The organism is Nocardioides sp. CF8, assembly GCF_000389985.1.
GTDB lineage: Bacteria > Actinomycetota > Actinomycetes > Propionibacteriales > Nocardioidaceae > Nocardioides > Nocardioides allogilvus.
Window position 1 is genome coordinate 2,377,702 of sequence record NZ_CM001852.1, and the last position, 41,085, is coordinate 2,418,786.

A 41,085-nucleotide genomic window follows, 5' to 3' on the forward strand; every position below is an offset into this window, starting at 1 on the left:
GGAGACCTCGAGCAGCGGCTCGTCGACCGCGACGTCGTCGCCGACCTCCTTCAGCCAGCGGGTGACGGTGCCCTCGGTCACGGACTCCCCGAGCGCGGGCAGCGTGACGGAGGTCGAGGCGCCACCACCGGCGGGCTTCGACTCGGCGGCCGGAGCGGCCTGCTCGGCGGGTGCTTCCTGCCCGGCGGGCGCCTGCTCGGCGGCCGGGGCAGCCTGCTCGGCGGGTGCTTCCTGCGCGGGGGCCTGCTCGGCCGGGGCCTCGGCGGCGGGGGCCTCGGCGGACTCCGCGGCGGCGCCACCTTCTCCGGCCTCACCCACGACTGCCAGCACGGCGCCGACCTCGACGGTCTCGTCCTCGGCGGCCTTGATCTCCAGGAGCGTGCCCGCGACCGGCGAGGGGATCTCGGTGTCGACCTTGTCGGTGGAGACCTCGAGCAGCGGCTCGTCGACCGCCACGGTGTCGCCGACCTGCTTGAGCCAGCGGGTGACGGTTCCTTCCGTGACGGATTCACCAAGGGCGGGGAGGGTGACTTCGGAGGCCATGGGCATTCCTTCTGTGTGGGTGGTGGTCACGAGTGGGCGTGCAGGGCCTTGCCAGCGAGCGCGAGGTGCGCCTCGCCGAGGGCCTCGTTCTGCGTCGGGTGGGCGTGGATGAGAGGTGCCACGTCGTCGGCGTGGGCTTCCCAGCTGTAGATCAGCTGCGCCTCTCCGATGAGCTCGCCGACACGGTCGCCGACCATGTGGACACCGAGCACGGGGCCGTCCTTGAGGCCGACCAGCTTGACGAAGCCCGCGGTCTGCAGGATCTGGCTCTTGCCGTTGCCGCCGAGGTCGTAGGTGATCGTGGTGATGTCGTCGCCGTACTGCTCCCTGGCCGTGGCCTCGTCGAGGCCGACCGAGGCGATCTCGGGGTGGGAGTAGGTGACGCGCGGGATGCCGGCCTCGTCGATCGGCTTCGGGTCGAGCCCGGCGATCTCCTCGGCCACGAAGATCCCCTGCTGGAAGCCGCGGTGGGCCAGTTGGAGACCCGGCACGATGTCACCGACGGCGAAGACGCCCTCGACATTCGTGCGGCCGCGTTCGTCGGCGAGCACGAAGCCGCGCTCCATCGCGATGCCCTGCTCCTCGTAGCCCAGGCCGTCGGTCGAGGGGCCGCGACCGACTGCGACGAGCAGCAGCTCGGCCTCGATCACGTCGCCACCCTCGACGGTCACGGCGACGCCGGAGTCGGTGGTCTTGACGCTCTGGAACGGCGTGCTGGTGCGGAAGTCGATCTTGCGCTTGCGGAAGGCTCGCTCGAGGGCCTTCGAGGATGCCGCGTCCTCGGCGGCCACGAGCCGGGGGAGTGCCTCGAGGATGGTGACCTTCGCGCCAAAGCTCGCCCACACGCTGGCGAACTCGCAGCCGATGACGCCACCGCCGAGCACGATCACCGACGCCGGCACCCGGTCGAGCTTGAGGGCGTGCTCGGAGCTGATGACGCGCTCGCCGTCGAGCTCGAGCCCGGGCAGCGACTTGGAGTAGGAACCGGACGCCAGGACGAGGCTCTTCCCGGTGTACGTCGCCGCGCCGACCGTCACCGTGCGCGGGCCGGTGACGCGCCCCTCGCCCTCGATGACCGTGATGCCACGCGACTTGATCAGGCCGGTCAGTCCCTTGAACAGGCGCGCGACCACGCCGTCCTTGTAGGAGTTGACCCCGGCCATGTCGATGCCGTCGAGGGTGGCGCTGACGCCGAACTTGGACGCGTCGCGCGCCGAGTCGGCCACCTCGGCCGCATGCAGGAGGGCCTTGGTGGGGATGCAACCCACGTGGAGGCAGGTGCCCCCGAGGTTGCCCTTCTCCACGAGTCCCACGGTGAGGCCGAGCTGGGCTGCGCGGAGTGCACACGCGTAGCCGCCGGACCCAGCACCGAGAATGAGTACGTCGAAGTCGCCGTCGGTCACGCGGACATCCTTGCACTCTTTGTGAGCCTGTCCACACCGGGTCTGACCCGTCTGCTCCCGGGCGGCAGGCACAATGACGGCATGGGACTGCTGGACCGATTCAGACGATCCGGGCGCGTGCGCCGACCTGCGCGCGACGGCCTGCGCACCGGGTCGACATCGGTGCGCGCCTCCGACGGGCACGACATCGCCCACCTCACCGACTTCGTGACCACGCGTCGCGGCGTCGAGGGATTCGTCGAGCCGCGCACCGCGGTCAGTGACGTGACGCTGCTCCTCGTGGCCCACGACGGCGAGTGGACCCGTCGCCGTGTCCCGAGCGTCCAGTGGGCCCACACGTTCGCCAACAAGCACCAGGTGCCGTCGTACGACGCCGCCGTCGTCGGCATCCCGCAGCGGATGCGCGACTTCAACCGTCGCAAGAAGGCCGGCGGGATCTGACCCCCGTCGCGAGGTTCATTTACATGAATGAACGCCGCGGGGTGCTCACTCCGGGGCGGCGAGCGAGCGGGCGTACTCCACGATCGTGGTGACGCCGAAGCCCGTGCCCCCGGAGGGGACGTGGCCGTAGGGCCCGCCGGTGTTGATCTCCTTGCCGGCGATGTCGAGGTGGGCCCACGGCAGGCCGGCGGTGAACTCGCGCAGGAACGCCGCGGCCATCAGCCCACCGCCCCAGCGCACCCAGTCGTGCTGGAGCAGGTCGGCGATCTTGGAGGCCTTGATCCGCTCGGTCATCTCCTCGGGGATCGGCATCTGCCAGTGCTGCTCGCCCGCGCGGGCGCCGGCGGCCAGCACCGCGTCGACGATCTCCTGGGAACCGAGCACGGCGCCGACCTTGTCGCCGAGCGCGAGCTGGAGGTGGCCGGTGAGGGTGGCGACGTCGACGATGATGTCGGGCGCCTCCTCGGTGGCGAGCACCAAGGCGTCACCCAGGAGCATCCGGCCTTCGGCGTCGGTATTGGCGATCTCGACGGTGGTGCCGCCGTACATCGTGACGACGTCGCCGGGGCGGAACGACGAGCCGGAGACCATGTTCTCCGCCATCGGCGCGAAGGCGGTGACCTTGACCGGCAGCCCGAGCTTCGCGATGGCCAGCGTCGCGGCGATGACGCACGCCGCGCCGCCCATGTCGCCCTTCATCCCGACCATGCTCGAGGCCGGCTTGATGGTGAGGCCGCCCGAGTCGAAGGTGATGCCCTTGCCGACCAGGACGAGATGGGTCGTGGCGTCCTTGGGCGACCAGGTCAGCTTGGCCAGCCGGGGTGTGGCGTCCGAGCCGTTGCCGACGGCGAGGGTGCCGCCGAGGCCGCGCTCGGTCAGCGTCGCGTGGTCCCAGATCTCGAGGTCGACCTTGGGGGCGCCGCGGCCCTTCGTCGCCGCGCGGTGGGCGTCGGTGACCGCGTCGGCGAATCCGGCGGGGGTGAGATGGCCGGGCGGCTCGTTGACCCAGTCGCGGGTGAGCCGGACGGCGTCGGCGAGCACCTGTGCCTCCTCGAAGGCGGTGATCGCCTCGCCCTGGCGCGCGACGGGGCTGAGGACGACGACCTGGCCGGCCCCCGACGACTCGTCTGCCTTGGCCGCGGAGGTCTTGTGCAGCGTGTAGGTGTAGCCGCCGAGCAGGTGGCCCTGGGTCACGGCGTCCACCAGGCCCGGGGTGTCGGCGGGCAGCGCGATCGCGACCGACGCGGCGTTGGGCACGCTGCGCGCGGCGACGCCGGCCGCGCGGCGTACGGACGTCTCGTCCGGCTCGGCACCCAACCCGACGAGCACGAGCAGCTGGGCGTTGATGAGGCCGTTGGCCGGGATGCGCACGGCCTCGCCGGCCTTGCCGGTCACGCCGAGCGTCGAGAGAAGGGGTTGCCACTTGCGGCCCCAGGCCTCGGCGACGTCGGCGCCGGCGTCGCAGACGACCGGTCCCTTGTCGGAGGCGAGGACGCCGACCACGACGGCCTCCGCCCGGGTCTTGGCGGGGCTCGCGCTGCGCAGCGTGTACGTCGTCGTCACCCGGGCACTTTAGGTCAGGGCGGAGCCGCGAGTCGCTGGGGTAGGTTTCGGGCCATGGCTGACGCGAACCTCAAGCAGTCCCCACTGCACGACCGCCACGTCGCTCTCGGTGCGAAGCTCGCCGAGTTCGGTGGCTGGTCCATGCCCCTCGAATATCCCGCCGGTGTCGTCAAGGAGCACACGGCCGTCCGAGAGTCGGTGGGCATCTTCGATGTCAGCCACCTCGGCAAGGCGATGGTCAGCGGCCCCGGCGCCGCCGACTTCGTCAACGCCACGCTCTCCAACGACCTCGCCAAGATCCAGCCCGGCAAGGCGCAGTACACCCTGTGCTGCGACGCCGAGACCGGCGGCATCGTCGACGACCTGATCGCCTACTACCAGGACGACGAGCACGTGCTGCTCGTCCCCAACGCTGCCAACACTGCCGAGGTCGTGCGCCGCCTGCAGGCCGAGGCTCCCGACGGTGTCTCGGTGAAGGACCACCACGAGGACTACGCCGTCCTCGCAGTGCAGGGCACCAGGTCCGACGAGGTCCTGGAGCGCGTCGGGCTGCCGACCGGCCACGACTACATGTCCTTCCTCGAGGCCCAAGTCCCCGACGTCCTCGGCTCCGAGGTCGGCGTCGTGGTGTGCCGCACGGGCTACACCGGCGAGCGCGGCTACGAGCTGATCGTCCGCAATGCCGAGGCCGGCGCCCTGTGGGATGCCCTGCTCGCGGCCGGCGAGGAGTTCGGGATGCTGGCCTGCGGGCTCGGTTCCCGCGACACACTTCGCACCGAGATGGGCTACCCGCTGCACGGCCAGGACATCACCATCGACGTCAACCCGGTCGAGGCCGGCCTGAGCTGGGCCGTCGGCTGGAAGAAGGACGCCTTCTGGGGTCGCGACGCGCTCCTGGCCGTCAAGGAGGCCGGGCCCAAGCGCCTCCTGCGCGGCCTCGTCGCCACCGGTCGCGGCATCCCGCGCCCGGGCATGGGCGTCACGCTCACCCAGGACGTCCCGCTGTGCGACATCACCTCGGGCACGTTCTCCCCGACCCTGAAGAAGGGCATCGGGATGGCGCTGGTGCCCACGATGGTGCACCCCGAGGCCGAGGTCGGCGTGGACGTCCGCGGCCGCCGCGAGATCTTCCAGCTGACGAAGCCGCCGTTCGTCGACACCTCGGTCAAGGAGTCGTGATGCTGCCCGACCAGCCGCCCACCTTCCGCCAGCCGTCGGCCGCCGAGCGCCCCTGGTGGTGGCGCCTCGAGGACGCGGCCGGCAACGAGGTCGCGGCCGACGAGTTCGCCGGCAAGCGCTTCCTCTCGCAGGCCGACGCCGAGTCGTGGGTCGGGGAGATCTGGGCCGAGCTGGCGGAGGCCGGTGTGGACGCGGTGACGCTGTTCGAGCACGAGCGCCAGGTCTACGGACCGATGTCGCTGCACGCCTGATGGCAGAGGGCCTCTGGGACGACGTCGCAGCGGCCTACGACCGGTCCTTCGCGACGCTGTGCTCCGGCACCGCACCAGCCCTGCTGACGCGGATCCCGTCCGGGTCGAGGGTGCTCGACGTCGGCTGCGGATCCGGCCACCTCACGGCGGCCCTGCTGACGGCTGGCCACGTGGTGACCGCGGTCGACCCCGATCCCGAGATGGTCGCGCTGGCGAGCTCCCGGTCGGGAGCTGATGTTCGTCAGGGTGGGCTGCCCGACCTGCCGTTCGACGACGCCCCGTTCGACGTCGTGCTGGCCAACTTCGTGCTCAATCACGTCGACGACCCGCGTGCGGCGACCCGTGGGCTGGTGCGCGTGGCGCGATCTGGTGGGCAGGTTGCTGCGACGGTGTGGCCGGCCTCGCTGATGCACCAGGCGCAGCTGTGGAACGACCTGCTCGATGCGGCGGGCGCCGTACGCCCTCCCGCGCCGCGGTTGGCGCCGCACCTCGACTTCGAACGCTCGTCCGAGGGCCTCGGGTCGCTGCTGTCCGAGGCCGGGCTCGACGTCATCGAGGCGAGCGCGCCGCGATGGGACTGGAGCGTGCGCCCTGAGGACTTCTGGGCCGGCGCCACCACGATCGGTAACTTCGGGGTGACCTGGCGGGCCCAGTCGACCGCGGTGCAGGAGTCGATGCGGGAGTTGTACGAGGACTTCGCTGCGCCTTGGCTGGTGGGTGAGCACCTCGTCTTCCCGGTCGAGGCAGTGCTGGTGACGGCGTCGGCCTGACCCATCCGGGACGACGGGGGCGCCGAACACACCCCGGAGGTGCGGATGGACACCCACGACGACTTCGTGGCCGCGCGCCGTTCCTCGCTGGTCGAGGAGTTCGGCGGGGGAGCGAGGGCCGAGGCCGCCGTCGACCGCGCGCTTGGGCGCTGCCGGCGCGGGTGGCGCAGGCTCGAGCAGACCACCGATGTCGAGGCACACGTCCGTGACCTCGTCGCCGAGGAGCTCGAGCGTCCGCGTCGCCGACGGTTGACGCTGTACGCCGTCGGGGTGCTCGCCCTCCTCGTCGCCGGCGCAGTGGTCGTCTCGCTCCTGCCCGCGCCGCCCGCCGTGCGCGAGGAGGCCAACCGGGTCCCGGTGCCGTGGTTCGCCGACGGCGAGCTGCACCTGGCCGACGTCGTGGTGTCGCTGCCCCGTGCCGGGTCGTTCGTGCCGCTGGACGAGGGCGTCGTGATCGAGCACGAGGACGGCTCGCTGCTGATGGTCGCGGCCGACGGGGACGTGTCGGACTTCGACGAGGCCATGCCCGAGGAGCCGGCGCCGGACCTGCCGCCGCCGTCCGAGGGAGGCACCCCGGGTGACCGGCGCCTCGACGTCGTCCTCGCGCCGGGCGGCGAACCCGTGCACCTCATGGAGATCTCGCTGTCCCGGCACGAGGCCGAGATCTACCTGCGCCAGTCCGAGACGGTGCGCAGGATGTTCCTCGTCTGCCGCGATCGCGACTGCACCTCGATCCGCCGTGTCGTGGTCGCGGGCGCCGACGTGCGCCTGCGCTGAGACCTGCCGAGTCCGCAGTATTGTCGGCGCATGCAGGCCTACCTCGACCTCCTCCAACGGCTCCTCGACGACGGGGTGGAGAAGTCCGACCGGACCGGCACGGGCACCTACAGCGTCTTCGGTCACCAGATGCGGTTCAACCTCGCCGAGGGCTTCCCGCTGGTGACCACCAAGAAGATCCACACCCGGTCCGTCTTCGGCGAGCTGCTGTGGTTCCTGCGCGGCGACACCAACGTCAAGTGGCTCAACGACCGCGGCATCTCGATCTGGGACGAGTGGGCCGACGACAACGGTGATCTCGGCCCGGTCTACGGCTACCAATGGCGCTCCTGGCCGACGCCCGACGGGCGCCACATCGACCAGATCGCCCAGGTCGTCCAGCAGATCAAGGACAACCCCGACAGCCGCCGGCACATCGTCTCGGCCTGGAACGTCGCCGACATCGGCGACATGGCGCTGCCGCCCTGCCACACCCTGATCCAGTTCTACGTCGCCGACGGCAAGCTCTCGTGCCAGCTCTACCAGCGCTCCGGAGACGTCTTCCTCGGCGTGCCGTTCAACATCGCGTCCTACGCCCTGCTCACCCACATGGTCGCCCAGGTGTGCGGCCTCGAGGTCGGCGACTTCGTGCACACGATCGGTGACGCCCACCTCTACTCCAACCACGTCGACCAGGCGCGCCTCCAGCTCACCCGCGACGTCCGCCCGCTGCCGCGACTGGTGCTGAACGAGTCGATCACCGAGATCGACGGCTTCGACCTCGAGGACATCGGCCTCGAGGGCTACGACCCGCACCCCGGCATCAAGGCCCCCGTTGCCGTCTGAGGGCTCGGACCGCGTCACCCTGGTCGCGGCGTACGCCGATGGGCGCATCATCGGCGACGCGGGCTCGATCCCGTGGCACATCAGCGAGGACTTCGCCCACTTCAAGGCCGTGACCATGGGCGGCGTGCTCGTCATGGGCCGCGCGACCTGGGACTCGATCGGTCGCCCGTTGCCCGGACGCACCACGATCGTGCTCACCCGGTCGACGACCTGGCAGCCCGGCTTCGACGGGGTGCTCGTCGCGCACTCCCTCGACGAGGCGCTGGGCCTGGCCGCCTCGCTCGGTGAGGTCTTCGTGGTCGGGGGAGCGCAGGTCTACGAGCTCGCGCTGCCGCGGGCCACGCACCAGGTGCTCACCGAGGTCGACCTCGCGCCGCCCGGTGACGCCCGCTATCCCGTCTTCCCGCTCGACGAGTGGACCGAGGTGCGCCGGGAGTCGCGGCCCGACCTCGGGCTGGACTGGGTGTGGTGGGAGCGCGTCAGCCGCGTCGTCGAAGACAGCGGTATCTGACGGTCACTGGGTGACTGTGGACCACCGCTGTCCTGCGTCGCTCAGGAGTAGCGGTGGCTCTTGGCGGCGTGGCCGTGCTCGCGGGTGCAGGACCGCCCGCTCATGTTGCGGTGACCGCACAGGGCGGTCTCCGCAGCCTCGGTGGCAGCGGGCTCGGCAGCCTTCTTCGCCGGTGCCTTCCTGGCGGTCGTCTTCTTCGCCGTCGCCCCAGTCGCCGCGGGCTGCTTCGCAGCCGGGGCGGAGGTCTTGGCTCGTGCGGCATTCTCGGCGTAGCGCGCTTCGCGCATCGCTCGCAGTGCGTCCATCTTGCTCATCGTGTCTTCACGACGCACACGCTAGGCGACGGCACCGACAGTGCCAGCCGGGAGCCTCGGCTCAGAGCTTGACCAGCTTGCGGTAGGGGCTGGTGATGCGCATGGCCTGCCCACGGAAGTCGACGGTGACCGCTGCTGGCTCCATGCCGATCACCCGTCCGACGCCGTGTGCGTCATGGCAGACCAGGTCGTCCATCGCAAACGTCTCGATGGTCGGCTCGGGTTCGGCCTGGAAGGGACTGCTGGCGAGGTGGCGGCGCACTGGAGTAGACATCAGTACCAGTATGCGCCTCTGGCAAGGCCGTGGCCTACTCATGGGTCCCGGGCGGGATAGCCTGACCCCTATGACAACCGCAGCACCGTTCGGCCGCCTGTTGACCGCGATGGCCACGGCGTTCCACGACGACGGGTCGGTGGACCTTGAAGCAACGGCCAAGATCGCCCGACATCTCGTCGACAACGGCAACGACGGAGTCGTCGTCAGCGGCACCACCGGAGAGGCCCCGACCACCACCGTGGCCGAGGACGGCCAGATCCTGCAGGCCGTCATGGACGCGGTCGGCGACCGTGCCTCGGTCATCGCCGGCGTCGGCACCAACGCGACCGCCCACTCCGTCGAGCTGGCCGAGCAGGCCGCCAAGATCGGCGTCCACGCAGTGCTGCTGGTCACGCCCTACTACAACAAGCCGAGCCCGGCCGGGGTCCTGCACCACTTCCGCAGCGTGGCCGAGGCCACCGACCTGCCGGTGATGCTCTACGACGTCCCCAGCCGCTCGGGCATCCCGATCGCGCTCGAGACCTACGAGCGGGCTCGTGAGCTCGCCAACGTCACCACCGTCAAGGAAGCCACCGGCGATCCTGCCCACACGGTCGCGCTCACCCAGCTCGGCTACACCGTCTACTGCGGCGACGACGCCGCGACGCTGGGTTACCTCGCGTACGGCGCCGCCGGACTCGTCAGCGTCGTCGGCCACGCCGCAGGGCGCGAGCTCAAGACCATGATCGAGGCCTACCTCGCGGGCAACCAGCGCGAGGCCCTCGAGATCCACACCCGGCTCGTGTCGGCCTTCGACGCCGTCATGGGCGTCACCAACTACGGAGCTACAACCGCCAAGGCAGCCCTGGAGCTGCTCGGCGTGCTCGACAACCGGAACGTGCGAGGTCCGCTCGTTCCTCTCGACGACGACGAGGTCACCGCGCTCCGCGCCGGGCTCGCCGCGTCGGGCCTGATCTGAGGAGTCCCTTGAGCCATCCGCATCCCGAACTGAGCACGCCCGCGCCACTGGTCGAAGGGGGCCTGCGCGTCATCCCGCTCGGCGGCCTCGGCGAGATCGGTCGCAACATGACTGTCTTCGAGTACGACGACCGATTGCTGATCGTGGACTGCGGCGTCCTGTTCCCCGAGGACCACCACCCCGGCGTCGACCTGATCCTCCCCGACTTCGACCCGATCCGTGGCCGGCTCGACAAGGTCGAGGCGCTGGTGCTGACCCACGGTCACGAGGACCACATCGGCGCGACGCCGTACCTCCTGCGCGAACGCGGCGACATCCCGCTCGTCGGCTCCGAGCTGACCTTGGCCCTGCTCGGCTCCAAGCTGCGCGAGCACCGTCTCAAGGAGACCGTGCACCACGTCGTGGCCGAGGGGGAGACGATCACCTTCGGGCCCTTCGTTCTGGAGTTCATCGCGGTCAACCACTCCATCCCCGACGCGCTCGCGGTCGTCATCCGCACCGGCGCCGGCGTCGTGCTGCACACCGGCGACTTCAAGATGGACCAGCTCCCGCTCGACGGCCGGATCACCGACCTCAACGAGTTCGCGCGATTGGGCGACGAGGGCGTCGACCTCTTCATGACCGACTCCACCAACGCCGAGGTGCCGGGCTTCACGACCTCCGAGAAGGACATCGCGCCGGTCCTGGAGGGGGTCTTCCACAAGTCCGCCCAGCGGATCATCGTGGCCTGCTTCGCCTCGCACATCCACCGGGTGCAGCAGGTCATCGACGCCGCCGTCGCCAACGACCGCAAGGTCGCCTACGTCGGTCGCTCGATGGTGCGCAACATGGCGATCGCCAAGGAGCTCGGCTACCTCAAGGTGCCGGCCGGCGTGCTCGTCGACGCCAAGGAGCTGGCCGACCTGCCGGTCGAGCGCCAGGTGCTCATCTCTACCGGGTCGCAGGGCGAGCCGCTGAGCGCGCTGAGCCGGATCGCGCAGCGCACCCACTCCTTCGTGCACCTCGAGGAGGGCGACACCGTCGTCCTGGCCAGCTCGCTGATCCCGGGCAACGAGAACGCCGTCTACCGCGTGATCAACGGTCTCGCCCGCTGGGGCGCCAACGTCGTGCACAAGGGCAACGCCCTGGTGCACGTCAGCGGTCACGCCAGCGCCGGCGAGCTGCTCTACTGCTACAACATCGTCAAGCCGCGCAACGTGATGCCCATCCATGGCGAGATCCGGCACATGCGTGCCAACGCCGCGCTCGCGATCGCGACCGGCGTGCCGGCCGACCGCGTCGTCATGGCCGAGGACGGCGTCGTGGTCGACCTCGTCGACGGCGTCGCGAAGATCGCGGGCAAGGTCGCGTGCGGCTACGTCTTCGTCGACGGCTCCAGCGTCGGTGACATCTCCGAGTCCTCCATGAAGGACCGCCGGGTGCTGGGCGAGGAGGGCTTCATCTCGGTGATCGTCGTCGTCGACTCGGTGACCGGCAAGGTCTCCGGAGGGCCGGAGATCCACGCCCGCGGCTTCGCGGAGGACGACTCCGCCTTCGACGCCATCAAGCCGCAGATCATCGACGCGCTCGCCAAGATCGCCGCCGACGGGGGAGCCGACTCCTACCAGATGCAGCAGACCGTACGCCGCGTCGTCGGTCGCTGGGTGAACAAGAGCCTGCGTCGCCGGCCCATGATCATCCCGGTCGTCATCGAGGCCTAGTCACGGGCGGTCGCGACACCGCGACCTCCCCTGACACAGCTTCCGAGACACACAGAGGGCCCCGGCACCAGGTGCCGGGGCCCTTCGCGTCGTGCGGTCGATCAGGGTGTCAGCGGCGACGCCCCTCGGTGCCTGCCGCGGTGGCGGCGGGCGCCGGGCACGTGGCCACCTCGACGTTGTCGACGGCCCAGCCCTCGAGGCCGCCACAGCCGTCACGACCGATGTCGAAGCGGAACGTGACGGTGTCTCCTGCCTTCACACCGGCCTGGGTCAGGTCGACCTGGGAGGTGCCCCACGAGCCGCCGATCTCGCCGCCGTCGGTGCCGGTGAACCCGTCCTCGCCTGCCAGCGGGTTGGTGTTCGTCGAGGCGTCGAAGATCTTCGAGGGCTTGTTGAAGGTGTAGGCAGCGGCGGGGATGACCATGAAGTCGCCACCGTTGATGCTGACCTTGACGTTGCCGCCGTCATAGCCCGACTCCGTCGAGACGTAGTGCTCGAAGGACAGGCGTGCCGCGCCGGCGGCCGGGATGCTCACCGACGGACTCGTGATCGAGTCCCGGCTCGAGAAGTCCCCGGCGCCGTTGGAGCACTGACCACGGTCGGGGGCGGGGCCGAAGGCCACACCACCTGCGTGGTCACCGGGTGCGGTGGACGAGGCCTCCCACGGCTGGCCGAAGCCACCCGCGAACACGACCTGCTGCGAGGCAGTCCAGCCGGCGAGCCCGTCCTCGAAGTCCTCGGACCAGACCTGCGTCTCGGTGCCACCCTCGCCGCACAGGGCGGGGATGTTCGGGTCGAGCAGGGGCTTGAAGTTGCACTGCACCGGGTCGGTGCGCAGCTCCACGGCCGCGGCCATGTTGCCGACCTGAGCGCAGTCGGCACGTCGGATCGAGTCGGCCGGGGCGGTCTTGGCGTTGGCCGCCGTCGTGAGGGTCGCGATGGGCTGACCGACGAGGTCGAGGCACGACGCAGCCAAGGCGTCGGCGTGGTCGGCGAAGTCGGTGGTGGGCGTCTGGTAGTCCACCATCGCGCGGAAGTAGATCGCCGCGGACTTGTCGAGGCCCAGGCCCTTGACCGTGACACCGTTGTAGGTGCCGCCGTCGACGAGCAGCGCATAGCCGTGGTTGGGCACCCCGGAGTTGCTGTGCACGCCGCCGCCGTCGTCGGTCGCGCAGTAGTACTCCGCGTCCGAGACCTTGCCCGGGTCACCGTGGCAGGTGGGCGACCACATGTCGCGGATCGCGCCGCCGAAGGCCGAGGAGTCCTCACCCATCAACCAGCGGTACGTGTCGGCACGGTCGCCGGAGGCGTCCTTCATCGTGATGTTGACCGGGCCGTTGGGAAGCTCGGACTTGATCAGGTTGCCGTCGCTGAGCCGGATGCGCACCGCCGGGATGGTGATGGCCGGGTCGACACCGGACATGCCGGAGGGGGTGGCCTCGACGTTGTCCGCGACGAGCACGGCGGTGGCGCCGGCTGCCTGGGCGTTCTTGACCTTGATGGTGAAGGCGCAGGAGCCGCGGTCCACGAGCGCGACCTTGCCGGCAACGGCTGCGCCGTTGGTCAGCGCGGTGCAGGCGTCGGAGGTGCTCGGGCTGGGGGTGCCGTCGGGCAGCGGCTGGCCGTTGTCGACGGCCAGGACCACGTCGCCGGACACGCCCGCGCCGTCGAGCTGGGGGCCGAAGGAGGCCGCGCCGGCCTCGCACTCCTTGGCGATGGTGGCCGGGGAGTTGATCAGCACGATCGGACGGGCGGGGGAGTGCGTGGAGCACACGCCGACCTGTCGCTTCGCGGTGATGTCGCCCTCGTCGGCGTCCATGCGGCCGTTGATCAGGTCGACGGTCTCGCCCCAGATGTCGGAGTAGGACTCGTTGAGCGCGCCCGACTGCCACTGGTAGATGAGGCCGTGGGTGTACTCGGTGTAGGCGTGGCCCCACTCGTGGGCGACGACGTCGTCGGAGGAAACCCCCGAGCAGTAGTTGGTGGTGACGCCGTTCCAGTTGGCGTTGGGGCACGAGATGCGCGGGTCGTTGTTGACCGTGATCATCTTGTGGCCGGCGTCGTCGTAGGAGTCGCGACCGAAGGCGTTCTTGAAGAACCAGTAGGACTCACCGGTGGCGAGGACCTCGTTCTGCTGGTCCACGTCGAGGCGGCCGGGGAACTTGTCGCCCTCTTTCCACTTCAGCCCCTTGCGGGCGTAGGTGGCTTCGTAGAGCTCGCGGTAGAGACCGTCGTGGATGAGGGAGTAGCGGTTGACCAGCTTGCCGGTGGCGGCGTCGAGGGTCAGGACGTCGCGCACGTTGGCGTCGTTGGAGACCTCGACGATCCAGGCGAGGATCGCCTTGCCGGCTTCGCCCTTGGTCGAGCCCAGGCGGTAGACCGCCAGCTCGGTGGAGGCGGCGCGGATGCCCGTGGTGTCGGCGTCACCCTCGTGGCCGGGCGGGTTGGCGCGCACGGTGCCCACCGCGCGCTCAGCGGCTCCGGCAGCGGTGATCCGCGGCGTGGTCGACATCGACAGGTCCGGCGCGGCGTAGCCGTTGACGGACGTCAGGTCGCCCTGCTTGTCGACGTGAGCGCGCAGCATCGAGCCGAACACGGGCACGCCCTTGTAGGCCTGGGTGTAGCTGACCGTCCAGCCGGACGCCGAGGACGTGACGCCCTCCTGCGTGAGCTCACCGGGTCGCGCGCCGAAGTTGGCGGCGTACTTGGCGAGGTAGGCGTCGGCCTTGGCGGCAGCGGCGGACTTGCTCGATGCGCCTCGAGAAGGCATGAGGTCGCCGGACTTCTGGGTCAGGCGGATGAAGCCGACTCGCTTCGTCGCGCTCTCGCCGGACACGGCGACGAGGCCGTCGGCCTCGTTCTTCATGGCTTGTACGCCGTTGTCGGCGGCGGCCGCGGACGTCGCGGCCGGGGTTGCTTGCGCCTGCAGCGACGGAACGGCAACGAGGCCGGCTCCGAGCATCGCCAGCGCGACTCCTTGCTTGAGGAGCTTCACGGGGGTTCCTCCCAGTTCGATTGCCACCCGGAGCCGAGGTGTGTCCGAGTGATCCACGTCACCATACGAATTGTGACGTGACACCGATAGCCCTCATCGAGAGTTGTTTGTAACAATCTCTGGTGCCGGCCGACTGCCGGGCCCCCGCTCCTTCACTCAGCTGTCCGTCAGGCGATGACCCTCAGACGGACGCTGTCCTTGCTGCGCAGCGTCGCGGCGGACCCGAGGTAGGTGGCCGCCACCTTGTGCTTCCCGACGCGGAGCAGGCGCCTGACCTTCAGCACGGCGCGGCCGTCCTTGAGTCGGACGACCTTGAGCCGCGTGCCATCGAGCTTGAGCTTGACCTTCCCGTCGACGTCGACCACCGAGCTGACCTTGACGATCACCTTGAAGGCCTTCCCGCGCACCACCGTCCGCGGCTTGACCTTGACCTTCGTCGACGTGGCCGCCTTGGCAGGTGTCGTCGGTGTGGTGGTCGGGGTCGTGGGCGTGGTGGTCGGGGTCGTGGTGGGCGGGGTCGTGGGCGTGGTGGTCGGGGTCGTGGTCGGCGTGGGCGTCGCCACGACCTCACAGGCCTCGACGACGACGTTGTCGACGTACCAGCCGTCGATGCCGTTGCAGCCGTCACGTCCCATGTCGAAGCGGAGCTTGACCGACGCGCCGGCCGCGGCGACCTTGGCGAGGTTGATCACCGAGGTCCCCCACGACCCGGCCATCTGGCCGCCGTTGGTGCCGGTCCAGGCGGCTTCGCCACCCATCGGGCCGGCATCCGGGTGGAGCGTGCCGCCCGGTGCGTTGTGGAGATAGGCGTCGGCGGGCACGAGCTGGAAGGCTCCGCCGTCGACGCTGACCTTGACGTTGCCGCCGTCCCAGGTCGCCTCGGTCGCCACGTAGTGGTCGAACGAGAGCCGCGGCGTGGCGCCGGCCGGCACGGTGATGGCCGGGCTGATCAGGCCGTTGCGGCTGGTGAGGTCACCAGCAGCGCCGCTGCAGGATCCCTCGACCGGGTCCGGGCCGAACGCGACACCGCCGGTGTGGCCGGCGGGGGCGGTCGTGGATGCCTCCCAGGCGATGCCGGAGCCGTCGGGGAAGCCGATCTCCTCGTCCTGGGTCCAGGTCCAGCCCTCGAGGCCGTCCTCGAAGTCCTCGGTGTAGCTGGCCTTCGTGACCGTGCCCGTGCCGCACTCGAGCTTCGGAGCCCCCGGCGCCAGGAGCGGCTGCCAGTCGCACTGCGCGCTCGGGTCGAGGCGCAGCTCGGTCTCCGCGATGGCGGCCGTCACCTTGGCGCAGTCGGCCACAGTGGTGCCGCCCACGACGAGCTCAGGCTCGACGACGCCGCCGTCGGACCCGTCCGGGTCGGTGGGGTTGCCCAGCGTGACCTTCTCGAAGCTGATCCCCGTCAGGTCCGCGCACGACGCCTCCAGTCCGTCGGCCAGGTCGGGGAAGTAGGACGACGGGGTCAGGTAGTTGGTCTGGGCGTGCCAGAACAATCGCGCCGCCTTGTCCAGCCCGATGCCGCTCGTGCCGGAGCCGTCGATGCCGTCGACCAGGATCGCGAACGTGCGGTTGACGACGCCCGAGTTGGAGTGGACGCCACCGCTGTCCTCGGACCCGCAGGTGTACTCGGCGTCGGAGACCTGGCCCGGGTCGCCGTAGCAGTTCGGGTTCCACATGTCGCGGATGGCACCGCCGAAGGCGGGGTCGGACTCGCCGGAGAGCCAACGGTGGGTCGGGTCGGCGGGGGAGGGCTTCGCCTCGATGTGGAACGACACGGGCCCGCCGGCGGACTTGAACTTCGCACCGTCCGCGTTGGAGACCATGACGCCGTAGATCTCGGAGTTGCCGGCCATGGACCCCAGGGTCTGCGTTGGTGTGTTGCCGACGACGATGCCCAGGGCGCCGGCAGCCTCCGCGTTGTCGATCTTGACCGCGAACGAGCACAGGCCGCGGTCGACGTAGACCCACTTGCCGGTGATGACGGCGGCGTTGGTGAACGGGGAGCAGCCGTCGGTCGTGGTGCCGATGGTCGTGCCGCTCCCGTCCTTCTCCGCCTTGTCGATCCCGACGACCGCGGTGGCGTTGACGCCGGCCTGGGTGATGACCGGGCCGAAGGACGCGGGGACGTTGACGCAGGGACCGGCGACGGAGGCGGGCGCCGTGATCGTCATGTTGGTGGCGGCCCTGGTGTACTCCGAGCACCGTCCCGGGGTGCGGTGCACCGTGGTGCCCGAGCCGGGCTCGCCCACCTCGTTATGGCGGGTGTTGAGCATGTCGACGGTCTCGCCCCAGATGTCCGAGTAGGCCTCGTTCATCGCGCCGGCCTGCCACTGGTAGATCAGGCCGGAGGTCGACTCGGTGTAGGCGTGGCCCCACTCGTGGGCGACGGTGTCGTCACGGGTGACGCCGGTGCAGTAGTTGGTGGTGACGCCGTTCCAGTTGGCGTTGGGGCAGCTGATCCGCGGGTCGTTGTTGACCGTGATCAGCGTGGCGCCGTTGCCGTCCCAGGAGTCGTAGCCGAAGGTGTTGCGGAACATCCAGTAGGCCTCGCCGGCGCCCCGGACCTCGTTCTGGTGGTCCTCGGTCATGTGGGGGGCGGGGTAGGGCTCACCCTCACTCCAGACGTGTTCGTAGCCGGAGAAGTCCTGGCGCGCCTCGTAGAGCTCGCGGTCGAGGGCGTGGGCGATCATCGACCAGCGGTTGAGCGGCTTGCCGGTGGCCGCGTCGAGAATGAGCGTCTCGCGGATCGTCGACCTGTTCCAGACCTCGACGACCCAGGCGAGCCTGGCCTCGCCGTCGATCCCGCGGGTCGAGCCCATGCGGTAGATCTCCAGGTCGGCCGAGCGGACGGTGAGGCCGTCGGCGAAGGAGGCGGGCAGGCCGTCCTCGTGGCCGGCGGGCTTGGCCCTAACCGCGGCGAGGGCGCGCGCCGATGCTTCGTCCTCGGAGACGGTGGGAGTGACGGAGAGGTCGAGGGCGGGAGCCGCGAAGCCGTTGACCGACGTCAGGTCGCCCTCCCGGTCGACGTGCGCCTTCAGCTCCGCGGCGAACACCGGGACGCCCTGGTAGCTCTGCTCGTAGGTGACGGACCAGCCGGCGCGGTCGGCGTGGACCTCGGCCTGCTCGAGCTCACCGGCGCGGGCACCGAAGGCGGGGGCGAACTTCGCGAGGTAGACGTCGGCCTTCGCAACGGCGCTCGCGCGGTCGGTGGCGAGCCGGCCGGGCATCAGGTCGCCCTTGGTGCGGACGAAGCCGAGCTTGCCGGTCGCGACCTGGTCGTTGACGACCACAGGCCGATCAGCCTGGTCGCGCACCTGCGCCAGCAGCGATTCGCTGGCCGGTGCTGGCGCTGCCTGCGCTCCGAGGCTGGGCATGGCCGCCAGACCAGCCCCCACCATCATCAGCGCAAGCCCCGTCCTGAGCGGCTTCACGTGGGGGCTCCTTCCCTGCTCCCGGACGCGTCTCGCCCGGAGACCCTGCAACACCATTGGGAGCATTGTCCGTCACTGGCCCCTCGAGCGGATGGTTTCGTGCGACACCTGCGCTTGACCCGTTTGTCCGCCGGTGACCGGGCTGAGGGGGGCCGGCAGATGTCGACCGACACGCAACTGTGATGCATGGGGCTGGTGTGACTTGGGACTAGGGTCGAACCATGGCGACCCGTACGTCTTCCCCGCCGGGTTCGCGGAGTTCGAGCACGTCCAAGACGAGTGCGAGCACGCGATCTCGGGGTACCAGTTCCAAGCGACCGACCACCAGACCGGCTCGCGGCTCTGCCGCGCCCGCACGCGGCTCGGCCAAGGCCGCCGCCAAGGGGCGCTCGCGCGCTCCGGCGAAGCGACCCGCGCCCCGCGCCGTACGCAACGGTCCCGGACCCGTCTCTCGCACGTTCGGCGCGCTCGGTCACGTCGTCGCCTCGATCTGGCTGGGCATCGCCCACACGGTCGGCGCGGTCGCGCGCTCGATCGGGCGCTCGGCCCGTGACCTCGAGCCCGAGCACCGCCGCGACGGCGCCGGGCTGTTCCTGATCGCGCTGGCCCTGGTGATCGCGGCTGCGGTGTGGTGGCAGCTGCCCGGCGGCGTGATGGAGTTCCTGCGCCAGATGACCGCCGGCGCCGTCGGCAAGGTCGGCTGGCTCGTGCCGTTCTTCGTCCTCTATGCCGGATGGCGCACGCTGCGCGACCCCGAGCACAACGGCCCCGTCGGGCGCCAGGTCATCGGCTGGTCCGCCTTCGCGCTGGGCCTGCTGGGCATCGTCCACATCGCCAACGGCAACCCGCAGCCCGAGCTCGGCGACGCCAGCCAGCTCCAGCAGGCCGGCGGTGCCGTGGGCTTCGTGATGTCGAGCCTGCTGCTCGACCTGCTGCGCACGGCGTACGTCGTCGTGCCGGTGCTGGTCCTGCTCGCGTTCTTCGGCGTCCTCATCATCACCGCGACGCCCGTCTACCAGATCCCGACGAAGCTGGCCGCGACCCGCGACAAGCTGCTCGGGCGCACGCCGCCGAGCCCCGAGGACGAGCTGGCCGACACCGGCACCCGGCCGATCCGCACGCGCCGCAGCAGCATGCTCGACGAGATCGACCCGGAGATGGGCGACAAGCCCTACGACACCCCGATGCTCGAGGACCGCGAGGTCAAGAGGCGCCGCAAGAAGAAGGACGAGGCCGCCACCGAGCCCGGCGTCGACCTCGGCATCGACCTGTTCGCCGACGCCCCCACCGAGGTCGCTCCGGTCGTGGAGCCCACGGTCGACGGCACCGGCGAGCTCGTCGCGCCGCCGCACACGCCGCTGCCGCAGCGGGTCGAGCAGCTCGCGCTGTCCGGCGACATCACCTACTCACTGCCCAGCAACGAGGTCCTCAAGCCCGGGTCGGTGCACAAGCAGCGCTCCAAGGCCAGCGACGCGGTCGTCGAGCGGCTGATGCAGGTGATGGACGAGTTCGGCATCGACGCCGCCGTCACCGGCTACACGCGCGGACCGACGGTCACCCGCTACGAGGTCGAGCTCGGTCCGGCCGTCAAGGTCGAGAAGGTCACCGCGCTGTCGAAGAACATCGCCTACGCGGTCGCCTCCGCCGACGTGCGGATCCTGAGCCCGATCCCGGGCAAGTCCGCGATCGGCATCGAGATCCCCAACGTCGACAAGGAGATCGTCTCCCTCGGCGACGTGCTCCGCTCCAACACCGCGCGCTCGGACCACCACCCGATGGTGGCCGGCCTCGGCAAGGACGTCGAAGGCGGCTTCGTCGTCGCCAACATGTCGAAGATGCCGCACCTGCTGGTGGCCGGCGCCACCGGCTCGGGCAAGTCGTCGTTCATCAACTCGCTGATCACCTCGATCCTGATGCGCTCGACGCCCGACGAGGTCCGGATGATCCTGGTCGACCCCAAGCGGGTCGAGCTGAACGCCTACGAGGGCGTCCCACACCTGATCACCCCGATCATCACCAACCCCAAGAAGGCTGCCGAGGCACTCGCCTGGGTCGTGCGCGAGATGGACATGCGCTACGACGACCTGGCCAACTTCGGTTTCCGCCACATCGACGACTTCAACAAGGCGGTGCGGGGCGGCAAGGTCGAGGTGCCGCCCGGGAGCGAGCGCAAGCTGGCGCCGTACCCCTATCTCCTGGTCATCGTCGACGAGCTCGCTGACCTGATGATGGTCGCCCCGCGCGACGTCGAGGACTCGGTCGTGCGGATCACGCAGCTGGCGCGTGCGGCCGGCATCCACCTGGTGCTCGCGACGCAGCGACCGTCGGTTGACGTCGTGACCGGCCTGATCAAGGCCAACGTGCCGTCGCGGCTCGCCTTTGCGACCTCGTCGCTCGGCGACAGCCGCGTCATCCTCGACCAGCCCGGTGCGGAGAAGCTCGTCGGACAGGGTGACGGACTCTTCCTGCCGATGGGCCAGAGCAAGCCGGTCCGGGTCCAGGGCTCCTGGGTCACCGAGGCCGAGATCCACCAGGTGGTCAGCCACTGCAAGACGCAGCTGGAGCCCACCTACATCGAGGACGTGACCGCGCCCGCCGCGGCCAAGCGCGAGATCGACGACGACATCGGCGACGACATGGAGCTCGTCATCCAGGCCGTGGAGCTGGTCGTCTCGACGCAGTTCGGCTCGACCTCGATGCTCCAGCGCAAGCTCCGCGTCGGCTTCGCCAAGGCCGGCCGACTGATGGACATCATGGAGAGCCGCGGCGTCGTCGGGCCCAGCGAGGGCTCGAAGGCGCGTGACGTGCTGGTGAAGCCCGATGAGATCGATGCAGTGATTGCCACACTTGAGGGGGACGCGTGATGGGTGCTGCCGAACTTCGCGACACGGACCTGGAGTCCGCGGCCGGCTCGGAGACGACGGAGTCGTTGTCGCTGACGCCGGACGCGGTGGAGGTGCGCCGCAACGCCGGCCTCGCCGCCGGCGTCGGCGCGATCGCCTCGGCGGTCGCGATCGCCTACCTCGCGCGGGCCGTGGGCGGAGGGGGAGCGCTGGACTGGTTGCTGGCCACGGTCATGGGGCTGCTGGGCGGCTACTGGCTGCTCACCTTCGTCGATGCCCGCACGCCGTTGCTCGTGGCCGATGCCCACGGAGTCCGGATCCGTCTGGGCCGCACCTGGCGCGGGTTGCCGTGGAGCGCGGTCGAGCACGTCGAGCACACGCCCCGACGCGGGCTGCTGCGCGACGGCCGCCTCGTCATCAGCGCACACAACGAGGAGAAGCTGCTCGCCGAGCTCGACTCCTCCGGACGTCGCCAGGCCAAGCTCTCCACCCGGTTGTACGGCGCGCCGTTCGCCGTACCCCTCGGGCTGGCCACGCAGGTCGTGGGTGCAGGCGACGACCTGGGCACCGCGCTCGAGCAGGTCGCCCACCAGGCCGGTGACGTCGTGGTCATCGACCCGACGCTGGCCACCGCCGTCGAGGAGAGTGAGCCGGTCGAGACCGCGCCCCTCGACGAGGAGGACGACACCCCGCACGCCCGTCCCTCGCTGCGCGACCCGCGGCCGTTGCTGGCCGCGGGCATCGCCAAGCTCGCGTCCATGGCACCGAAGCGCCGACTGGTCGACGCGGACGAGGACCTGCTCGACGAGGTCGAGGACGACGTCGACGTCGACGTCGACGTCGACGTCGACGTCGAGGACCTGCTCGACGACGAGCCCGTCGTCGCCAGCGAGACCCCCGCGCCGCTGCGCGAGTCCACGGCCGGTCGGCGCAGCGACGCGCGCCTCGACCTGCCCGTCGAGGAGACCGAGCTCGAGGGTCGCGAGCTGCGACGCCCGGGCAGCGTCAGCCTCGTCGAGGACACCCAGGTCTGGGGTGATCGTGTGCGCCCGATCGCCAAGGGCGGCGACGCGGTCGACCCGATCGTGCTCGACGACTTCGAGGTCGAGCCGGCCGTCGACCCCGTCATCGGACCGGAGCTGGCCGCGGCCCGCACGCGGCTCGGCCTCAGCGTCGACCAGCTGGCGGATCGCACCCGCATCCGCCCACACGTCATCGAGTCGATCGAGGTCGACGACTTCGCCCCCTGCGGCGGCGACTTCTATGCCCGCGGGCACCTGCGCACGCTCGCGCGGGTGCTCGGTGTCGACGTGGCGCCGCTGCTCGCGTCCTACGACGAGCGCTACGCCCACGCCGAGATCAACCCGCGTCGGGTCTTCGAGGCCGAGCTGGCCACGGGCGCGAACGGCTCGATCCGCAGCACGCGCGGCGGCCCCAACTGGTCGATGCTCGTCGCGGTGGTCATGGCCCTCGTGCTGTGCTGGTCCATCGCGCGCCTGGTCATGGACGCCCCGCCGGAGCTGCGCGGCTCGGCCCCCGTCCTCAACGGGTCCGGTGGTCCCGGTGGCGGTGGCTCGACCAGCCTCGGCGACCCCGTCCCGGTCGTGCTGAGCGCGACCACCGGCGGCGCCCACATCGTCGTGCGCGACGGCGCCGGCGAGATCGTCTTCAAGGGCAACCTGGCCGTGGGCGACACCAAGGAGCTCGACGCCGCCCCGCCGGTCCGCGTGCAGACCACCGACGGGGCCGTCACGGTCTCCCTCGACGGCGAGGACGCCAAGCCGATCGGCGAGTCCGGTGTCGCCGGGCAGGGCACCTACGTCGCCCGCTGACTCCAGCCCTCTCGATGGCCCCGTCTCCTCGTGAGACGGGGCCATCTGCGTCTGTGTGGCGACCCCCACGCGCGCCACGAAGGGGTCTCGCAGGCGCTGAACCGGCATACTCGGACAGCGATGACGACTACTTCTGCTGCCCCCGGCCGGCTCACGAACCCGGCTGCTGCCGAGACCCCGATGAGCGTGGCCGTGGTGACCCTCGGCTGCGCCCGCAACGAGGTCGACTCCGAGGAGCTCGCGGGCCGCCTCGAGGCCGGCGGCTTCGTGCTCGTCGACGAGCCGGAGGACGCCGACACCGTCCTGGTCAACACGTGTGGCTTCGTGGAGGCCGCCAAGAAGGACTCGGTCGACACGCTGCTCGCCGCGGCCGACCTCAAGGAGACCGGCAAGACGCAGGCGGTGGTGGCCGTCGGGTGCCTGGCCGAGCGCTACGGCAAGGACCTCGCGGAGTCGCTGCCCGAGGCCGACGCGATCCTCGGCTTCGACGACTACCCCGACATCGCCGCCAAGCTGCGCTCCATCGTGGCGGGCGAGGTCCACCACCCCCACACGCCGTCCGACCGCCGTCGCCTGCTGCCGATCTCGCCGGTCGACCGCGACGCCTCGGCGATCTCGATGCCCGGCCACGCCGACAACCTCCGGGCCGACACGGCCGAGATCGGCCAGGGTGCGCCGGCGACCGGCCCCCGGGTCGTACGCCGCAGGCTCGACGCCGGCCCGATGGCCCCGCTCAAGCTGGCCAGCGGCTGCGACCGCCGCTGCTCGTTCTGCGCGATCCCCAGCTTCCGCGGCTCGTTCGTGAGCCGTCGCCCGAGCGACGTCCTCCAGGAAGCCCAGTGGCTCGCGACCCAGGACATCAAGGAGCTCTTCCTCGTCAGCGAGAACTCCACGTCCTACGGCAAGGACCTCGGTGACCTGCGCCTGCTCGAGACGATGCTCCCCGAGCTCGCCGCGATCGAGGGCATCGCGCGCGTGCGCGTGTCCTACCTCCAGCCCGCCGAGACCCGCCCCGGCCTGATCGAGGCGATCGCCGACACCCCGGGCGTCGTGCCCTACTTCGACCTGTCCTTCCAGCACGCCAGCGCGACGGTGCTGCGCCGGATGCGCCGCTTCGGCGACCCGGAGAGCTTCCTCGACCTGCTCGCCCGCATCCGCAAGCTCAGCCCGCTGGCCGGTGTGCGGTCCAACGTCATCGTCGGGTTCCCCGGCGAGACCGAGGACGACCTGCAGACGTTGTGTGACTTCCTCGAGGCCGCACGCATGGACGTCACCGGCGTCTTCGGCTACTCCGACGAGGACGGCACCGAGGCCGCCACCTACGACGGCAAGCTGGACGACGACGAGGTGCGGGCCCGCACCGAGCACGTCACCGCCCTCGTCGAGGAGCTCAACGCGCAGCGCGCCGAGGAGCGGATCGGCGAGACCGTCAGCGTCCTGGTGGAGTCCGTTGGTTCTGATGGGGTCGAAGGCAGAGTTGAGGGTAGGGCCGAGCACCAGGGCCCCGAGGTCGACGGCACCACCACCCTCGACGGCTCGCAGGCCCGGGTCGGCGACCTCGTCACCGCGGAGGTGATCGCCACCGATGGTGTCGACCTCATCGCCGTACCCCTCGACAACGACGGAGACCACTCATGACCACCACCGAGAACCAGGTCTCCAACTTCAACATCGCCAACGTCCTGACGACGTTGCGCATCGTGCTGGTGCCGGTGCTGGCGTGGGCGCTGCTCCACGACGGCGGCGACTCCACCATGTGGCGCTGGATCGCCTTCGGGATCTTCGTCGTCGCGATGATCACCGACAAGATCGACGGCGATCTCGCCCGCAAGCACAACCTGATCACCGACTTCGGCAAGATCGCCGACCCGATCGCCGACAAGGCCATCACCGGCATGGCCTTCATCGGGCTCTCGATCGTCGGCGACATCTGGTGGTGGGTGACGATCGTCGTGCTGATCCGCGAGTGGAGCGTGACGCTGCTGCGCCTCTCGGTGCTCAAGCAGGTCGTCATCCCGGCCGCCATGAGCGGCAAGATCAAGACGACCTTCCAGGCGATCGCGCTGTCCGGGCTGATGCTCCCGCTGCCGCACGGTGACGCCCACGGCGGCGCCTTCGACGCGTGGGGCGGCTTCGGTGAGGCGCTGTTCTACCTCAGCCAGGTGTTTCTCGCCGGCGCCGTGATCATGACGCTGTGGTCGGGCTACGAGTTCTTCCGCGCGGTGTGGCAGCAGCGTCGTACGCCGACTGCCTGACGCCTCTCACAGGACCGTCTGACGAGTCGCCCGAGAACGGACAAGCCCCGCCCCAGGGCGGGTTAGGGTGTCGCAAATCACCTGTCCGATCGAAAGGTACCTCGTGTCAACATCACGTCTGGGCCGCCGCCTCGTCGCCGCTGCTACCGCAACCGGCGTCCTCGCTGCACCCCTTGCAGTTGTCGCCGTCACCGCAGCTCCGGCCAACGCCGCAGTCGTTGCGGTGCGCGTCCTCAACTTCAACGACTTCCACGGTCGCATCGACTCCAACACGACCAAGTGGGCCACCACCATCGAGCAGAACCGCGACGCCAACACGTTGCTGCTCTCGGCAGGTGACAACATCGGAGCCTCGCTGTTCGCCTCGGCCTACAACGACGACAAGCCCACCATCGACGTGCTGAACGCGCTCGAGGTCGGAGCCTCGGCCGTCGGCAACCACGAGTTCGACAAGGGCTTCGCCTGGTTCAAGTCACACGTCGTCGACGGAGGCGCGACCGCACCCGACGGCACGGCCTACCCGAAGGCCGCCTTCCCCCACCTCGGGGCCAACGTGGTCGACGCCAACGGCAACCCCGTGCTGCCCGCCTCGACCCAGCTGACGCTCAACGGCGCCAACGTCTGCGTCATCGGCGCGGTCACGCAGGAGACCCCGACCCTGGTCAGCCCCGGCGGCGTGGCCGGACTGACCTTCTCCGACCCGGTCGCCGCGGTCAACAAGGAGGTCGCCCGGCTGCAGTCGGCGGGCGTCGACTGTGACGCCACCATCGCGACCTACCACGAGGGCGCGCCCAAGCCCGACGCCGTCGCCACGCAGGCGCAGCAGGAGGCCGAGAGTGCTGTCTTCCGTCACATCACCCAGGACACCGTCCCCGCGGTCGACGTGATCTACAACGGGCACACGCACCAGAAGTACGCCTACAGCACCGGGCGCCCGGTCCTGCAGTCCGGCAACTACGGCGACTCCATCGGCAAGCTCGACATGACCATCGACACCGACGCCAACACGGTGAGCGTGCTCGGTGCGGCTGTCCTGAACCGCGTGACCACGGCCGACAACACCCTGCCGCGCGTCGCGGCCGTCAAGTCGATCGTCGATGCCGCGCTGGCCGCCTCCAACGTCATCGGCGACCGCAAGGTCGGCACGATCTCCGCCGACATCACCCGGGCCGACGAGGACCTCGTCGCCCCCGGTGTCCAGGAGGACCGCGGCAGCGAGTCCACGATCGGCAACCTGGTCGCCGACGCCCTGCGTGAGGTGAAGATCGCGGCCGCGGGCAAGACACCGGTCATCGGCATCACCAACCCCGGCGGACTGCGCGCCGACCTGCTCTTCAAGGGCGACCTCACCACCAGCCCCGAGAACCTCGACGGTGTGGTGACCTTCGAGGAGGCCAACTCGGTCCTGCCCTTCGTCAACAACATCAGCTATGTCGACGTCACCGGCGCGACCCTGAAGAAGATCCTCGAGCAGCAGTGGCAGCCGGCGTCCGCCAGCCGTACGTTCCTGCACCTCGGTGTCTCCAAGAACGTGCAGACGATCCTCGACCCGTCCCGCCCGGTCGGTGACCGCGTCGTGTCGCTGACGATCGACGGCGCGCAGGTGGACCCCAAGAAGACCTACACCGTCTCCACGTTCAGCTTCCTGGCCCAGGGCGGCGACAACTTCACCGCGTTCACCGAGGGCAAGTCGGCCGACACCGGCGCCATCGACCGTGACCTGTGGATCGACGGCTACTTCAAGGACGGCGCCACCAAGTCGCCGTCCGCGATCAAGCGCCAGATCTTCGCGACCGGCCTGAAGAGCACCTACCGGTCGGGGGAGAAGGCGACGATCGTCTTCGACAAGCTGAACATCAACTCGCTGGGCATCGCACCCAACACCAAGCTCGACCTGGTGAAGATCAACCGCGACAGCTCCACGGCGACCTTCGCCTCGGTCCCGGTCACCAACGGCCAGGCCCGGGCAGTCTTCACGGTTCGGGGTGGCAAGGCGCTCCGCCTCGTCGCGCAGGGCTCGAAGACGACCATCGAGCGCCCGGTCACGCAGGGCAAGCCGACGCTCGTCGCCAAGGTGTTCCCGAAGGCGAAGCTCATCAAGTCGAAGAAGACCAGGGCTCGGGTCAAGATCAAGCTCACGTCCGACGTCGCCATGCCCGTCAAGGGCCGCGTGGTCGTCCGCGTGGCCGCTCGCAAGTACACCGCCAAGGTCAAGAACGGCGTGGCGAAGCTCAAGCTGCGCACGTTCTCGCGACCCGGGAAGTACCGCATGGTCGTGCAGTTCAAGGCCAACGAGAGCTTCCAGGGCGTCCGCAAGACAACGACGCTGCGCATCAAGCGCTGATCGCCGCCTCCGGGGCGGGCCGGGTTCGCTCGGCCCGCCCCGGAGTGTTTCGTCCCGCGCGGTGCCCCGCACGTCGGTGCGGCGTTCACCTGCGGTTGCCCCGCACCTGCTCTGGTGCACCCGGACGCTCGGGGTCCACCACCACTCATCGCACCACCTGTCCCTCGGAGATCTCATGTCCCCTCGTCCTGTTCTGCGACAGGCACTCGGGTTGGTCGGCCTCGCGGTCGCTGCCACGAGCCTCGTCGCCACTCCCGTCACTGCCACCGCCAACCCCGGCGGCACCGCTCTGGTCATCTCTGAGGTGTACGGCGGTGGCGGGAACTCCGGCGCCACCTACACCCACGACTTCATCGAGCTCTACAACCCCACCTCCGCACCGATCTCGCTGACCGGCCACACGGTGGAGTACTTCTCCGCCTCGGGCGGATCCGGCGGCAGCACCCCTCTCACCGGCTCGGTCCCGGCCAACGGCCACTACCTGGTCCAGGAGGCGATGGGCGCCGGCGGCACCACCGCGCTGCCGGCTCCGGATGCGTCGGGGTCGCTGGCCATGAGCGGCTCGAACGGCTCCGTCGCGCTCAAGAACAACGGCACCACGCTCGACCTCGTCGGCTACGGCACCGCCACCCTGCGCGAGGGTGCGGCCGCGCCGGCGCTGAGCAACACGACCGCGGCGACCCGCAACGCTGAGCGGACGGACACCGACAACAACGCCGCTGACTTCACGGCCGCCGCCCCGGCACCGCAGAGCTCCGGAGGAGGAACCCCGCCGGTCGATCCGCCGGACCCTGTCCTCACGGACCTGACCATCGCCGAGATCCAGGGCACCGGAGCGTCCAGCCCGGTCGTCAACCAGCTCGTCTCCACCACCGGTGTCGTCACCGCTGCCTTCCCGACGGGTGGGTTCAACGGCTTCTACATCCAGACCGGCGGCGCCGACACGACGCCTGGCGCCTCCGACGGCCTCTTCGTCTACGAGCCCGGCTTCGACACCGGCATCACGGTCGGCGACTCGGTCGACGTCGAGGGCACGGTCAAGGAGTTCAACGGCCTCACCGAGATCGACGCGACGAAGATCGCCGAGATCGCGGCCCTGCCTTCGGTCGTGCCCAACCCTGAGCTCCCCGGCTCGGCGTGCGAGCTGCCGGGCACGGGTTGCCCGGGCACGGCCGCGTTGGACGCCCAGCGCGAGGAGCTCGAGGGCGAGGCCTTCGCACCGACGGCCCCGATGACGGTGACCGACGCCTACGACTTCGGCGTCTCCTCGAGCAGCTTCTTCGGCGAGATCGGCATCGCTGCGGGCTCGACGATCCCGCTGGTCACCCCGACCGAGGTCGTCGACGCGCAGGACACGGCGGGCATCGCGGCGCGTACGGCGTACAACGATGCTCACCGGGTCGTGCTCGACGACGGTTCCTCCGCGAACTACTGGAACACCAGCAACACCGCTTCCGCCCAGGACCAGCCGCTGCCGTGGCTGACGGCCGACCACACGGTCCGCGTCGGGGCGCAGGTGAGCTTCGAGCAGCCGGTCATCCTCGACTTCCGCTTCGGCTGGAAGCTGCAGCCGCAGCGTCAGGTCGTCGGTGTCCCGACCGGCCTGGTGACCTTCGAGCAGGACCGTCCGCAGGCGCCCGCACCGGTCGGCGGCGACGTCCAGCTGGCCACGTTCAACGTGCTGAACTACTTCACCACCCTCGGTGGTGACGTGCCCGGGTGCTCGCCGTTCGTCGACCGTGACGGCAACCCGATCGCCACCCGGGGCTGCTCGGGCCCGAACGGCCCGCGCGGTGCGTGGAACCAGGTCAACTTCGAGCGCCAGCAGGCGAAGATCGTGCGCGCCATCAACACCATGGACGCCGACATCGTCTCCCTGGAGGAGCTCGAGAACTCGCGCACCGTCGACGGTGGCGACCGCGACGAGGCCATCTCCGCGCTCGTGGCCGCGCTCAACGCCGACGCCGGCCGCGTCCGCTGGGCCTACGCCCCTTCGCCGGCCGTGCTCCCGGCCGCCGAGGACGTCATCCGCAACGGGTTCATCTACGACCCCTCCACGATCGAGACGGTCGGCGAGAGCACGATCCTCGACGTTCCCGCCTTCGACAACGCACGTGAGCCGGTCGCCCAGATGTTCAAGGGCAAGGGCGGGCCCACCGGTCAGAAGTTCGCGGTCATCGCCAACCACTTCAAGTCGAAGGGGTCAGGTGTCAACGACGGCACCGGGCAGGGCAACGCCAACCCGGACCGGATCGCGCAGGCCAGGGCGCTGGTGGCCTTCGCCGATTCCTTCGCCGCGGAGCGGGGGACCGAGCGGGTGTTCCTCACCGGTGACTTCAACGCCTACTCCGAGGAGGACCCGGTCCAGGAGATCGAGGCCGCGGGTTACGTGTCGCTGAAGTCGACCGACGACCCGGACGAGGAGAGCTACAGCTTCGCCGGCACCTCGGGATCGCTCGACCACGTCTTCGCCAACGCGGCGGCCCAGGAGATGGTCACCGGGGTCGACCTGTGGGAGATCAACGCCAACGAGTCGGTGTTCTACCAGTACAGCCGGTTCAACTACGTCGGCACGGACCTCTACCGCGCTGACGTCTTCGCCTCCTCCGACCACAACCCGGAGGTCGTCGGGATCAGGCTCCCCGCGGGCGGCATCGACCGTGACTGCCGGTCGCGGTGCACCCCGCAGAAGTGACGGCCTGACTGACCGGCACCGACCTCGAGGCGGCCCTCTCCCTGCGGATCACCGCAGGGCGAGGGCCGCTTGCACGAGCGTGAGGTGGCTGAAGGCCTGCGGGAAGTTGCCCGCCATCCGGTCGCCATCGACGTCGTACTCCTCGGAGAGCAGGCCCACGTCGTTGGCCAGCGCACAGAGCCGGTCCATCAGGGCGTGGGCGTCCTCGCGCCGCCCGGCCCGGGCGTAGGCGGAGACGAGCCAGAAGGAGCACGCCAGGAACGGGTGCTCGCCGCCGCTCAGCCCGTCGACCCCGGTCTGGGTTCGGTAGCGCCGCAGGAAGCCGTGGTGCATCAGGTCTTCCTCGATCGCCCGGATCGTGCCGAGCATCCGCTCGTCGTCCCCGGGCAGGAAGCCCACCAGGGAGATGTTGAGCAGGCTCGCGTCGAGCTCGCGGGTGTCGTAGTGCTGGGTGAAGGTGCCGCGCTCCGCGTCGTAGCCCTTCTCCAGGATCTCCTCGCAGACCTGGTCGCGCAGCGTGCGCCACCGCTCGACCGGACCGTCGAGCCCGTGCTGCTCGACTGCCTTGACGGCGCGGTCGAAGGCCACCCACACCATCACCCGGGAGTGCGTGAAGTGCCGCAGGTCGCCGCGGATCTCCCACAGGCCGTTGTCCGGCTGGTCCCAGTGCTCGGCGAGGTTCTCCACGAGCGAGCGTTGCAGCGCCCAGCTCTGCGTCGTCTCGGCGATGCCGGCGTTGCGCGCGTCCTCGAGGGCGATCATGACCTCACCGAGTACATCGGTCTGGCGCTGGTCGACGGCGGCGTTGCCGATGCGCACCGGCAGCGAGTCCTCGTAGCCGGCCAGGTGGGGGAGCCCTCGCTCGGGCAGCTGCCGACCGCCGTCGACGGTGTACATGATCTGGAGGTCCTCCGGATCGCCGGCGACCGCGCGCAGCAGCCAGTCGCGCCAGTCGCGGGCCTCATCGGTGTAGCCGGCCGCCAGCAGCGACTCGAGGGTGAGCGCCGCGTCGCGGAGCCAGCAGAAGCGGTAGTCCCAGTTGCGCTCGCCGCCGAAGTCCTCGGGGAGGCTCGTGGTCGGCGCCGCCACGATCCCGCCGGTCTCTGCGTGCGTCAGCAGGCGCAGGGTGAGCAGGCTGCGCCGTACGAGCTGGGCGTGGGGGATGTCCTCGACGCAGTGCAGGGCCCACTGCTCGTGCTCGGCGCGGGTGGCCTCGATGCGGTCGTCGAAGGGCAGCGGCTCGGGCAGGTCGCGCCAGGAGCGCACCCAGGTCGTGGAGAACGTCATCACCTCGCCGGCCGACACGTCGAACTCGTCGTCGTGACGACCGTCGTTGGCGTGCGGCAGGCGCGGACCGCGCAGCATGAGCTTGTCGGGACCGGCGGTGGCCACGATGACCTCCTGGCCGCCGACGTGCTGGCGCATCACCCAGGGCCGGACCCGGCCGTAGTCGAAGCGCACGACCCACTCGTGCCGCACGCGCACGGTGCCCTCGGTGCAGCGGATCGTGCGGACCAGGTCGGCGCGCCCGTCGCCTTCCGGCATCACGTCGCGCAGCACCAGCACCCCCGTGGGGGTCGTGAAGGTCGTCTCCAGGATTGCGCTGTTGCCGACGTAGGTGCGGCTCGTGGTCACGCCGTCGAGGTCAGCCGGGGCCAGCAGCCAGCGACCGTTGTCCGGGGAGCCCAGCAGCGCCGCGAAGCAGGCGGGGGAGTCGAAGCGCGGAAGGCACAGCCAGTCGATCGACCCGTCCTTGCCGATCAGGGCGGCCGTGCCGCGGTCGCCGACGAGCGCGTAGTCCTCGATGGGGAGAGCCATGCTGATCAACGTAGCTATCGTCTCCCACATGACTGCGGACGCCCCGGCCCTCGTTGCGTCGCTCTCGGCCCGCGGAGCCACCCTCGCGACCGCGGAGTCGCTGACGGGCGGCCAGCTCGCGGCGCTGCTCACTTCGGTGCCGGGAGCGTCGGTGTGCTTCGTCGGCGGTGTCGTGGCCTATGCGACGGCCGTCAAGGTCTCGGTGCTCGGCGTCAGTCCCGCGACCGTCGAGGAGTACGGCGCCGTGTCGGCCGAGTGCGCGACAGCCATGGCCGTCGGGGCCAGGCAGCGGCTCGGGGCGGACTACGCCCTCGCCACCACCGGGGTCGCGGGGCCCGGGCAGCAGGAGGGGCACCCACCCGGACACGTGTGGATCGCCTGCGCCGGACCGGCCAGCGTCGAGACGCGGCTGCTGACGCTGGAGGGTGACCGCGCGGCCGTCCAGGCCGCGAGCTGTCGCGGCGCGCTGTCGGTGCTCGATGGCATGCTCCGCAGGGAAGATTCGGTCCTCGGGTAGCGTTGGCCACCTAGGTCCCACCCCACCTCCGGAAGGACAAGCGCATGGTGCTCTTTCGTCGGCTTCTCGGCGACGTGCTCCGCAGCGAGCGGATGCAGCGCGGCATGACCTTGCGTGAAGTCTCCGCCGAGGCGCGGGTGAGCCTGGGCTACATCTCCGAGATCGAGCGCGGCCAGAAGGAAGCGTCCTCGGAGCTGCTCGCATCGTTGTGCATGGCCATGGACCTGCCGCTCTCCGACGTGCTGCGCGAGGTCTCCGACGCAGTGGCGATCGAGGAGCGTGCGCTCGGCCTGCACAGTGTCGACGCGACGCCGATCAGCACGGCCCGCCCCGCGCCCGGCGACGTCGTCGCCTCCGCCGCCTGACGGGTTCCCGCCCGCGGCTCCTCCGCTCCGCGTTTGCGCGCCGCCTCCGTGTGCTCGCTCGTGCAGTCCGACCGCACGCGGGAAGCGGTCAGCCGACTGCGGGCTGGCAGGTCGGGCACCAGTAGGCCGCACGTTCGCGTCCGGGCTCCCCGCGCATCGCGACCTGGACCGGGGTCCCACAGCGCCGGCACGGCGACCGGTCGCGCCGATAGACCCACATCCGCTCGCGGGGGCGCAGGTTGCCGGTCGTGGACTGGATCGCGCGTTCGGCGTTCTGCTCCAGCATCAGCTTCGCCCGCCTGACCAGCCTCGCGAGGTCGGGCACGTCGCCCACGCGGCTGCTCGGGTGGACGCCGCTGGTGAAGCAGAGCTCGGCTGCATACATGTTGCCGATCCCGGCGAGGTTGCGCTGGTCGAGCAGGGCCGCCATCAGCTCACGGTCGGGATCCGCACGCAGACGCCGCAGGGCCTCGTCCTCGTCCCAGTCGGGGCCGAGGAGGTCGGGGCCGAGGTGGCCGACGACCTGGTCCTCGTCCGTCGTCTCGATGAGCTCCACGATGCCGAGGCTGAACCCGACGGCGGTGACGTCGCCTGCCTCGAGCAGGACCCTGACCTGGCTGGCCGGTCGCTGCCAGCTCTCGCCGGGGCGGTAGACGCGCCACGCGCCCTCCATCTTCAGGTGGGTGTGCAGCGTGAAGCCGCTGTCGGTGCGGGTGAGGAGGTGCTTGCCGCGTGCGATCGTCGCGGTCACGCTCGCGCCGCTCAGGTCGGCGGTCGCGTGCTGCGGGACGCGGAAGTCGGTGCGGGTCAGCACCCGGCCCGACAGGGAGCGGTCGAGCAGGCGGGCGGCCCGCAGGACGGTGTCGCCCTCAGGCACGCATCCTCAGTCCCTTGGGGGTGGAGACGAACCCGGCGGCGTTCAGCGCCTGTCGCAGCGGGGTGTCACCGCCACCGAGCAGGGCCGCGCCGTCGGCCTTCTCCACCGTCAGCTTGCCGAGCGCGCGCCGTCGGGTCGCGTCGGCGAGGGCGGCGGCCGCGAGCGTGAGCCGGTCGATGTCGTCGCTCCACGTCAGCAGCGTGCGCCCGCCGCGCTCGACATAGAGGGTCAGGGCACCGTTGACGAGGACCACCAGGGCGCCCGCCTTCCGGCCGGGCCGGTGCCCGTTGTCGCCGGTGTTGGCCGGCCACGGGAGAGCGGCGCCGTAGGGGTTGGCGGGGTCGGTCGCGGCGAGGGCGACGGTGACGGGCTTGGACTCGTCGGGCTCGGAGAAGGTGCGCAACCGGTCGATCGCGCCGGCCGCACCGAACTGGGCGGCGCCGAGACCCTCGATGAAGTAGCCCCGGCGACACCTGCCCGTGTCCTCGAAAGCGGAGAGCACCTTGTAGACACCCGCGAAGCCGCCGACGATCCGTTCCTGCATGACCGCGCCACGGGTCACCACGCCGTGCCGCTCGAGGAGGTGCTCGGCAGTGGCGTGCGCACGGCGGGTGGCATCAGGGTCGCGCGCGGGCAGCACGCTCCACCGTCCGGCCGTCTCCGGGGGGCCCGTGCGGGAGGGCATGCGCCCCGAGCCGAGCGAGACGCGCGGGGGAGCGCGCCGGGTGCGGTGGCTGGCGGTGCCCGAGCGCACCAGCGCCCGCAGCGGGGTCAGCGTGTCGTTGGTGACCATGCCCTCCCACACCAGGCCCCACAGCGCGGTCGACAGGGCGGTGTCGTTGGTGGAGCCGAGCCGGTCGCTGAGCTGGCGGAAGAACCAGGCGCCACCCGGCGCGAGCGCCTCGAGCACGGACTGCTGGAGCTCGTCGAGCTCGCCCCACTGGGGATCGGGGAGGGTGAGGTGGGCCTGGTCGGCGAGGTGCAGGCTCACCCAGCCGTCGCTGCCGGGCAGCGGTGCGTGGCCCGCCCAGATGACCTCGCCGCTGCTGGTGAGCTCGTCGAGGAGGCTCGACTCGTAGCCGTTGACCCGGCTCGCCAGGACCAGCGGCTCGAGCGCGCTCGCCGGCACCGGGCAGCCCGCGAGCTGGTCGATGGCCGCGACCACGCCGTCGACGCCGCGGAGCTTGCCGCCGACCCGCTGCCAGGCGGGCAGGAACCGGGCCAGGGTCTCGGGGGTGACCGGCTCGACCTCCTTGCGGAGCCTGGCCAGCGACCGGCGGCGCAGCTTGCGCAGCACCTCGGCGTCGCACCACTCCGAGCCGCTGCCGGCCGGTCGGAACTCACCCTCGAGCAGGCGCCCACGGGCAGCCAGCCGTTGCAGCGCCTGGCGCGCGACGGCCTCGCCGAGCCCGAGCCGGCCTGCGACGTCGGCGGTCGTGAAGGGGCCGTGGGTGCGGGCGTAGCGCGAGACGAGGTCGCCGATGGGGTCCTCGGTCGGCTCGGTGAAGGCCTCGGGCGTGCCCACGGGCACCGGGACGCCGAGACCGTCGCGCAGTCGCGCGATGTCCTCGATCGTGGTCCAGCGCTCCTCGCTCGCGATGCGTACGGCGACGACCCGGCGGGCCTCGGCCAGGCCGGTGAGCCACGCCTGCACCTCGGGGGCGCCCTCGTCGGTGACCCGCGCCTCGACCTCGTCGATCGTCAGCGGCCCGAGCAGGCGCAGCAGGTCGGCGACGGCCTCGGCGGTGCGCGCGCGCCGGTCGGGGGCCAGCCACTGCAGCTCGGCCTCGACCTCGGCGAGCACCTCGGGGTCGAGCAGCTCGCGCAGCTCCGCGCGTCCGAGCAGCTCGGCCAGCAGCCCCTGGTCGAGGCTGAGCGCAGCCGCTCGCCGCTCGGCGATCGGGGAGTCGCCCTCGTAGACGAACTGGGCGACGTACCCGAACAGCAGGCTGCGGGCATAGGGGCTCGGCGTCTGGGTGGCGACGTCGACGACGGTGACCTCGCGGCGCTGGATCCGGCCGAGCAGGGCGGTGAGGGCCGGCAGGTCGTAGACGTCCTGCAGGCACTCGCGGATCGCCTCGAGCACAATCGGGAAGCTGGGGTACTTCGAGGCGACCTCGAGCAGCTGGGCGCTGCGCTGGCGCTGCTGCCACAGCGGGCTGCGACGGCCGGGGTCACGACGGGGGAGCAGCAGGGCGCGCGCGGCGCACTCGCGGAAGCGGCTGGCGAACAGCGCCGAGCCGCCGACCTCCTGGGTGACGAGCTGCTCGATCTCCTCGGGCTCGAAGACGATCAGGTCGCCGAGCGGCGGCTCCTGGTCGGTGTCGGGGATGCGGATGACGATGCCGTCGTCGGAGGCCATCGCCTGGCCGTCGATGTCGTAGCGCTCGCGCAGGCGCGCGTTGATCGCCAGCGCCCACGGAGCATGCAGGGGCGTGCCGTAGGGGGAGTGGACGACGAGTCGCCAGTCGCCGAGCTCGTCGCGGAAGCGCTCCACCACGATCTGGGTGTCGCTCGGCACGACGTTGGTCGCCTCGCGCTGCTCATTGGCGTAGGTGACGAGGTTGGCCGCGGCGTAGGCGTCGAGCCCGGCCGCGCCGACGGTGGCGCGGGCGGCGTCCTGGCTCTGCGTGAGCAGGCCACGGGTGAAGGCGCCGATGGCGGCGCCCAGCTCGGCGGGCCGGCCGAGGGTGTCCCCCTTCCAGAACGGCAGCCGGCCGGGGATGCCGGGCGCGGGCGTGACGAGCACCCGGTCGTGGGTGATGTCCTCGATCCGCCAGCTGGTCGCGCCCAGGGCGAAGACGTCGCCGACGCGGGACTCGTAGACCATCTCCTCGTCCAGCTCACCGACCCGGCTGGCCTTCTCGCCGACGAGGAAGACCCCGAACAGCCCGCGGTCGGGGATCGTGCCGCCACTGGTGACGGCGAGCCGCTGGGCGCCGGGTCGCCCGGAGATCGTGCCGTTGACGCGGTCCCACACGATGCGTGGTCGCAGCTCGGCGAACTCCTCGCTCGGGTAGCGCCCGCTCAGGAGGTCGAGGGTGGCGTCGAAGGCACTGCGCGGGAGGTTGGAGTACGACGCAGCGCGCCGCGTGAGGTCGAAGAACTCGTCGACCGACCAGTCCTCCATGGCGGTCGCCGCCACGACCTGCTGCGCCAGCACGTCGAGCGGGTTGGTCGGCACCCGGAGCTTCTCGATGGTGCCCGTGAGCATGCGCTGCACCGAGACAGCCGTCTGCGCGAGGTCGCCCCGGTGCTTCGGGAACAGGACGCCGCGGCTGACCTCGCCGACCTGGTGCCCGGCCCGGCCGACCCGCTGCAACGCACTGGCCACGCTCGGCGGCGACTCGATCTGGATGACGAGGTCGACCGCACCCATGTCGATGCCGAGCTCGAGGCTGCTCGTGGCGACCACGGCCGGCAGCCGTCCGCGCTTGAGATCGTCCTCGATGATGCCGCGCTGCTCCTTGGACACCGAGCCGTGATGGGCCTTGGCGATGATCGTCTCGGCGCCCGAGCTCGCCCCGGACTGGGCCATGATCTGGGCGGGTTGGTCCGCGGGGTCTCGTGACGGGCGCTGGGCGCCCTCCTCGACCGCCGCCGAGGCACGGTCCGTGGCGATCTCGTTGAGCCTCGCGGTGAGGCGTTCGGCCAGCCGCCGCGAGTTGGCGAAGACGATGGTCGAGCGGTGCTGCTCGATCAGGTCGACGACGTGCTCCTCGACGTGTGGCCAGATGCTGGTGGCGCGACCGGGATCGCCCGACTCCTCGTCGTACTCACCGGGCATCGTCATGTCCTCGACCGGGACGACGACCGTGAGGTCCCACTCCTTGGTCGAGGGCGGCGCGACGATCTCGACCGGGGCGGTGCCGCCGAGGAAGCGGGCGACCTCCTCGAGCGGGCGCACGGTGGCGCTGAGCCCGATGCGCTGGGCCGGCCGGTCGAGCAGGGCGTCGAGCCGCTCGAGGGTGAGCGCGAGGTGGGCGCCGCGCTTGGTGCCGGCGACGGCGTGGACCTCGTCGATGATCACCGTCTCGATGCCACGCAGCGTCTCGCGCGCCTGGCTGGTCAGGATCAGGAACAGCGACTCGGGGGTCGTGATCAAGATGTCGGGCGGGCGGGTCGAGAGCCGGCGCCGGTCAGCCGGGCTCGTGTCACCGGACCGGAGGCCCACCGTCACCTCGGGCAGCGGTGTCTGGAGCCGGTCGGCCGTATGCCGGATGCCGGTCAGCGGCGCGCGGAGGTTGCGTTCGACGTCGACGGCCAGAGCCTTGAGCGGGCTGATGTAGAGCACCCGGGTGCGCTTGGTCTTCTCCTCGGGCGGACCCGCGGTGAGGAGCTTGTCGATCGCGAAGAGGAACGCGCTGAGCGTCTTGCCACTGCCGGTGGGTGCGACGACCAGTGCGTGCTTGCCGTGGGCGATCGCGTCCCAGGCGCCTGCCTGGGCCGGCGTCGGCGCCGCGAAGGCAGCCTCGAACCACGTTCGCGTCGGGGCGCTGAAGTGGTCGAGGGCGGACATGGGCCCAAGTCTGGCCTACGGCACCGACAATGACGGGGAAGTGGGCTCAGCGACGGGCGTGCGCGGCCTGCTGGACCGCCAGCCCGGTGCACACGACGGCCAGCCCGGCCAGCAGCGCGGCGGTCGGCACCTGCTCCGACAGGGCGGCGAGCAGCAGGGGGAAGCCGAAGCCGATGTAGGCGACGGCATACAGCGCGGACGACACAGAGCCGAGCCGACCGTCGGACGCCACCGCGGGCAGGCGCGCGAGGCTGGCTGCCAGTGCCAGTCCGCCGCCTGCACCGAGCACGACGGAGGCGGGGACCGCCAGCAGGAGCAGCGACGGGACCGATGCCGCGAGCGCGGATCCGCCGAACCCGATGACACCGCAGAGGGCGGCGATCGGCGCCGTACGCTCTCCCAACCGTCCTTGCAGCGGAGCCGCGAGGGCGCCCGCGCCCAGGGTGAGGCCGGCGAGCAGGCCGGTCAGCGCGACCGGGGCGACCGGGAAGCCGATCAGCACCGGCAGCCCGCCGACCGCGCTCGCCGGGAATGCGTAGACGCAGATGGCGAGCGGTGCGATGACCAGCAGGAAGGTGCGCAGCTCGCCGTCGCGGAACGCGCCCGGCCGGACGGTGTGCTGCTCCGCGTGCGTGCGGCTGAGGGTCTCCTCGACCGTCCACGCCAGGAACACGGCCAGCGCCAGCGCGGCGACGTGCAGCAGGTAGGGGAGCACCAGCGGCCACGGGCCCCACTCGCCGATGACCCCGGCAACCGCCGGTCCGATCGCGAAGCCGCCGGTCATCGTGACGGCGGCGACCCGCGGCCCGGCCGTGCTGCCCCGCCGCGCCGCCGACTCCACGAGCCAGGCGCTGCCGACGCTGAACACGGTGCCCGAGACGGCGCCCTGCAGGAAGCGCGCGAGGTAGAGCAGGCCCTCGCTGTCCTGCGCCAGGATGAAGAACAGCGACGCGAGGCCGGAGCCGAGCGCGGCCGGCAGCACCACCCGCCGGCGCCCCCAGCGGTCCGCCGCCTGGCCGGCGACGGCCAGCGCGATCATCAGCCCCAGCGCATAGACGCCGAAGATCGCCGTCAGCGACTGGTCGGTCATGTCCAGCTCGTCGCGGTAGACCAGCAGCAGCGGTGTCGGGACGTTGGTCCCGGCGGCCGCGGCGAGCATCAGCACCCCGAGGCGGCGGTCGGGGGTCGCGGTCACGCGACGCACACTTCCACAGATCTCGATTGACGTTGTCCCTACGCTGAGCCCCGTGCGACGACGAACCCCTGCGGGTCCTTCTCCTCGGGTCCGGGCCCGCGCTCCAGCCGGACAACGACGCCGAACCCGCCGTCCTCGAGCGCGTCGGCCATCTGCGTCAGCGACCGGTGGAACCGGGTGAGCGTCACGTCGTGGCCGAGCGCGCGGTAGCCGTTCGCCACGTCGCGGGACCCGCTCCCGACCTGGAAGGCGATCAGCACGTGACCTCCCGGGCGGACGACGCGCGCGGCCTCGGCGACGATCCGGGGCAGGAGCTCGTCGGGGGAGTGGATCACCGAGTACCAGTACATCGCGGCGTCGAAGCACCCATCGGCGTACGGCAGGCCCACGATCGAACCGACGCTGAACGAGAGGTTCGGGTGGTCTCGCCGCGCCATCGCGACCATGCCGGGGGAGAGGTCGAGCCCGACGGTCCGGCAACCCCGGTCGGCGAGGTAGCGGCTCATCCGGCCGGTCCCGCAACCGGCGTCGAGCACGGTGGGCTGCGGGCCCAAGCGAGTGACGAAGTGGTCGATCACGGCCAGCTCGAGCGCGTCCTCGGGCTCGGTGGCCGGGAAGCGCGCGGCGTAGTCGGCAGCGACCGTGTCGTACGTCGCCCGCACCTGCGCGAAGTCGTCGCTCACGACAGCTTCTTCTGCAACCAGGTCACATCGATCCAGCGGTCGTGCTTGTGGCCGACCTCGCGCATCGTGCCGACCTCCTCGAACCCGCAGGCGGTGTGCAGCGCGAGGCTGGCGGGGTTGGGCAGCGCCACCGCGGCCAGCACGAGGTGCATGCCCCTGCTCTCGAGGTCGGCCAGCAGGTCGACGTACAACCGGCGCCCCACGCCCTGGCCCTGTCCTGTCGGCGTGACGTAGATCGAGGCCTCGCGGGTGAACCTGTAGCCGAGCTTGGGGCGGTAGGGGAAGGCGCTGGCGTAGCCGTGGACGCCCGCGTCGTCGGCCGCGACGAGGAGCGGCTCGCCGTCGGCGAGGTGGGTCGCCCACGCGCTGACCGGTCGGTGCTCGGTGTCGAAGGTCGCCACGCCCTGGTCCACCTCGTGGTTGTAGATGGCGGTGATCGCGGTCAGGTCGTCGGCTTCGGCGGGGCGGATCAGCATGGCGCCATCGTGCCGCACCGTGGCAGGAACCCGTTCGCGGATCGCCTTGCCCGACTGCGAGGATGGCGCCATGCCTGAGCCCATCGCGCCCGACACCAAGGACTGGACCTGGGTCCTCGAGCAGCAGTGCGACGAGTGCGGGTTCGACCCCGCGGCGCAGACGCTGGCAGCGGTGCCGGGCCTGCTCCACGACACGGCGATGGCGTTCTCCGCGGTGCTGCGGCGCGCCGATGTCCGCGAGCGCCCGCAGCCGGACGTCTGGTCGCCGCTCGAGTACGCCTGCCACGTCCGCGACGTCCACCGGATCTTCGGCGAGCGCGTCACGCTGATGCTGACCCAGGACGCGCCGACCTTCGCCAACTGGGACCAGGACGAGACCGCGATCGCATCGAGGTACGACGAGCAGGACCCGGCCGAGGTCGACGTCGACCTGATCGAGGCCGCCGGTCACGTCGCCGGCCTCTACTCCACCGTGACCCCCGAGACCATCGGTCGGACCGGGGTGCGCTCCAACGGCAGCGCGTTCACGATCGAGACGCTCGGGCTCTACCACTTGCACGACGTGGTCCACCACGTCCACGACGTGCGCGCATGAGTCACACCGACGACACGGTCGCCGCCTACCACCTCGACGCGGCGGCCTATGCCGGCAACGGCGCCACGATGCCCGACTCGGTCCGCCGCGACATCGGGGCCTTCGCCCAACAGCTCGGCGCAGGCGCGCGCGTGCT

Annotated in this window: 31 protein-coding genes; 18 read left to right on the plus strand and 13 right to left on the minus strand. The window is 70.8% G+C overall.

Going from position 1 to position 41,085, the window contains the following annotated elements:
- Positions 1 to 543, minus strand: a 543-nt coding sequence (locus tag CF8_RS20955) for a biotin/lipoyl-containing protein (RefSeq protein WP_332248891.1), incomplete at its 3' end; no start/stop codon positions are given.
- A 26-nt stretch (positions 544 to 569) separates the two neighbouring features.
- Positions 570 to 1,946: a dihydrolipoyl dehydrogenase gene (gene lpdA / locus CF8_RS11620; RefSeq protein ID WP_010833314.1), complete on the minus strand. Its 1,377-nt coding sequence runs from the start codon at positions 1,944 to 1,946 to the stop codon at positions 570 to 572.
- 81 nt (positions 1,947 to 2,027) lie between these two features.
- On the opposite strand from lpdA, the gene CF8_RS11625 reads away from it, so the two are divergent.
- The gene (locus CF8_RS11625; RefSeq protein ID WP_084622858.1) at positions 2,028 to 2,387 is read left to right on the plus strand and encodes a hypothetical protein; all 360 of its coding nucleotides are present in this window, start codon (positions 2,028 to 2,030) and stop codon (positions 2,385 to 2,387) included.
- 45 nt (positions 2,388 to 2,432) lie between these two features.
- Here CF8_RS11625 and CF8_RS11630 read toward each other — a convergent pair whose 3' ends face one another.
- Positions 2,433 to 3,950: a leucyl aminopeptidase gene (locus tag CF8_RS11630; RefSeq protein ID WP_010833316.1), complete on the minus strand. Its 1,518-nt coding sequence runs from the start codon at positions 3,948 to 3,950 to the stop codon at positions 2,433 to 2,435.
- 54 nt (positions 3,951 to 4,004) lie between these two features.
- Here CF8_RS11630 and gcvT point away from each other — a divergent pair, with 54 nt between their 5' ends.
- The 6 genes from gcvT to CF8_RS11660 are packed head-to-tail and all read left to right on the plus strand — an operon-like array spanning position 4,005 to position 8,263.
- Entirely contained in the window at positions 4,005 to 5,129 is a 1,125-nt protein-coding gene (gcvT, locus tag CF8_RS11635) for a glycine cleavage system aminomethyltransferase GcvT (RefSeq protein ID WP_010833317.1), read from the plus strand.
- Complete coding sequence (locus tag CF8_RS11640; RefSeq protein WP_010833318.1) at positions 5,129 to 5,380, plus strand: hypothetical protein; 252 nt, start codon at positions 5,129 to 5,131, stop codon at positions 5,378 to 5,380. The genes gcvT and CF8_RS11640 overlap by 1 nt, the downstream gene beginning before the upstream one ends.
- Positions 5,380 to 6,150 carry a class I SAM-dependent methyltransferase gene (locus tag CF8_RS11645; protein ID WP_010833319.1) on the plus strand — a complete coding sequence of 257 codons (771 nt, stop codon included), beginning with the start codon at positions 5,380 to 5,382 and terminating at the stop codon, positions 6,148 to 6,150. The genes CF8_RS11640 and CF8_RS11645 overlap by 1 nt, the downstream gene beginning before the upstream one ends.
- Positions 6,151 to 6,195: 45 nt before the next feature.
- Positions 6,196 to 6,927, plus strand: coding sequence for a hypothetical protein (locus CF8_RS11650; protein ID WP_036490825.1), 732 nt, complete (start codon positions 6,196 to 6,198; stop codon positions 6,925 to 6,927).
- A 30-nt stretch (positions 6,928 to 6,957) separates the two neighbouring features.
- Positions 6,958 to 7,752, plus strand: coding sequence for a thymidylate synthase (locus tag CF8_RS11655; protein WP_010833321.1), 795 nt, complete (start codon positions 6,958 to 6,960; stop codon positions 7,750 to 7,752).
- Positions 7,742 to 8,263: a dihydrofolate reductase gene (locus CF8_RS11660; protein ID WP_010833322.1), complete on the plus strand. Its 522-nt coding sequence runs from the start codon at positions 7,742 to 7,744 to the stop codon at positions 8,261 to 8,263. The genes CF8_RS11655 and CF8_RS11660 overlap by 11 nt, the downstream gene beginning before the upstream one ends.
- 41 nt (positions 8,264 to 8,304) lie before the next feature.
- Here CF8_RS11660 and CF8_RS11665 read toward each other — a convergent pair whose 3' ends face one another.
- Both CF8_RS11665 and CF8_RS11670 read right to left on the minus strand, forming a co-directional pair.
- Complete coding sequence (locus tag CF8_RS11665) at positions 8,305 to 8,568, minus strand: hypothetical protein (RefSeq protein WP_036490827.1); 264 nt, start codon at positions 8,566 to 8,568, stop codon at positions 8,305 to 8,307.
- 70 nt (positions 8,569 to 8,638) lie between these two features.
- Positions 8,639 to 8,851 (minus strand): hypothetical protein, encoded by a 213-nt coding sequence (locus tag CF8_RS11670; protein WP_036490829.1) that lies wholly within the window; start codon positions 8,849 to 8,851, stop codon positions 8,639 to 8,641.
- 70 nt (positions 8,852 to 8,921) lie between these two features.
- Here CF8_RS11670 and dapA point away from each other — a divergent pair, with 70 nt between their 5' ends.
- Positions 8,922 to 9,812, plus strand: a complete 891-nt coding sequence (gene dapA / locus CF8_RS11675; protein WP_010833324.1) for a 4-hydroxy-tetrahydrodipicolinate synthase — start codon at positions 8,922 to 8,924, stop codon at positions 9,810 to 9,812.
- Positions 9,813 to 9,820: 8 nt separating this feature from the next.
- Positions 9,821 to 11,512, plus strand: coding sequence for a ribonuclease J (locus tag CF8_RS11680; protein WP_010833325.1), 1,692 nt, complete (start codon positions 9,821 to 9,823; stop codon positions 11,510 to 11,512).
- Positions 11,513 to 11,621: 109 nt separating this feature from the next.
- Here CF8_RS11680 and CF8_RS23480 read toward each other — a convergent pair whose 3' ends face one another.
- Positions 11,622 to 14,507 carry a M4 family metallopeptidase gene (locus CF8_RS23480; RefSeq protein ID WP_010833326.1) on the minus strand — a complete coding sequence of 962 codons (2,886 nt, stop codon included), beginning with the start codon at positions 14,505 to 14,507 and terminating at the stop codon, positions 11,622 to 11,624.
- Positions 14,508 to 14,674: 167 nt separating this feature from the next.
- On the minus strand, positions 14,675 to 17,935 hold the full coding sequence (locus CF8_RS23485) for a M4 family metallopeptidase (protein WP_051204203.1): 3,261 nt from the start codon (positions 17,933 to 17,935) through the stop codon (positions 14,675 to 14,677).
- A gap of 221 nt (positions 17,936 to 18,156) precedes the next feature.
- On the opposite strand from CF8_RS23485, the gene CF8_RS11695 reads away from it, so the two are divergent.
- The 6 genes from CF8_RS11695 to CF8_RS11720 all read left to right on the plus strand — a co-directional run bounded on the left by CF8_RS11695 (position 18,157) and on the right by CF8_RS11720 (position 29,904).
- Positions 18,157 to 20,799 carry an FtsK/SpoIIIE family DNA translocase gene (locus CF8_RS11695; RefSeq protein ID WP_010833328.1) on the plus strand — a complete coding sequence of 881 codons (2,643 nt, stop codon included), beginning with the start codon at positions 18,157 to 18,159 and terminating at the stop codon, positions 20,797 to 20,799.
- Complete coding sequence (locus CF8_RS20970) at positions 20,799 to 22,610, plus strand: helix-turn-helix domain-containing protein (protein ID WP_010833329.1); 1,812 nt, start codon at positions 20,799 to 20,801, stop codon at positions 22,608 to 22,610. Before CF8_RS11695 ends, CF8_RS20970 begins: the two co-directional genes overlap by 1 nt.
- A gap of 120 nt (positions 22,611 to 22,730) precedes the next feature.
- On the plus strand, positions 22,731 to 24,248 hold the full coding sequence (gene rimO, locus CF8_RS11705) for a 30S ribosomal protein S12 methylthiotransferase RimO (RefSeq protein WP_010833330.1): 1,518 nt from the start codon (positions 22,731 to 22,733) through the stop codon (positions 24,246 to 24,248).
- On the plus strand, positions 24,245 to 24,865 hold the full coding sequence (pgsA, locus tag CF8_RS11710) for a CDP-diacylglycerol--glycerol-3-phosphate 3-phosphatidyltransferase (RefSeq protein WP_010833331.1): 621 nt from the start codon (positions 24,245 to 24,247) through the stop codon (positions 24,863 to 24,865). Before rimO ends, pgsA begins: the two co-directional genes overlap by 4 nt.
- A gap of 103 nt (positions 24,866 to 24,968) precedes the next feature.
- Positions 24,969 to 27,209 (plus strand): bifunctional metallophosphatase/5'-nucleotidase, encoded by a 2,241-nt coding sequence (locus tag CF8_RS11715; protein ID WP_198016829.1) that lies wholly within the window; start codon positions 24,969 to 24,971, stop codon positions 27,207 to 27,209.
- 175 nt (positions 27,210 to 27,384) lie between these two features.
- Positions 27,385 to 29,904, plus strand: coding sequence for an ExeM/NucH family extracellular endonuclease (locus CF8_RS11720; RefSeq protein WP_010833333.1), 2,520 nt, complete (start codon positions 27,385 to 27,387; stop codon positions 29,902 to 29,904).
- A gap of 48 nt (positions 29,905 to 29,952) precedes the next feature.
- Here CF8_RS11720 and CF8_RS11725 read toward each other — a convergent pair whose 3' ends face one another.
- Positions 29,953 to 31,722 carry a glycoside hydrolase family 15 protein gene (locus CF8_RS11725; protein WP_010833334.1) on the minus strand — a complete coding sequence of 590 codons (1,770 nt, stop codon included), beginning with the start codon at positions 31,720 to 31,722 and terminating at the stop codon, positions 29,953 to 29,955.
- Positions 31,723 to 31,750: 28 nt separating this feature from the next.
- On the opposite strand from CF8_RS11725, the gene CF8_RS11730 reads away from it, so the two are divergent.
- Both CF8_RS11730 and CF8_RS11735 read left to right on the plus strand, forming a co-directional pair.
- Positions 31,751 to 32,239 carry a CinA family protein gene (locus tag CF8_RS11730; protein WP_036492976.1) on the plus strand — a complete coding sequence of 163 codons (489 nt, stop codon included), beginning with the start codon at positions 31,751 to 31,753 and terminating at the stop codon, positions 32,237 to 32,239.
- Positions 32,240 to 32,283: 44 nt separating this feature from the next.
- Entirely contained in the window at positions 32,284 to 32,604 is a 321-nt protein-coding gene (locus tag CF8_RS11735; RefSeq protein WP_010833336.1) for a helix-turn-helix domain-containing protein, read from the plus strand.
- A gap of 88 nt (positions 32,605 to 32,692) precedes the next feature.
- Here the strand turns inward: CF8_RS11735 and CF8_RS11740 are convergent, their stop codons facing one another.
- The 5 genes from CF8_RS11740 to CF8_RS11760 are packed head-to-tail and all read right to left on the minus strand — an operon-like array spanning position 32,693 to position 40,354.
- Positions 32,693 to 33,481: a DNA-formamidopyrimidine glycosylase family protein gene (locus CF8_RS11740; protein ID WP_010833337.1), complete on the minus strand. Its 789-nt coding sequence runs from the start codon at positions 33,479 to 33,481 to the stop codon at positions 32,693 to 32,695.
- Complete coding sequence (locus tag CF8_RS11745) at positions 33,474 to 38,000, minus strand: ATP-dependent helicase (RefSeq protein WP_010833338.1); 4,527 nt, start codon at positions 37,998 to 38,000, stop codon at positions 33,474 to 33,476. The genes CF8_RS11740 and CF8_RS11745 overlap by 8 nt, the downstream gene beginning before the upstream one ends.
- Positions 38,001 to 38,046: 46 nt before the next feature.
- Entirely contained in the window at positions 38,047 to 39,195 is a 1,149-nt protein-coding gene (locus CF8_RS11750; RefSeq protein WP_010833339.1) for an MFS transporter, read from the minus strand.
- A gap of 38 nt (positions 39,196 to 39,233) precedes the next feature.
- On the minus strand, positions 39,234 to 39,878 hold the full coding sequence (locus CF8_RS11755) for a class I SAM-dependent methyltransferase (protein WP_010833340.1): 645 nt from the start codon (positions 39,876 to 39,878) through the stop codon (positions 39,234 to 39,236).
- On the minus strand, positions 39,875 to 40,354 hold the full coding sequence (locus tag CF8_RS11760) for a GNAT family N-acetyltransferase (protein WP_036490833.1): 480 nt from the start codon (positions 40,352 to 40,354) through the stop codon (positions 39,875 to 39,877). Before CF8_RS11760 ends, CF8_RS11755 begins: the two co-directional genes overlap by 4 nt.
- Positions 40,355 to 40,424: 70 nt before the next feature.
- Between CF8_RS11760 and CF8_RS11765 the strand changes: the two genes are divergently transcribed.
- The gene (locus tag CF8_RS11765) at positions 40,425 to 40,949 is read left to right on the plus strand and encodes a DinB family protein (protein ID WP_010833342.1); all 525 of its coding nucleotides are present in this window, start codon (positions 40,425 to 40,427) and stop codon (positions 40,947 to 40,949) included.
- The last annotated feature ends 136 nt before the right edge of the window (positions 40,950 to 41,085 follow it).

What these genes read in the sequence shown, in the direction of transcription:
- CF8_RS11640 (WP_010833318.1), top strand. Translation starts at nt 5,129, where the DNA reads ATGCTGCCCGACCAGCCGCCCACCTTCCGCCAGCCGTCGGCCGCCGAG.
- CF8_RS11730 (WP_036492976.1), top strand. Translation starts at nt 31,751, where the DNA reads ATGACTGCGGACGCCCCGGCCCTCGTTGCGTCGCTCTCGGCCCGCGGA.
- CF8_RS20970 (WP_010833329.1), top strand. Translation starts at nt 20,799, where the DNA reads ATGGGTGCTGCCGAACTTCGCGACACGGACCTGGAGTCCGCGGCCGGC.
- CF8_RS11645 (WP_010833319.1), top strand. Translation starts at nt 5,380, where the DNA reads ATGGCAGAGGGCCTCTGGGACGACGTCGCAGCGGCCTACGACCGGTCC.
- CF8_RS11725 (WP_010833334.1), bottom strand. Translation starts at nt 31,722, where the DNA reads ATGGCTCTCCCCATCGAGGACTACGCGCTCGTCGGCGACCGCGGCACG.
- CF8_RS11670 (WP_036490829.1), bottom strand. Translation starts at nt 8,851, where the DNA reads ATGTCTACTCCAGTGCGCCGCCACCTCGCCAGCAGTCCCTTCCAGGCC.
- CF8_RS11760 (WP_036490833.1), bottom strand. Translation starts at nt 40,354, where the DNA reads ATGCTGATCCGCCCCGCCGAAGCCGACGACCTGACCGCGATCACCGCC.
- CF8_RS11720 (WP_010833333.1), top strand. Translation starts at nt 27,385, where the DNA reads ATGTCCCCTCGTCCTGTTCTGCGACAGGCACTCGGGTTGGTCGGCCTC.
- CF8_RS11765 (WP_010833342.1), top strand. Translation starts at nt 40,425, where the DNA reads ATGCCTGAGCCCATCGCGCCCGACACCAAGGACTGGACCTGGGTCCTC.
- CF8_RS11735 (WP_010833336.1), top strand. Translation starts at nt 32,284, where the DNA reads ATGGTGCTCTTTCGTCGGCTTCTCGGCGACGTGCTCCGCAGCGAGCGG.
- rimO (WP_010833330.1), top strand. Translation starts at nt 22,731, where the DNA reads ATGACGACTACTTCTGCTGCCCCCGGCCGGCTCACGAACCCGGCTGCT.
- CF8_RS11695 (WP_010833328.1), top strand. Translation starts at nt 18,157, where the DNA reads ATGGCGACCCGTACGTCTTCCCCGCCGGGTTCGCGGAGTTCGAGCACG.
- CF8_RS11655 (WP_010833321.1), top strand. Translation starts at nt 6,958, where the DNA reads ATGCAGGCCTACCTCGACCTCCTCCAACGGCTCCTCGACGACGGGGTG.
- CF8_RS11665 (WP_036490827.1), bottom strand. Translation starts at nt 8,568, where the DNA reads ATGGACGCACTGCGAGCGATGCGCGAAGCGCGCTACGCCGAGAATGCC.
- CF8_RS11745 (WP_010833338.1), bottom strand. Translation starts at nt 38,000, where the DNA reads ATGTCCGCCCTCGACCACTTCAGCGCCCCGACGCGAACGTGGTTCGAG.
- pgsA (WP_010833331.1), top strand. Translation starts at nt 24,245, where the DNA reads ATGACCACCACCGAGAACCAGGTCTCCAACTTCAACATCGCCAACGTC.
- CF8_RS11625 (WP_084622858.1), top strand. Translation starts at nt 2,028, where the DNA reads ATGGGACTGCTGGACCGATTCAGACGATCCGGGCGCGTGCGCCGACCT.
- gcvT (WP_010833317.1), top strand. Translation starts at nt 4,005, where the DNA reads ATGGCTGACGCGAACCTCAAGCAGTCCCCACTGCACGACCGCCACGTC.
- CF8_RS11650 (WP_036490825.1), top strand. Translation starts at nt 6,196, where the DNA reads ATGGACACCCACGACGACTTCGTGGCCGCGCGCCGTTCCTCGCTGGTC.
- dapA (WP_010833324.1), top strand. Translation starts at nt 8,922, where the DNA reads ATGACAACCGCAGCACCGTTCGGCCGCCTGTTGACCGCGATGGCCACG.